Origin of the sequence: Pseudoalteromonas phenolica, assembly GCF_005876835.1 — a bacterium.
Classification (GTDB): domain Bacteria; phylum Pseudomonadota; class Gammaproteobacteria; order Enterobacterales; family Alteromonadaceae; genus Pseudoalteromonas; species Pseudoalteromonas phenolica_B.
In genome coordinates, this window is the sequence record NZ_PPSW01000001.1 from 115,344 (window position 1) to 171,039 (window position 55,696).

The 55,696-nt window shown below is 43.7% G+C and carries 63 protein-coding genes and 1 riboswitch (2 of these 64 only partly in view); of the genes, 44 read left to right on the forward strand and 19 right to left on the reverse strand.

What is annotated here, in order from left to right:
• The 4 genes from C1E24_RS00460 to C1E24_RS00470 all read right to left on the reverse strand — a co-directional run.
• Positions 1-951, reverse strand: partial view of a hypothetical protein gene (locus C1E24_RS00460; RefSeq protein WP_138477748.1) — the 5' portion only. It extends 216 nt beyond the left edge of the window; 951 of the gene's 1,167 nt are visible here — the first part of the coding sequence; its start codon is at positions 949-951; its stop codon lies beyond the left edge, outside the window.
• Positions 952-1,154: 203 nt separating this feature from the next.
• Positions 1,155-1,286: a hypothetical protein gene (locus C1E24_RS21155; protein ID WP_276609812.1), complete on the reverse strand. Its 132-nt coding sequence runs from the start codon at positions 1,284-1,286 to the stop codon at positions 1,155-1,157.
• 21 nt (positions 1,287-1,307) lie between these two features.
• Positions 1,308-1,508, reverse strand: a complete 201-nt coding sequence (locus tag C1E24_RS00465; RefSeq protein WP_138477750.1) for a helix-turn-helix transcriptional regulator — start codon at positions 1,506-1,508, stop codon at positions 1,308-1,310.
• A gap of 5 nt (positions 1,509-1,513) precedes the next feature.
• Positions 1,514-1,936, reverse strand: coding sequence for a hypothetical protein (locus C1E24_RS00470; RefSeq protein WP_138477752.1), 423 nt, complete (start codon positions 1,934-1,936; stop codon positions 1,514-1,516).
• Between the two features lie 177 nt (positions 1,937-2,113).
• Here C1E24_RS00470 and C1E24_RS00475 point away from each other — a divergent pair, with 177 nt between their 5' ends.
• Both C1E24_RS00475 and C1E24_RS00480 read left to right on the forward strand, forming a co-directional pair.
• Entirely contained in the window at positions 2,114-4,072 is a 1,959-nt protein-coding gene (locus C1E24_RS00475) for an AsmA family protein (RefSeq protein WP_138477754.1), read from the forward strand.
• 954 nt (positions 4,073-5,026) lie between these two features.
• A complete protein-coding gene (locus C1E24_RS00480) occupies positions 5,027-5,521 on the forward strand; it encodes a hypothetical protein (protein ID WP_138477756.1) in 495 nt (164 codons plus the stop codon).
• 13 nt (positions 5,522-5,534) lie between these two features.
• Here the strand turns inward: C1E24_RS00480 and C1E24_RS00485 are convergent, their stop codons facing one another.
• Complete coding sequence (locus tag C1E24_RS00485) at positions 5,535-8,096, reverse strand: serine/threonine-protein kinase (protein ID WP_276609813.1); 2,562 nt, start codon at positions 8,094-8,096, stop codon at positions 5,535-5,537.
• A 394-nt stretch (positions 8,097-8,490) separates the two neighbouring features.
• Between C1E24_RS00485 and rplN the strand changes: the two genes are divergently transcribed.
• The 17 genes from rplN to rplQ all read left to right on the forward strand — a co-directional run bounded on the left by rplN (position 8,491) and on the right by rplQ (position 16,964).
• Entirely contained in the window at positions 8,491-8,859 is a 369-nt protein-coding gene (gene rplN / locus C1E24_RS00490) for a 50S ribosomal protein L14 (protein WP_138477760.1), read from the forward strand.
• Between the two features lie 10 nt (positions 8,860-8,869).
• Complete coding sequence (rplX, locus tag C1E24_RS00495) at positions 8,870-9,184, forward strand: 50S ribosomal protein L24 (protein ID WP_058031301.1); 315 nt, start codon at positions 8,870-8,872, stop codon at positions 9,182-9,184.
• Between the two features lie 16 nt (positions 9,185-9,200).
• A complete protein-coding gene (rplE, locus tag C1E24_RS00500; protein WP_058031300.1) occupies positions 9,201-9,740 on the forward strand; it encodes a 50S ribosomal protein L5 in 540 nt (179 codons plus the stop codon).
• A 10-nt stretch (positions 9,741-9,750) separates the two neighbouring features.
• Positions 9,751-10,056, forward strand: a complete 306-nt coding sequence (gene rpsN / locus C1E24_RS00505; RefSeq protein ID WP_058031299.1) for a 30S ribosomal protein S14 — start codon at positions 9,751-9,753, stop codon at positions 10,054-10,056.
• Positions 10,057-10,076: 20 nt separating this feature from the next.
• Positions 10,077-10,469 (forward strand): 30S ribosomal protein S8, encoded by a 393-nt coding sequence (gene rpsH / locus C1E24_RS00510; protein ID WP_138477762.1) that lies wholly within the window; start codon positions 10,077-10,079, stop codon positions 10,467-10,469.
• Positions 10,470-10,482: 13 nt separating this feature from the next.
• Positions 10,483-11,013 (forward strand): 50S ribosomal protein L6, encoded by a 531-nt coding sequence (gene rplF, locus C1E24_RS00515; protein WP_130256638.1) that lies wholly within the window; start codon positions 10,483-10,485, stop codon positions 11,011-11,013.
• 9 nt (positions 11,014-11,022) lie between these two features.
• Positions 11,023-11,373: a 50S ribosomal protein L18 gene (gene rplR / locus C1E24_RS00520; protein ID WP_058031296.1), complete on the forward strand. Its 351-nt coding sequence runs from the start codon at positions 11,023-11,025 to the stop codon at positions 11,371-11,373.
• Between the two features lie 9 nt (positions 11,374-11,382).
• The gene (gene rpsE, locus C1E24_RS00525) at positions 11,383-11,889 is read left to right on the forward strand and encodes a 30S ribosomal protein S5 (protein ID WP_138477764.1); all 507 of its coding nucleotides are present in this window, start codon (positions 11,383-11,385) and stop codon (positions 11,887-11,889) included.
• A 6-nt stretch (positions 11,890-11,895) separates the two neighbouring features.
• The gene (rpmD, locus tag C1E24_RS00530) at positions 11,896-12,075 is read left to right on the forward strand and encodes a 50S ribosomal protein L30 (protein WP_058031294.1); all 180 of its coding nucleotides are present in this window, start codon (positions 11,896-11,898) and stop codon (positions 12,073-12,075) included.
• A 4-nt stretch (positions 12,076-12,079) separates the two neighbouring features.
• The gene (gene rplO / locus C1E24_RS00535; protein WP_058031293.1) at positions 12,080-12,514 is read left to right on the forward strand and encodes a 50S ribosomal protein L15; all 435 of its coding nucleotides are present in this window, start codon (positions 12,080-12,082) and stop codon (positions 12,512-12,514) included.
• 11 nt (positions 12,515-12,525) lie between these two features.
• Positions 12,526-13,854 carry a preprotein translocase subunit SecY gene (secY, locus tag C1E24_RS00540; protein WP_138477766.1) on the forward strand — a complete coding sequence of 443 codons (1,329 nt, stop codon included), beginning with the start codon at positions 12,526-12,528 and terminating at the stop codon, positions 13,852-13,854.
• A gap of 22 nt (positions 13,855-13,876) precedes the next feature.
• Complete coding sequence (gene rpmJ / locus C1E24_RS00545; protein ID WP_002959476.1) at positions 13,877-13,990, forward strand: 50S ribosomal protein L36; 114 nt, start codon at positions 13,877-13,879, stop codon at positions 13,988-13,990.
• Between the two features lie 127 nt (positions 13,991-14,117).
• Positions 14,118-14,474, forward strand: a complete 357-nt coding sequence (gene rpsM / locus C1E24_RS00550) for a 30S ribosomal protein S13 (protein ID WP_058031679.1) — start codon at positions 14,118-14,120, stop codon at positions 14,472-14,474.
• A gap of 13 nt (positions 14,475-14,487) precedes the next feature.
• The gene (rpsK, locus tag C1E24_RS00555; RefSeq protein ID WP_010562279.1) at positions 14,488-14,874 is read left to right on the forward strand and encodes a 30S ribosomal protein S11; all 387 of its coding nucleotides are present in this window, start codon (positions 14,488-14,490) and stop codon (positions 14,872-14,874) included.
• A gap of 21 nt (positions 14,875-14,895) precedes the next feature.
• Positions 14,896-15,516 (forward strand): 30S ribosomal protein S4, encoded by a 621-nt coding sequence (gene rpsD, locus C1E24_RS00560; RefSeq protein ID WP_058031291.1) that lies wholly within the window; start codon positions 14,896-14,898, stop codon positions 15,514-15,516.
• 24 nt (positions 15,517-15,540) lie between these two features.
• Complete coding sequence (locus C1E24_RS00565) at positions 15,541-16,527, forward strand: DNA-directed RNA polymerase subunit alpha (RefSeq protein WP_138477768.1); 987 nt, start codon at positions 15,541-15,543, stop codon at positions 16,525-16,527.
• A gap of 38 nt (positions 16,528-16,565) precedes the next feature.
• Positions 16,566-16,964 (forward strand): 50S ribosomal protein L17, encoded by a 399-nt coding sequence (gene rplQ, locus C1E24_RS00570; protein ID WP_058031289.1) that lies wholly within the window; start codon positions 16,566-16,568, stop codon positions 16,962-16,964.
• 338 nt (positions 16,965-17,302) lie between these two features.
• On the opposite strand, the gene plsB is transcribed toward rplQ, so the two are convergent.
• Positions 17,303-19,729 carry a glycerol-3-phosphate 1-O-acyltransferase PlsB gene (plsB, locus tag C1E24_RS00575; RefSeq protein ID WP_138477770.1) on the reverse strand — a complete coding sequence of 809 codons (2,427 nt, stop codon included), beginning with the start codon at positions 19,727-19,729 and terminating at the stop codon, positions 17,303-17,305.
• 380 nt (positions 19,730-20,109) lie between these two features.
• On the opposite strand from plsB, the gene rpsJ reads away from it, so the two are divergent.
• The 12 genes from rpsJ to C1E24_RS00635 all read left to right on the forward strand — a co-directional run bounded on the left by rpsJ (position 20,110) and on the right by C1E24_RS00635 (position 27,478).
• Complete coding sequence (gene rpsJ, locus C1E24_RS00580) at positions 20,110-20,421, forward strand: 30S ribosomal protein S10 (RefSeq protein ID WP_058031288.1); 312 nt, start codon at positions 20,110-20,112, stop codon at positions 20,419-20,421.
• Between the two features lie 27 nt (positions 20,422-20,448).
• Positions 20,449-21,084, forward strand: coding sequence for a 50S ribosomal protein L3 (rplC, locus tag C1E24_RS00585; RefSeq protein WP_138477772.1), 636 nt, complete (start codon positions 20,449-20,451; stop codon positions 21,082-21,084).
• 17 nt (positions 21,085-21,101) lie between these two features.
• Positions 21,102-21,704, forward strand: coding sequence for a 50S ribosomal protein L4 (rplD, locus tag C1E24_RS00590; protein WP_130254432.1), 603 nt, complete (start codon positions 21,102-21,104; stop codon positions 21,702-21,704).
• A complete protein-coding gene (rplW, locus tag C1E24_RS00595) occupies positions 21,701-22,003 on the forward strand; it encodes a 50S ribosomal protein L23 (RefSeq protein WP_130254369.1) in 303 nt (100 codons plus the stop codon). Before rplD ends, rplW begins: the two co-directional genes overlap by 4 nt.
• A gap of 17 nt (positions 22,004-22,020) precedes the next feature.
• Positions 22,021-22,845, forward strand: coding sequence for a 50S ribosomal protein L2 (rplB, locus tag C1E24_RS00600; RefSeq protein WP_138477773.1), 825 nt, complete (start codon positions 22,021-22,023; stop codon positions 22,843-22,845).
• Between the two features lie 16 nt (positions 22,846-22,861).
• Complete coding sequence (gene rpsS, locus C1E24_RS00605) at positions 22,862-23,140, forward strand: 30S ribosomal protein S19 (protein ID WP_010561269.1); 279 nt, start codon at positions 22,862-22,864, stop codon at positions 23,138-23,140.
• Between the two features lie 12 nt (positions 23,141-23,152).
• On the forward strand, positions 23,153-23,485 hold the full coding sequence (gene rplV / locus C1E24_RS00610; RefSeq protein WP_010367080.1) for a 50S ribosomal protein L22: 333 nt from the start codon (positions 23,153-23,155) through the stop codon (positions 23,483-23,485).
• A 12-nt stretch (positions 23,486-23,497) separates the two neighbouring features.
• Positions 23,498-24,199, forward strand: a complete 702-nt coding sequence (rpsC, locus tag C1E24_RS00615; RefSeq protein WP_138477775.1) for a 30S ribosomal protein S3 — start codon at positions 23,498-23,500, stop codon at positions 24,197-24,199.
• A gap of 13 nt (positions 24,200-24,212) precedes the next feature.
• Positions 24,213-24,626: a 50S ribosomal protein L16 gene (rplP, locus tag C1E24_RS00620; RefSeq protein WP_058031281.1), complete on the forward strand. Its 414-nt coding sequence runs from the start codon at positions 24,213-24,215 to the stop codon at positions 24,624-24,626.
• A complete protein-coding gene (gene rpmC / locus C1E24_RS00625) occupies positions 24,626-24,817 on the forward strand; it encodes a 50S ribosomal protein L29 (RefSeq protein ID WP_058031280.1) in 192 nt (63 codons plus the stop codon). The genes rplP and rpmC overlap by 1 nt, the downstream gene beginning before the upstream one ends.
• The gene (gene rpsQ, locus C1E24_RS00630) at positions 24,817-25,074 is read left to right on the forward strand and encodes a 30S ribosomal protein S17 (RefSeq protein WP_058031279.1); all 258 of its coding nucleotides are present in this window, start codon (positions 24,817-24,819) and stop codon (positions 25,072-25,074) included. The genes rpmC and rpsQ overlap by 1 nt, the downstream gene beginning before the upstream one ends.
• 379 nt (positions 25,075-25,453) lie before the next feature.
• On the forward strand, positions 25,454-27,478 hold the full coding sequence (locus C1E24_RS00635) for a S9 family peptidase (RefSeq protein ID WP_171040712.1): 2,025 nt from the start codon (positions 25,454-25,456) through the stop codon (positions 27,476-27,478).
• A gap of 55 nt (positions 27,479-27,533) precedes the next feature.
• On the opposite strand, the gene C1E24_RS00640 is transcribed toward C1E24_RS00635, so the two are convergent.
• On the reverse strand, positions 27,534-27,908 hold the full coding sequence (locus C1E24_RS00640) for a hypothetical protein (RefSeq protein WP_138477779.1): 375 nt from the start codon (positions 27,906-27,908) through the stop codon (positions 27,534-27,536).
• Between the two features lie 297 nt (positions 27,909-28,205).
• Positions 28,206-28,856, reverse strand: coding sequence for a DUF2959 domain-containing protein (locus C1E24_RS00645; protein WP_138477780.1), 651 nt, complete (start codon positions 28,854-28,856; stop codon positions 28,206-28,208).
• Positions 28,857-28,943: 87 nt separating this feature from the next.
• On the opposite strand from C1E24_RS00645, the gene C1E24_RS00650 reads away from it, so the two are divergent.
• The 3 genes from C1E24_RS00650 (at position 28,944) to dtd (ending at position 31,355) form a co-directional block, all read left to right on the forward strand.
• Positions 28,944-29,843 carry a virulence factor BrkB family protein gene (locus C1E24_RS00650; RefSeq protein WP_138477903.1) on the forward strand — a complete coding sequence of 300 codons (900 nt, stop codon included), beginning with the start codon at positions 28,944-28,946 and terminating at the stop codon, positions 29,841-29,843.
• Positions 29,844-29,868: 25 nt separating this feature from the next.
• Entirely contained in the window at positions 29,869-30,807 is a 939-nt protein-coding gene (locus C1E24_RS00655) for an alpha/beta fold hydrolase (RefSeq protein ID WP_138477782.1), read from the forward strand.
• A 110-nt stretch (positions 30,808-30,917) separates the two neighbouring features.
• Positions 30,918-31,355, forward strand: a complete 438-nt coding sequence (gene dtd, locus C1E24_RS00660) for a D-aminoacyl-tRNA deacylase (protein ID WP_138477784.1) — start codon at positions 30,918-30,920, stop codon at positions 31,353-31,355.
• Here the strand turns inward: dtd and C1E24_RS00665 are convergent.
• Positions 31,352-32,041 carry a spermidine synthase gene (locus tag C1E24_RS00665; protein WP_138477786.1) on the reverse strand — a complete coding sequence of 230 codons (690 nt, stop codon included), beginning with the start codon at positions 32,039-32,041 and terminating at the stop codon, positions 31,352-31,354. The two genes, dtd and C1E24_RS00665, sit on opposite strands and share 4 nt — an antisense overlap.
• A gap of 196 nt (positions 32,042-32,237) precedes the next feature.
• Between C1E24_RS00665 and C1E24_RS00670 the strand changes: the two genes are divergently transcribed.
• A complete protein-coding gene (locus C1E24_RS00670; protein WP_138477788.1) occupies positions 32,238-33,131 on the forward strand; it encodes a bifunctional GNAT family N-acetyltransferase/hotdog fold thioesterase in 894 nt (297 codons plus the stop codon).
• Positions 33,132-33,192: 61 nt separating this feature from the next.
• Here the strand turns inward: C1E24_RS00670 and C1E24_RS00675 are convergent, their stop codons facing one another.
• The 7 genes from C1E24_RS00675 to C1E24_RS00705 form a co-directional block, all read right to left on the reverse strand.
• Positions 33,193-34,218: a phospholipase A gene (locus C1E24_RS00675; RefSeq protein WP_138477790.1), complete on the reverse strand. Its 1,026-nt coding sequence runs from the start codon at positions 34,216-34,218 to the stop codon at positions 33,193-33,195.
• 180 nt (positions 34,219-34,398) lie between these two features.
• On the reverse strand, positions 34,399-35,511 hold the full coding sequence (locus C1E24_RS00680) for a succinylglutamate desuccinylase/aspartoacylase family protein (protein ID WP_138477792.1): 1,113 nt from the start codon (positions 35,509-35,511) through the stop codon (positions 34,399-34,401).
• Between the two features lie 8 nt (positions 35,512-35,519).
• A complete protein-coding gene (locus tag C1E24_RS00685) occupies positions 35,520-36,725 on the reverse strand; it encodes a PLP-dependent decarboxylase (protein WP_138477794.1) in 1,206 nt (401 codons plus the stop codon).
• Positions 36,725-37,465, reverse strand: coding sequence for a 2,3,4,5-tetrahydropyridine-2,6-dicarboxylate N-succinyltransferase (locus C1E24_RS00690; protein ID WP_138477796.1), 741 nt, complete (start codon positions 37,463-37,465; stop codon positions 36,725-36,727). The genes C1E24_RS00685 and C1E24_RS00690 overlap by 1 nt, the downstream gene beginning before the upstream one ends.
• An 11-nt stretch (positions 37,466-37,476) precedes the next feature.
• On the reverse strand, positions 37,477-38,361 hold the full coding sequence (dapA, locus tag C1E24_RS00695; protein WP_138477798.1) for a 4-hydroxy-tetrahydrodipicolinate synthase: 885 nt from the start codon (positions 38,359-38,361) through the stop codon (positions 37,477-37,479).
• A gap of 114 nt (positions 38,362-38,475) precedes the next feature.
• Positions 38,476-38,668, reverse strand: a riboswitch (Lysine riboswitch).
• 196 nt (positions 38,669-38,864) lie between these two features.
• Positions 38,865-39,485, reverse strand: coding sequence for a hypothetical protein (locus C1E24_RS00700; RefSeq protein ID WP_138477800.1), 621 nt, complete (start codon positions 39,483-39,485; stop codon positions 38,865-38,867).
• A gap of 139 nt (positions 39,486-39,624) precedes the next feature.
• Positions 39,625-40,509: a TraB/GumN family protein gene (locus C1E24_RS00705; protein WP_138477802.1), complete on the reverse strand. Its 885-nt coding sequence runs from the start codon at positions 40,507-40,509 to the stop codon at positions 39,625-39,627.
• A gap of 514 nt (positions 40,510-41,023) precedes the next feature.
• Here C1E24_RS00705 and ilvG point away from each other — a divergent pair.
• From ilvG to can, 8 genes are all read left to right on the forward strand, one after another.
• Positions 41,024-42,670, forward strand: a complete 1,647-nt coding sequence (gene ilvG / locus C1E24_RS00710; RefSeq protein ID WP_138477804.1) for an acetolactate synthase 2 catalytic subunit — start codon at positions 41,024-41,026, stop codon at positions 42,668-42,670.
• The gene (gene ilvM, locus C1E24_RS00715) at positions 42,670-42,915 is read left to right on the forward strand and encodes an acetolactate synthase 2 small subunit (protein ID WP_058031265.1); all 246 of its coding nucleotides are present in this window, start codon (positions 42,670-42,672) and stop codon (positions 42,913-42,915) included. Before ilvG ends, ilvM begins: the two co-directional genes overlap by 1 nt.
• Positions 42,916-42,967: 52 nt before the next feature.
• Positions 42,968-43,888 (forward strand): branched-chain amino acid transaminase, encoded by a 921-nt coding sequence (locus tag C1E24_RS00720; protein WP_138477806.1) that lies wholly within the window; start codon positions 42,968-42,970, stop codon positions 43,886-43,888.
• 120 nt (positions 43,889-44,008) lie between these two features.
• A complete protein-coding gene (gene ilvD / locus C1E24_RS00725; RefSeq protein ID WP_138477808.1) occupies positions 44,009-45,865 on the forward strand; it encodes a dihydroxy-acid dehydratase in 1,857 nt (618 codons plus the stop codon).
• Between the two features lie 2 nt (positions 45,866-45,867).
• Positions 45,868-47,409 carry a threonine ammonia-lyase, biosynthetic gene (ilvA, locus tag C1E24_RS00730; RefSeq protein ID WP_138477810.1) on the forward strand — a complete coding sequence of 514 codons (1,542 nt, stop codon included), beginning with the start codon at positions 45,868-45,870 and terminating at the stop codon, positions 47,407-47,409.
• Positions 47,410-47,487: 78 nt separating this feature from the next.
• Positions 47,488-48,570 (forward strand): ABC transporter substrate-binding protein, encoded by a 1,083-nt coding sequence (locus tag C1E24_RS00735; protein WP_138477812.1) that lies wholly within the window; start codon positions 47,488-47,490, stop codon positions 48,568-48,570.
• A gap of 25 nt (positions 48,571-48,595) precedes the next feature.
• Positions 48,596-49,783, forward strand: a complete 1,188-nt coding sequence (locus C1E24_RS00740) for a methyltransferase (protein ID WP_138477814.1) — start codon at positions 48,596-48,598, stop codon at positions 49,781-49,783.
• 9 nt (positions 49,784-49,792) lie between these two features.
• A complete protein-coding gene (gene can, locus C1E24_RS00745) occupies positions 49,793-50,449 on the forward strand; it encodes a carbonate dehydratase (protein WP_138477816.1) in 657 nt (218 codons plus the stop codon).
• Positions 50,450-50,502: 53 nt separating this feature from the next.
• Here the strand turns inward: can and ubiK are convergent, their stop codons facing one another.
• Positions 50,503-50,775, reverse strand: a complete 273-nt coding sequence (gene ubiK, locus C1E24_RS00750) for a ubiquinone biosynthesis accessory factor UbiK (RefSeq protein WP_138477818.1) — start codon at positions 50,773-50,775, stop codon at positions 50,503-50,505.
• Between the two features lie 151 nt (positions 50,776-50,926).
• Here ubiK and rep point away from each other — a divergent pair, with 151 nt between their 5' ends.
• Entirely contained in the window at positions 50,927-52,942 is a 2,016-nt protein-coding gene (gene rep, locus C1E24_RS00755; protein WP_138477820.1) for a DNA helicase Rep, read from the forward strand.
• Here the strand turns inward: rep and C1E24_RS00760 are convergent.
• Both C1E24_RS00760 and C1E24_RS00765 read right to left on the reverse strand, forming a co-directional pair.
• Positions 52,931-55,504 carry a sensor domain-containing diguanylate cyclase gene (locus C1E24_RS00760; RefSeq protein WP_138477822.1) on the reverse strand — a complete coding sequence of 858 codons (2,574 nt, stop codon included), beginning with the start codon at positions 55,502-55,504 and terminating at the stop codon, positions 52,931-52,933. The two genes, rep and C1E24_RS00760, sit on opposite strands and share 12 nt — an antisense overlap.
• A gap of 154 nt (positions 55,505-55,658) precedes the next feature.
• A protein-coding gene (locus C1E24_RS00765) for a c-type cytochrome (protein WP_138477824.1) crosses the window boundary here: on the reverse strand, positions 55,659-55,696 show its 3' end. The gene runs 355 nt beyond the window's last position; only the last 38 of its 393 coding nucleotides appear in the window; the start codon falls outside the window, past its right edge; it ends in the stop codon at positions 55,659-55,661.

Below are 55,696 nucleotides of genomic sequence, written 5' to 3' on the forward strand. Positions count from 1 at the left end.
AATATAGTTAGAGTTATCCGCCGTGTCTTTGTCAGCATAATAGAAGAAGCAAGGTAATAGGGCTTTGATGCTGGCGAGTTGCTCTTCTAATTCACCGTTTTCAGTGGTCATTGCAAACCAAGGCATAGTGCGGATGCTCATCACAACATCTGACCAATAGCGCTCGAAGTCACGGTTATTTAAACGGCTAATACCCAATGCTTGGCAAAGTGCATCTAATCGGTTGTTGCTAATAGGTGTGAATACATCAGGGCGACGCATCGCTAATAGGCGCGTAGCAGGCGCAAGGGTTGGTTTTTCATCTGTGCCCGCAAATGCACTTAAGTAACCAATCATAAATGCTTGATAGTCTTGCTCGCTTACGTCACCTTCGGCAGGAATGTTCGTAAGGGCGTCATCAAATGCCCCTGGTAAATCTGCTAATAGCTGGTGGAACCCTTTTGCGCTCTTCGTTGAAGCAAACCACTCAACATCGAAGTTGTACACGCTGGTATCTAGGCTTGCAGCATGTTTACCAGTAAACGCCAGACGGTCTTCGGCGATCATCTCTTTTAATGGCGTGCTGCGCATCGGTGCTAAGTAGCTGGTTAGCTTTAACTGTTCTTCAAGAGCTAATACGTCTTTATGTTGCTCGATAAAGCCACAGATCACAGGCCAAGGTGCAATGCGTAGCGTTTTAAGCTGTAAAAAGCTGATGGCAGAAATTAACAAATCTTGTAGTTTCTTAACCGTTGGAAGCTGGTGGTCGTCGAGTAAGTCGAAGTTGATGCGGTTTTTTGCTACATCTAATAACTCATAGCACCAACCCAAGAAGTCTTCTGGGTGGTTTTCTACTTTGACTGCCATCAGATTCAAACTTATATCGGTAGATTGCTTAAGAATGTTTTGGTAAATCTGACTTTCTTGTTCACCCAATGCCATTTTTGACGGGGAAATGAGCAGCTTTTTCATAGGGGTTGGTGTCTCCACGGGTTAAGTTATTACGGGTTAATTAGCTAACCAAATAAGTGTAGCAGAACTTGTGCTACACAAATGAGGGCGTGGATCATACCTAAGTGAGACGTGGATGCAATCGAAGAAATGCTTATTTATTGCAAGAGATAAGAAAACTCAGCATCTGCAGGAGCTTACAAGCTGAGTTTCTGGAGGCGAAATTAAAAGGCTAAAACCAAAGCTGCGCCAAGAATTGACCCTATCGCTGGTAACACAATGGCAAGGTGTGTTTCTATTTCATACTGTGTGTGTTTGGGCAAGGTTGCCCAGTACTCGGTTATTTGTTTTTTCATAGTAAGTGTCCTTTTTTAGTGTTAATCACTTGTCTCTAACTCAAAGAGTGACTCAACCGGTTGCTCAAAGTGGCGCGCAATCTTTAATGCAATCACCACCGAGGGGGTAAAGCGGCCTGTTTCTATGGTGCTAATGGTCTTGCGAGAAACACCAATTAAATCGGCTAACTCTTGTTGAGATAAATTGTTGAGCTTTCTTAATTCAGCAACCTTAACTTGCATAGTTGTTAGTCTCTATTTTGCCAAATTATCGATGCACCATAACTTAAGCTGGCAGTGGCCAAGTACACAAGTGACATTGTTTCATGAGTAAATGGAATGGCAATGGCATCTCCAATTACCCAAACCGCAAAAATGACACCGACAGTGCAATAAAAAGCATGGCGGTAAGCTGTATGGTTCATTTGTTTTATAAACTCGTCCTGATAGCCGTCAGTGTATTTTTTTGAATTGAAGAACGCTTTAATTTTGTAAAAAACAGCTATGCCAACAAATAGCACCACAAAGCCTATATTGAAGAATTGTTGATTTTCACTGTCTTTGAATGCGTCAGTGATCACCATGAACATTAATACTGTGCCAAGTGCCAGCCAAAACCAACCGCTTAATGTAATGTGCTTCTCTTCATTTTTAACTTCTAGGTTTGTCATGCCATGTTTTCCTTCGTAATGTAACCTATGGGTATCAATGTAACCTGTAGGTATCATGAGGTCAACGGTTTTTTGTAACCCCTAGGTATCATATTAATTTCATTGGTTTTGTGTGCAGATTTTTTTCGTCTCAGCCGTTATGATTAGTAACATCAATTGCAAATGTAAGGAAAAGCAATGAATCGCTTTGTAAAAGTCATTGGTGGTGTGGTTGTTGTGGCCGTTGGTGCTGTGGTTGCGGCGCCATTTTTGATCCCAACCGACACCATTATTCAGCAGGTTTTAGAACAAGTCGAAAATACCACAGGTCGTAAACTTACCATTGCCGGCGAAAGCCAGCTAACGGTGTTTCCGAGCCTAAGTATTGAGCTGAACGACGTTGCTTTTGCCAATATGGCCTCGGGCAGTGCTGAAAATATGGTAAGTATGGAACAGCTTGCTGTGCATATTCCTTGGTTATCGTTATTAAGTGGTGAAGCCAAGTTAGAGCGTTTTGTGATCCGCAATCCAAACATCTTGCTAGAAACAGATAAACAAGGCAAAGCGAACTGGCAGATCATGCCAACAACTGCCGCTGCGCCAACAGCCCAAACGAATGAAGCCGCCGCTGGCCCAGTAAAATTACCCCAAGGGTTTGATGTCAGCTTAGGGGAAGTGGCGATTTACGGTGGTCAACTGACTTATCTTGATGGTGTAACAGGCGCAAAACAGCAGGTGAGCGACTTTGAATTAATCGTAGCGCTGCCTTCTTTATTCAAGCCGCTAGATGTGAAAGGGGGGTTAACCTACCAACAACAGCGTTTTGAGTTAAACACCCAAGTCGACACGCCAGCAAAAGCCATTGAAGGGCAAACCTTTGATGTGACGCAAACTTTAGCGTCAGCGTTATTAGATCTTAAATTTAATGGTGCTATTGCTCAGCAAGGCAAAGACATTAAAGGTAGTTTGAAACTGGCAGGTGACTCAGTAAAAGCCATCACTCAGTGGCAGGGCATTGACCTCAAAGCCAAAGACAACGCCTTCAACCAGTTTAGTGTCAGTGGTGAGATGCACCTAGCGGGAGAGACTTTTAAGCTCAGCGTATTCGAAGCCAAACTCGATGCACTGGCAATTAAAGGGCAAAGCCAAATTGATTTAGGCGCGCGTTTAAATGTCATGGCCGACATTGACCTTGGCATGTTAGACCTCAACCCATACCTGCCGGAGAGCCCAGAAAAACCAGCCGAATCTGCACAGCCTACAGAACCGGGTGAGCCACAGCCAATTGTATGGGATGACACTCCGATTGATTTATCGGGTCTTAATGCTTTAGACGCCGACATTAAAGTGCGCTCAACAGGCCTAATTGCTAAAGAGATCAAATTGGGTGAAAACCAATTCTCAGTTAATCTGAAAGACGGTAAAGCACGTTTAGGCTTAGATAAATTCAACGCTTACGAAGGTAAAGGGCAGGGTAAAGTGGTGGTGAATGCCAAGCGTGCGCCTTATCAGATCAATACCGATTTTAGTTTAACCGACATCAACGCCGAACCATTACTGACTGACGCGGTCGGCTTTGACAAGGTATTAGGTAAAGGCAGCATCAGCTGGGCGCTGAACACCCAAGGTCAAAGTCAGAAGCAGTTTGTGTCAGCCTTAGCGGGTAATCTGGCGTTTAGTTTTATCGATGGTGGTGTAAAAGGGGCCAATATCGCAGAGATGATGCGTAAAGGCAGCGAAATGCTCAAAGGTGACTTTTCCTCATTAAAAGAGGGTTTAAACGCCGATTTCGATCCAAATCAGAAAACCGACTTCTCGGCACTGACAGGCACTTTTACCTTTAAAAATGGTGTCGGTACCAATACTGACCTAAACCTTGCCAGCCCTCTGTTACGTATCACGGGCAGCGGTGAAGTCGACCTACCTAAGACTTATGTGAATTACCGCCTAGTGACTGGTTTGGTTGATACTATTGAAGGCCAAGCAAGCAGTGATGACAGCACAGGCTTTAAAGTACCGCTACGCATCAAGGGCCCATTCCACAAGGTCGATTACAAACTCGACTTTGGTAGTGCGGCAAAAGACAAAGCCAAAGAAGAAGCGAAAGAGAAAGTAAAAGATAAGCTGAAAGACAAATTAAAAGGCTTCTTCGGTTAAAAGCTCTGAGTTTCGAACAAGCAAAAGCCAGTGCCGCAATGCACTGGCTTTTTTGTTTAGCGCAACACTGTTTTTTAAATTGTCGCCATAAATGACTTAAAAACGATAGATTGAGTACTCCATTGCAGCAGTTAATGTTGCTCATTTCACCTTGCGCAAAAATAACCTTGCTTCGCAACGTGTATTTTGCACTCTAGGTAGCAGCGAATTTACTTCGCGACTTGTTTTGGTATAGGTGGGATGTGAAGAGGTCAATAAACCCGACATAAAGTCGGTGCTACCGAATGTGCCTTTTAAATTGTTGTGAAAAATGACGACCTATAAAAGAGTTTTTAGGAGCTGTGTCGTTTACATCCATGTAGCTACGCCCATCGGGTATCCATACCCTCACCTCCTCGCGCTGCGAAACTTCGTTTCGGTCACCCGTCGCCCTTGCGCAAAAATAACCTTGCTTAGCAACGTGTATTTTGCACTCTTGGTAGCAGCGAATTTACTTCGCGACTTGTTTTGGTATAGGTGAGATGTGTAGGGGTCAATAAACCCGACATAAAGTCGGTGCTACCGAATGTGCCTTTTAAATTGTCGTCATAAACGACAACCTATAAAAGAGCTTTTAGGAGCTGTGTCGTTTACATCCATGTAGCTACGCCCATCGGGTATCCATACCCTCACCTCCTCGCGCTGCGAAACTTCGTTTCGGTCTTAATAATAGTGAGTTGTAATACTTCCATGTAGCATGGGTCCGGTTCGGCCATCCAAGGCCTCACGCTCAACGCTAGTCTTGCTGCGCGCACTCGCAAGCCTCAAGACACGTTTCGCCCTTGCGCAAAAATAACCTTGCTTCGCAACGAGTATTTTGCACGATAAGCCCATGTAATCGGGTGTAATCTCAAGTAGTTGTTTTCAATAATTGTCTGTGCTCTTATGGGCTTAGTACTTTTAAAGGACATTACTATGACGCAACAATTAACGTATACCGTTAAACCAAGCCGTGACGACACGCCTTGGGTAATTTTAGACACAGACGGCAACCCTGCCGGTGAAGTATCGGTCGATCTTGCTCAATTCCCTGAAGATGAGCCGGTTAACCTTGTGTATGTGCTGACTCAGTCAAGCATAGACAAAGGTTTCCGCTTTGCTGGCAACGGCACCTTGTTCACCGATGCCCGTGATAATTTTAACTATCAGCTTAGTAGCGAAGTATTCAATGGCGGCACTTCTTTGGTCGTGACGGTAATGAATATAGAACCGGATGCCAGCATTCCAGCTGATGTGATTAAAGAGTTAGTGAAGTCTAAGAACAAAGACAAGGTGTTCTCTAAAGTTGAGCTTGAAGCCAATACCAATTACGAGATTGACTTTAGATTACTTGCAGAGAAAGAGGGTAAAAAAGGTAAGCTTTATATTTCTCAAGATCCTAGGATATCAATCAACGATACACAGCCATAAACTATAGTTAACATTAGGCGCAAAGTTGAGTGAAATGCTGAGTGCCTAATATTTCTTGCAATTGAGAAGAGTTAGTACAAAGCTTTTTGAACCAAGGTAAAGTATAAAAGCTTTTCCCCCATCCGTCTTTGATACTTGATTTGATTATGACAAGCGCAGACTGGCTCTCATTTAATGATGTTAAAATCATAGCTTTAACAAATTTTAAGTCGTATGTAGCTGGGCTTTTATTTTCAATAAAGTTGATTAGCTTGAAAGCTGCTAACTTTTGACCAGTATGCAGTAAGGCTTGAGCTCTTAACATTAAAACATCGATATCATCAGTATCACGACTTGCTAGTAATATTTTTTTATAAAGTGATTGCGCTTTTTTCATATCACCACTGTAAGAAAAGCTATCAGCAAGGTTAAGAGTGAAAATAAGACTTTCAGGGCTTATTTTATAGGACTTATGAGCGTACTTAACTGATAATTCAAAATCCTTAATTAAAGAATAAGCAATTGATAGATTTGAAAGCAGCGCCGCATCATTTGGAGTCTTGCTTAATAATTGTGAATAGGCATTTATAGATTGATTTGCTAGCCCCTTTGCAAGTGAAATATCGCCAAGTGTTTTAAGAGCCCAAAAATCATTGGGTGCTCTTAAACTAACCTGTTCAAGATAGAACAAAGCTTCGTCATAATTACTATTAAGTAGAGATATAGTTGCAGCATTTCTTGCTGTTTGTAGCGTAGATTTGAGGTTAAATGCTAGCACTATACTATCGAGTGCTGTTTGGTAATCTGCTTTATTTCGATAATAGTTTGCTTTAATACTATAAAGTTCATATTGCTCTATATTTGAGGTTTCTAGATTTTTAATTAACGATTCAGCCTTCCCCCAATCCTTTATAGCTTGATAGGCTTGAATACGATCAACTATAAAGTTTGCGCTCAATTTATATGTTTCAGGCGAACGATCTAATGCATCTAATAACTCCCAAATAATATCGTCATTTGGATTGAAATGATGAGAAGTAATCGCCACCTTCCTATAAAACCGATACAGGGGCGCAAAACTCGGTTCTTGACGGATCAGCAACTTCACTTCAGCCAGTGTCACCGCAATGTCTTGAGAGCCACTTTGAAATGCTTCAACCTGCGCTACATATTTCTCGTAAAACGCATCGCTATAAGTTTGGCTGGTAAAGCGCTTGTTGAATAGCGTCTCAATATTCACCAAGCTATTGTGATAGGCCTCTGAAAAGCTTTCGGTATCGACACTATAGCGGGTGGTATCGAGCAAAGTGGCTGTGTGTGCATCAATGGCGTTGAGTGTGACTTCACACAATGAATTACGGCAGTTAAATACTGGTTCAAGCAGCACGTCGGCGCCAAGGGCGTTGCCGATGTCAGTTTGCGATGCTTGTTCACCCATGAGTTTAAGGGTGCTGGTTACTTCTGAGTTCGATACCTGCAAGCTTGATGTGTCTTGCAAAATAAAGTTACTGATGGCGTCTTCAAGCCCTAAGGTCGCGATACGCTGTTGGGTGTCGGTTAATTCAGTTTGCCCGTCGAAGGTAATGGGTAGAGCGGCGATATAACTCTTTGGTTGGTTAGTTTGCCAATACCAATAACCTGCGCCGATAAGGCAAACAGCAAACAAACACGACATGACAAGGCCATATTTTTGCCAGAGGTTTGATTTTGCATTAGTTGCAGACTTTGAAGGTGTGGGTACTTGTAGGTCTACTGCATCAATATCTTGAGTGTCATCGCATTGTGCATAACCAATATTTTGCTGTAATTGCTTTAACTGAGTGATGACTTGGTGAAAACTATTTGGGCGCGCTGCTTTGTCGAATGCCAATAGCGTATTGATTAATGCACCAAGTTGGGCGGGCATGTCGAGTAATTTACTTGCATCACTTTGACAGGGAACATGCTTGATTTGTTCTGCAATGGCATCGGGCGCGGCGTCTTTGGCTTGGGCTAAATAAGGGTGCTCATTTGCAAACAACTGATAGGCCAGTAAACCAAACGCAAATAAATCGGCACGCTGATCTAACGGTCGCTTATTCAACTGCTCTGGTGACATTGCCGTTAAACTGCCAAAGCTAGAATGATGACTGCGCTGCTCATCGCCAAGTTGGGCAATGCCAAAGTCAGCGATTTTTGCCACACCTTGGGCGTTGATTAAAATGTTATCGGCTTTTAAATCAAGGTGCAGAATGTCATTTTTGTGCGCTTCTGATAAGCCTTGGGCTATATCAATTAATAACTGTAACTTTTGCTCAGACTCGAGATGACGGGTTTTTAAAAAGTGTTTAAGGGTGGCACCTTGTACATATTCCATTTCGATGGCGAGCTGGGTGTCACTCTCGTGCACTTTATACACTTGCACAATATTTGGGTGATTAACCCGAGCCAGAATTTTCGCTTCGTTCAAAGCCTGCTGTTTATCGACTTTATTTACGTCGAGCAATTTTACCGCAACATGACGCTCTAACTTTGCATCCACGGCCAAAAAAACACGGCTCATGCCGCCTTGTCCTAATGGGGTGATTTGTTGGTAAAATTGCTCGAGTTGTATCACGATAAAATGCTTTATTATTAGTTCTAGAGTTAGTGTATCGGTTCGAGTTTGAGAATTCGAACTATTTACGATAGAAAAATATGAAATAGATTAAATAAACGACAATTTTATTTTATCACCGCTATTTTTACTTGTTTGTTATTTAATCAGTTGAAGTTGTTTCAGTTTTTGCACTTGAAAAACTAACTGCTTGTCTCCATATCAGAAATGCAATCTAGAAAACTTGGTGGAATAGCACAATTAATTAAAAATTGAACTATCCATCCCCCATGTTTATTGCTACAATTGCCCGCCCTTGAAAGACGAACTCCACGTTTTTTGAGTGATTAACAACCTAACTGCTTCATATTTATACAAATTTGAAGCGAAGTTTAACTACACCGGAGCATCAAAAATGATCCAAATGCAAACTCAGCTGGACGTTGCTGATAACAGCGGCGCTCGCAAAGTGCAGTGTATTAAAGTCCTTGGTGGTTCGCACCGTCGCTACGCGGCAGTTGGTGACATCATTAAAGTTTCTGTTAAAGAAGCAATTCCTCGCGGTAAAGTGAAGAAAGGTGATGTTAAAAACGCAGTAGTTGTGCGTACTAAAAAAGGCGTTCGTCGTCCAGACGGCTCTTTAATCCGTTTCGATAGCAATGCGGCTGTTATCTTAAATGATAGCTTACAGCCAATTGGTACTCGTATCTTCGGCCCTGTGACTCGTGAACTACGTAACGACAAGTTCATGAAGATCGTTTCACTAGCACCAGAAGTACTATAAGGAGTCGATCATGGCAGCAAAAATCCGTCGTGATGACGAAGTAATCGTACTAGCCGGTAAAGACAAAGGTAAGCGCGGTAAAGTGCTTTCAGTTGTTACTGAAACTGGTCGTGTTTTCGTTGAAGGTGTAAACCTTATCAAGAAGCACCAAAAACCAGTTCCTCAGCTTCAACAAGCTGGCGGTATCATTGAAAAAGAAGCATCAATCGACGCTTCTAACGTAGCGATCTTCAATGCCGAAACAGGCAAGGCTGATCGTGTAGGTTTTAGATTTGAAGACGGCAAAAAAGTTCGTTTCTTTAAGTCTAACGGAAAAGCTATTTAATTAGTTGGAGTAGACGATGGCGAAACTGCATGAAGTTTACAAAGACAAAGTAGTAAAAGAACTTTTTGAAAAGTTCGGTTACAGCTCTGTCATGCAAGTCCCTCAGATCGAAAAGATCACACTTAACATGGGTGTGGGCGAAGCCCTAGCTGACAAGAAGATCCTTGAGAACGCTGTACGCGACCTTGAGTCAATCTCTGGTCAGAAGCCTTTAGTGACTAAAGCTCGTAAATCAGTTGCTGGCTTTAAGATCCGTGAAGGTTACCCAATCGGCTGTAAAGTAACCCTACGCGGCGAGCGTATGTGGGATTTCCTAGAGCGTTTAGTCTCTATCGCGATGCCACGTATTCGTGACTTCCGCGGTGTTAGCGCAAAGTCTTTTGACGGTCGCGGTAACTACTCTATGGGCGTACGTGAGCAAATCATCTTCCCAGAAATTGATTATGATAAAGTAGACCGCGTTCGCGGTATGGATATCACGATCACTACTTCTGCGAAAACAGATGATGAAGGCCGTGCGTTATTAGAAGCGTTCAACTTCCCATTCAAAAAGTAAGGGTAGGGTTATGGCAAAGAATTCAATGAAAGCGCGCGAAGCAAAGCGCACTAAATTAGTTGCACAGTACGCTGAAAAGCGCGCTGCACTAAAAGCAATCATCAGCGATGTTAACGCATCTGAAGATGATCGTTGGGACGCGGTATTAAAGCTTCAGTCTTTACCGCGTGATTCAAGCCCTGCACGTCAACGTAATCGTTGTAACATCACGGGCCGCCCACATGGTTTCCTTCGCAAGTTCGGCATGAGCCGTATCAAAGTTCGCGAAGCTGCTATGCGCGGTGAAATTCCTGGCCTTAAAAAGGCTTCTTGGTAATAGAATCACGGGAGTAAGACATGAGCTTGCAAGATCCTATTGCGGATTTATTCACACGTATCCGTAACGGTCAGTCTGCGAAGAAGGTATCGGTTTCAATGCCAACTTCAAAGCTGAAAGTAGCAGTTGCTAAAGTACTAAAAGAAGAAGGTTATATCACTGACTTCGCAGTAGCTGGCGACGCAAAACCAGAATTGACTATCGAACTTAAGTACTTCGAAGGCAAAGCTGTAATCGAAAATATCCAGCGTGTTAGCCGCCCTGGTCTACGTATCTATAAGAGACGTGACGACTTACCAAAGGTAATGGGTGGTTTAGGTATCGCTATCGTATCAACTTCTAAAGGCTTAATGACTGACCGTGCTGCACGTAGTGCTGGTATTGGCGGTGAGATCATTGGCTTTGTAGCTTAATCGGAGGGGAACTATGTCTCGTATAGCGAAGGCTCCTATTGCAGTTCCTGCCGGTGTTGAAGTTACACTAGCTGGCCAGGAAATCAAAGTTAAAGGCAAAAACGGCGAATTAACTCGTGTAGTTAACGATGCTGTTGAAGTTGCTTTAAACGACAACGTTATCACTACTGCTCCACGTGACGTAGCAAATGCTTGGGCTCAAGCTGGTACTGCACGTGCACTGATCAACAACATGATCCAAGGTGTTAACGAAGGTTTCGAGAAAAAGCTTCAATTAGTAGGTGTTGGTTACCGTGCTGCAGTTAAGGGTAAAGTATTAGACTTAACTCTTGGCTTCTCACACCCAGTGAACTTCGAGATCCCTGCGGGCATCACAATCGAAGCTCCTAGCCAAACTGAACTAGTAGTTAAAGGCGCTGACAAACAATTAGTTGGTCAAACTGCTGCTAACATCCGCGCATACCGTGAGCCAGAGCCTTATAAAGGTAAAGGTGTACGTTACGCTGATGAGCACGTGCGTCGTAAAGAAGCTAAGAAGAAGTAAGGTAAGACGATGGATAAGAAAACAGCTCGTCTACGTCGTGCTAAGCGCACTCGTAGAAATTTTATTGAACAAGGCACAACGCGTCTTGTTATCCACCGCACGCCACGTCACATTTACGCTCAGCTAGTAAACGCTGAAGGTACTGTGCTGGCTGCTGCTTCTACTGTTGAGAAAGCAATTGCAGAGGCCCTAACAGGCACTAGCAACATCGCTGCAGCACAAGCTGTAGGTAAAGCAATTGCTGAGCGCGCTGCAGACAAAGGCATTGAAAAACTTGCTTTTGACCGTAGTGGCTTTAAATATCACGGCCGTGTGAAGGCGCTTGCTGATGCAGCGCGTGAAGCTGGCTTGCAATTCTAGGAGTAGACAATGGCTAACGTAGAAGCAAAAGCACAACAGCCAGAATTAGCTGAAAAGCTAATCGCGGTAAACCGTGTGTCTAAGGTAGTTAAAGGTGGTCGTATCTTTAGCTTCACTGCACTAACAGTAGTTGGTGATGGCGCAGGTAAAGTAGGTTTTGGTTACGGTAAAGCACGTGAAGTTCCAGCTGCAATTCAAAAAGCAATGGAAAAAGCACGTCGTAACATGATCACTGTTGACCTAAATGGCAACACGCTACAGCACCCAATCAAGGGTCGCCACGCGGGTTCTAAAGTATACATGCAGCCAGCATCTGAAGGTACAGGTATCATCGCAGGTGGTGCGATGCGTGCAGTACTAGAAGTAACTGGTGTACAGAACGTACTTTCTAAAGCATACGGTTCAACTAACCCAATCAACATCGTTCGCGCTACAGTATCTGCTCTTGAGAACATGAACTCTCCAGAGAAGATCGCTGCTAAGCGTGGTCTAACTGTTGACCAAATTCAGGGGTAATTAACCATGGCAAATACTGTAAAAGTTACTCAAGTAAAGAGCTCTATCGGTCGTTTACCGAAGCATAAAGCAACTTTACGTGGCCTTGGTTTACGTCGTATCAACCACACTGTTGAATTAGAAGATACAGCATGTGTACGTGGTATGATCAACCAAGTTTCTTACATGGTTAAGGTAGAGGGCTAATTCGATGCGTTTGAATACTCTTTCTCCTGCTGCAGGTTCTAAGTCTGCTGGTAAACGTGTTGGTCGTGGTATCGGTTCTGGTCTAGGTAAAACTGGCGGCCGTGGTCACAAAGGTCAAAAATCACGTTCTGGCGGTAAAGTTCGCGTTGGTTTCGAAGGCGGTCAAATGCCTATGCAACGTCGTCTACCGAAGTTCGGTTTCACTTCACGTAAATCTCTAGTATCTACTGAAGTAAACCTATACGAAATCGCTAAAGTTGAAGGCGATGTGGTAGATCTGAACGCGTTACAAGCAGCTGGTCTAGTTAAAAAGAACATCCAGTTCGTTAAAGTAGTTAAATCTGGCGAAGTTTCACGCGCTGTTACTGTTAAAGGCATGAAAGTGTCTAAAGGTGCACGCGAAGCTATTGAAGCTGCCGGAGGCAAGGTAGAAGACTAAGGAAGTACACAATGGCTAAACCAGGTCAAGATATGCAAAGTGCACAAAGTGGCTTAGCGGAATTAAAGCGCCGTTTACTATTTGTATTAGGTGCAATTATTATTTACCGTTTAGGTTCTTTCGTGCCGATCCCTGGGATTGACGCCGCTGTACTTGCCGAGTTCTTCGAGCAACAAAAGGGCACCATTGTTGAGATGTTCAACATGTTCAGTGGTGGTGCGCTTGAGCGTGCTTCGGTATTAGCGCTGGGTATTATGCCTTATATCTCAGCTTCGATTATTATGCAGCTATTAACGCACATACATCCTGCGATGATAGAGCTTAAGAAAGAAGGTGAGCAAGGTCGTAAGAAAATCAGCCAGTATACTCGATACGGTACGCTCGTGCTTGCTACATTCCAGTCAATTGGTATCGCCACTGGCTTACCAAGCATGATGGACGGGTTAGTTGTTAACCCAGGTCCTGGTTTCTATTTCACCGCTGTGGTGAGCTTAGTAACGGGTACTATGTTCCTTATGTGGCTGGGTGAACAAATTACAGAGCGTGGTATCGGTAACGGTATCTCAGTTCTAATATTTGTTGGTATCGTAGCTAACCTGCCGTCTGCTGTTGGCTCGACAGCCGAAATGGCGCGCCAAGGCGATCTGAATGTTTTTGTACTGCTAATGATTGCGGTAATCGTATTCGCTGTAACTTATCTTGTTGTGTTCTTTGAGCGTGGTCAACGTCGTATCGTTGTTAACTATGCGAAGCGTCAACAAGGTCGTCAGGTATTTGCTGCTCAAAGCACGCACTTACCATTAAAAGTTAATATGGCGGGTGTTATTCCACCAATCTTTGCTAGCAGTATCATTTTGTTCCCTGGTACAATTGCAAGCTGGTTCGGCCAAGGTGAAGGTCCGGTCGCTGATGTGCTACAAGCTATCTCTGCAGTGTTGACTCCTGGTCAGCCTCTGTATGCGATGGTATTAGCTGCGGCTATTATCTTCTTCTGCTTCTTCTACACTGCGTTGGTATTTAACCCGCGTGAGACAGCAGATAACCTTAAAAAGTCTGGCGCTTTTATTCCAGGCATTCGTCCGGGTGAACAGACATCAAAATACATTGATAAAGTGATGACACGCTTAACCCTTGCGGGCGCGTTGTATATAACCTTTATCTGTCTAGTGCCCGAGTTTATGACTATGGCGTGGCAAACGCCATTCTACTTCGGCGGTACATCAATCTTGATTATCGTTGTAGTAATCATGGACTTTATGGCACAAGTACAGACTCATATGATGTCGCATCAGTATGATTCTGTGCTGAAAAAAGCAAACCTTAAGGGCTACGGTCGTTAAGGCTAGTTTACGGAGTTGAGCAATGAAAGTACGTGCTTCCGTTAAGAAAATTTGCCGTAACTGTAAAGTAATCAAGCGTGCAGGCGTTGTACGTGTGATTTGCAGTGAGCCAAAGCACAAGCAAAGGCAAGGCTAATAAAAGTCATGCAGGCTAAGTAATATTACTTAGCCTGTTTCATTGGTAAAACTTGAATATCGGCTGGGTATCCTATACGGGCTTTCCAGCAAGATGATGATCAAGTTTAATTATAGGAGATATGTTAGTGGCCCGTATCGCAGGCATTAACGTTCCTGACCATAAGCATGCTGTTATCGGTTTAACAAGCATCTATGGTGTAGGTAAAACTCGCGCTAAGGCGATCTTAGCAGCGACTGGTATCGCCGAAACTACTAAAATCGGTGATCTTTCTGACGAAACACTTGACGTACTTCGTGAAGAAGTAGGTAAGTACACTGTTGAAGGTGACCTTCGTCGTGAAGTTACACTAAACATCAAGCGCCTAATGGACCTTGGTTGTTTCCGTGGCTTACGTCATCGTCGTTCGCTACCACTACGTGGTCAGCGTACTAAGACTAACGCGCGTACTCGTAAGGGTCCACGCAAGCCTATCAAGAAATAAGGTGGGGTAAGTTATGGCTAAAGCACCAATTCGTCGTAAAAAGGTCAAAAAGCAAGTTGCTGATGGTATGGCACACGTTCATGCATCATTCAACAACACTATTGTGACCATCACTGACCGTCAAGGTAATGCTCTTTCTTGGGCGACTGCAGGTGGTTCTGGTTTCCGTGGTTCTCGTAAGTCTACTCCGTTCGCTGCACAGGTTGCTGCTGAGCGCGCAGGTACTGCTGCACAAGAGTACGGTCTTAAGAACCTAGAAGTATTCATCAAGGGCCCAGGTCCAGGTCGTGAATCTTCAGTTCGTGCATTAAATGCACTAGGTTACCGTATCACAAACATCACTGACGTGACGCCAATCCCTCATAATGGTTGTCGTCCACCGAAGAAACGTCGCGTATAACAATAGGTTAGGAGAAAGAACATGGCAAGATATTTGGGCCCTAAGCTCAAGCTAAGTCGTCGTGAAGGTACTGACCTGTTCCTTAAGAGCGGCGTTAGAGCAATCGACTCTAAGTGTAAGCTTGAAACAGCACCTGGTCAGCACGGTGCTCGTAAAGGTCGTCTATCTGATTACGGTCTACAATTACGTGAAAAGCAAAAAGTTCGTCGTATTTACGGTGTACTAGAAAAGCAATTCCGTAACTACTATAAAGAAGCTGCTCGCCTTAAAGGTAACACAGGTGAAAACCTATTACAGCTTCTAGAGCAACGTTTAGACAATGTTGTATATCGCATGGGTTTTGCAAGCACACGTGCTGAAGCACGTCAGCTAGTTAGCCACAAAGCGATTATGGTTAATGGTACTGTTGTTAATATCCCTTCTTTCGTAGTTACTCCTGAAGATGTAGTAGTAATTCGTGAGAAGTCTAAAAAGCAAGCGCGTATCATCGCTGCTCTAGAGTTGGCTGAGCAACGTGAAAAGCCAACTTGGATTGAAGTTGACGGTAAGAAAATGGAAGGTAGCTTCAAGCGCCTACCAGAGCGTTCTGATCTGTCTGCGGACATTAACGAACAACTAATCGTCGAACTTTACTCGAAGTAAAGTTAAGAGTTAAGAGAGGATAAAATGCAGGGTTCTGTAACCGAATTCCTAAAGCCAAGGTTAGTCGATATCGACGCTATCAACCCATCACGTTCTAAAGTTGTTTTAGAGCCACTTGAGCGTGGTTTTGGTCACACTTTGGGTAATGCTTTACGTCGTATTCTTCTGTCATCTATGCCAGGTTGCGCAGTGACTGAAGTTGAAATCGACGGTGTATTACACGAGTACAGCGCGAAAGAAGGCGTTCAAGAAGACATCATTGAAATTTTGTTAAACCTAAAAGGCTTAGCAGTATCTCTAGAAGGTAAAGATGAAGTTTTCCTTACCCTGACTAAATCTGGTGTAGGCCCTGTGACTGCGGCAGATATTCAACATGATGGCGATGTAGAAATCGCAAATCCTGAGCACGTGATTTGTCACCTAACGGCTGACAATAGCGAGATCAGCATGCGTATTCGTGTTGAGCGTGGTCGTGGTTATGTACCGGCGTCAAGTCGTTTATCCTCTGATGACGATGAGCGTCCAATCGGTCGTTTGTTGCTTGATGCATCATTCAGCCCGGTTGAGCGTATTGCGTACTCGGTTGAGTCAGCACGTGTTGAACAGCGTACAGACTTAGATAAACTAATCATCGATATGGAAACGAACGGCACACTAGATCCTGAAGAAGCGATCCGTCGTGCGTCGACTATCCTAGCTGAACAGCTTGAAGCATTCGTAGATTTACGTGATGTTTCTGAGCCAGAAGCGAAAGAAGAGAAGCCGGAGTTTGATCCGATTCTACTTCGTCCTGTTGATGATTTAGAGCTAACTGTACGTTCAGCGAACTGTCTGAAAGCCGAGCAAATTCAATATATCGGTGATCTGGTACAGCGTACTGAGGTTGAGCTTCTTAAGACGCCTAACCTTGGTAAGAAGTCTCTAACAGAGATCAAAGACGTGCTAGCTTCACGTGGTCTTTCTCTAGGCATGCGCCTAGAAAACTGGCCACCTGCAAGTCTAGCTGAATAATCAGATTACTATATTAGTTTAGTTAGAAGGATAGGGTCATGCGCCATCGTAAGAGTGGTCGTCAATTAAACCGTAACAGCAGCCATCGCAAAGCGATGTTCAGCAACATGGCTGGTTCTTTGGTGAAGCACGAAATCATCAAAACAACTTTGCCTAAAGCGAAAGAGTTGCGCCGTGTAATTGAACCTTTAATCACACTGGCTAAGACTGACAGCGTAGCAAACCGTCGTTTAGCGTTTGCTCGCACGCGTGATAAAGAAGTTGTTGGTAAGTTATTCAGCGAACTAGGTCCTCGTTTTTCAGAGCGTCCTGGTGGCTACACTCGTATTCTTAAGTGTGGTTTCCGTGCTGGTGATAACGCACCAATGGCTTACATTGAGCTTCTAGACCGTCCAGTTGCGGAAGAAACTCAAGAAGACGCACAGTCTGCAGAGTAAGTCTTTATAAGACATGAAAAGGCCGAGCATTAGCTCGGCCTTTTTGTTTTTAGAAACGTTTTATTTAATGTAGGTTTCAGTCGAAGCAACAAAATAACCCCCAAACTAACATTTTCATTTTTAACCCCTTCCGATATCTATTAATTCAACATTCCTTTGGCTTACAAGTTTCAGATTACTAAAAACTCAGTTTGATTAACTCGGTCAAAAATGTTTGTGCTTAAGGTAAGTATGATGCTCAAAGATGTTTTAATGCTAGGTTATTGCCTATTTAATAGAGCGTGATATGAGTTAAAGAAAAGCCACATTATGAAATGCGGCTTTTGAAGTGTTTTAAATTAGCTGCTGTGCTCATGGATAGATTGCCAAATACTGGCTGGTAATAATTCGGTGAGTTGCGATTGTAAGTTAGCAATAGCCTCTTCTGCATGGATAGTATTTTGCTCACAAATACTGATATAGTTTTGCTCCTTTAACCCTGATATCAGATTGGTAAGCACCTTCTTATCAAAGAACTCTGGGCTTTTTATGCCATGTAAAGTACCTAAGCGTTTGGCTAACACTTCACAATCTGCTTCAAGCTGCTGGCGCTCAATCGCATCTGAATTGATGATCTGCGTCGTCGTAATTGCATAACGTTCAAGGGTTAGATGCATCACGTTACCAAGCATTTCTAATTGAGCTTGCGCTTGCTTGTCCGCAGTGATCTTGATGATGCCATTATCCGTGCTGATCAGCTTCTGTTGTTCAAAGCTATTTAAGATATTCCCGATATAGTCCTCAGAGAGAGCAGTTAAAAACCATTCTTTCGCAAACAGCGGATACAATGCATTTACGGTCTTATTTGCAGACTCAATAGAGATTTCTGTTTTTTGATAAATTAACTGTGCAAGTATGCTTGGTACAGCAAAAAGGTGAATGATGTTATTTCTATAGTAATTAAATAATGTGCGCTCTTTCTCCTTAATAGAGATAATTTCGCCCATTTCATCAGTTAACACATCAAACTTATTTAACTTTAAAGCATGCTCTAGTAATGATTGTGTATCATCTGAAGGAAGCGTGACTTGATCGTTATATTTTGCTTGCTGCTGAAGTGCTAAATAAAAGTCCAGCTGCTTTAGTAACTTTGGTTTGCTTAAAGCAAATTGATCGCGACTCAGTAAAATTGTGGCGAGTAAGTTAACAGCATTTAGTGCAGCGGCGCTGTTTATATTGGTCATGATGTCTTGCGCCACGTTTGCAACTTGGGTGTTCAGCCATTGTGGTTTCGCGCTATCATCGCCAATATGCGCACGCCAATCAGGTTGGTGTTCATTTAGGTATTGCTGAAGGGCGATTGGCTCACCAAAGTTAAGATAACCGCGACCATAGTTTTTAAGATTTTTAATCGCTTTAAAGACTGCGAAGATGGATTCGTTCTTTTTGTTATTACCTGCGAGCTCTTTCAGATACGTATTAATCTCCATCACATGCTCATAACCGATATAAACAGGCACAATAGAGATTGGCCTTTCAATGCCACGAAGCATAGCTTGCATGGTCATAGCTAACATACCTGTCTTAGGTGGTAATAGACGACCTGTTCTACTGCGGCCACCCTCAGTATAAAACTTAACCGAGTAACCTTTCATAAAGAGTTGGCTTAAGTACTCTTTAAAAATTGCCGAGTAAAGTTTGTTACCAGCAAAAGAGCGGCGAATAAAGAAAGCACCAGAACGACGAAAAATCCCACCTGCAGGGAAGAAGTTTAAATTCACACCAGCTGCGATATGTGGAGGAACCAACCCTTGGTGATAGATAACATAAGTCAGTAACAGGTAGTCCATGTGGCTACGGTGACAAGGCACATAGATAATTTCATGACCTTTATTGGTTAGCTCATGAACACGCTCTGCGTATTTCACTTCGATGCCATTATAAAGCTTGTTCCACAACCATGTTAAAATACGGTCACCGACTCGGATCATAGCATCAGAGTAGTTGGCAGCAATCTCCTCAAGTAATTCTTTCGCTTTTAACTTGGCTTCTTGATGACTTAACCCTTTTGCTTTCGCTTCGTCTGCAATCGCCTTCTTAATACTTGGTGATGCAAGTAAGCCTGAGAACAGCGCTTCTCTTGATGGTAACTTGGGACCTGTTGCAGCCAATTTTTGACGTTTGAAGTGCACGCGTGCCACGCGAAGTAATTTGTGTGGCAGTTCGTCAACATCCGCTTTATCCGTCATCAACTGATTGAGTTCAATGGGTTGACTAAAACGCACAAGATTATCTCTACCTGAGAACAGCAAAACAAAAAACTTTCGTAACCTGCTAGGGGTCATTGAGTGAGAGAATAGTGTGCCGATTCCTGGTTTTTCTTTGCCTGGGTTTCGGCCCCAGAGAATAGTAACAGGCACAACTTGTGCGCGTTGTTCAGGAGAGAGACTAAACGCATCAAATATTTGTTTACCCAGTTCAAGTGCGTCACTGGGCTTTGCTTTATCACCAAACAGCGGAGTTGGGTTAGCAAGTGGAATAAAACGGTCAATCTGTTTTCCTGAGAGTGGTTGCTGCTCTCTTGGGTCTGGTAAGCCCAACTGCTTACATACTGCTGCTAATGCAGCTAAATCTGCTTTTGAATTTAGACGCGTTACGTAAAACGTAGGCACAGATGGGTCGAGATCAAATTGTGCAACAGGAGATTCCGGCAGCAGTTTTGTCCTAACCAAAATACGGTTTACGGAAGCTGCAATTACGTTCGCGCTGCGAGTCAAAATGTTCATATCATAACCAGCTAAAAAATTTGCTATAGAATACCAAGGAAATACTGGACTGACCATTTACAAAAAAGCATCAATCTCAGAAGCTTCTATAAAGTGTAGATGTTTTCAAAAAGAACTCGACCCATTCGCTGTAACGCTAGATAAGATATTTATTAAGATAAACTGTTGCATTTATCACCAGTCTCTATATAATACGCAAACTTTCCGCTCATTATTAGCTGGAAAGTTAGAAATAAGGCTTGGATCTCAAGCCATTAAATAGGAGCTCCGATTTGGAGCTCAATGGTAGAAATAGAAGAACACCCGACTTCCTAATATTTAGGTGGTTTCGGAGGTTTTTTTATGCTCTTTTTAAATGCTCTTTTTATTGAGGTTAAAGAATGTCAAATCAACGCATTCGTATTCGCCTAAAAGCTTTTGACCACCGTTTGATTGACCAATCAACGGCGGAAATCGTGGAAACTGCGAAACGCACAGGTGCACAGGTACGTGGTCCAATCCCACTTCCTACACGTTTTGAGCGCTTCACTGTATTGGTCTCACCGCACGTAAACAAAGATGCGCGTGATCAGTATGAAATCCGCACCCATAAACGTCTGATCGACATCGTAGAACCAACAGACAAGACTGTAGACGCTCTAATGCGCCTAGACCTTGCTGCTGGTGTTGATGTTCAAATCAGCCTGGGTTAATCGGAAGATTAGAGAGGTTTTAGGAAAATGGCATTAGGTCTAGTCGGTCGTAAAGTGGGTATGACACGTATCTTCACTGAAGATGGTGTATCTATCCCTGTGACAGTTATCGAAGCGACGCCTAACCGTGTAACGCAGATCAAATCTGACGCTACAGACGGTTATAACGCGCTTCAAGTTACTGCAGGCGAGAAAAAAGCAAGCCGTGTAAACAAACCAGCAGCGGGTCACTTCGCTAAAGCTGGCGTTGAAGCGGGTCGTGGCCTGTGGGAATTCCGTCTTAACGGCGGAGAAGGTGAATTTGAAGTAGGTGCTGAACTAACAGTTGAGCTATTCAATGACGTAAACAAAGTTGACGTTACTGGCACTTCAAAAGGTAAAGGTTTCCAAGGTGGTGTTAAGCGCTGGAATTTCAGCATGCAAGACGCTACTCACGGTAACTCTATCTCTCACCGTGCTCCTGGTTCAATCGGTCAAAACCAATCACCTGGTAAGGTGTTTAAAGGTAAGAAGATGGCCGGTCACATGGGTGCTGAGCGTTCAACGACTCAGAATCTTGAACTAGTTCGTGTTGACGCAGAGCGTAACCTGCTTTTAGTTAAAGGTGCAGTACCTGGCGCTATCGGCGGTGACGTTATCGTTAAACCAGCTGTTAAAGCATAAGTCCTGGAGATTTAGTGATGGAATTAGCAATTAAAGGCGCTGGTGCGCTTGAAGTTTCCGAAGCTACTTTTGGACGTGAGTTTAACGAAGCATTAGTACACCAAGTAGTTGTTGCATACGCAGCAGGTGCTCGTCAAGGTACTCGTGCTCAGAAGACACGTTCTGAAGTACGTGGCGGTGGTAAAAAACCATTCGCTCAAAAAGGTACTGGCCGTGCACGTGCTGGTACAATCCGCAGCCCAATCTGGCGCAGCGGTGGTGTGAGCTTTGCAGCTAAGCCGCAAGATCACAGCCAAAAAGTTAACCGTAAGATGTATCGCGGTGCGATCAAAAGCATCTTATCTGAGCTTGTACGCCAAGAGCGTTTAGTTGTTGTTGAAAACTTCGGTTTAGAAGCACCTAAGACTAAAGAGCTTGTTGGTAAGCTTAAAGAGCTTGAGCTTAAAGACGTGTTAATCGTGACTGAAGAAGTAGATGAGAATCTATTCCTTTCTGCACGTAACCTATACAAGGTTGATACACGTGATGTAGCTGGCATTGACCCAGTAAGCCTAATCGCTTTCGATAAGGTATTAATTACTGCAGGTGCTGTTAAGCAACTTGAGGAGGCGCTAGCATGATCCGTGAAGAACGTCTTTTAAAAGTAATCCTTGCTCCACATATCTCTGAAAAGAGCACTATTGCAGCTGAAGAAAACAACACAATCGTTTTCAAAGTAGCAACAGACGCAACTAAAGCTGAAGTTAAAGCTGCTGTTGAGAAGCTTTTTGAAGTAGAAGTAACTGGTGTTCGCACACTTAACGTTAAGGGTAAAGCAAAGCGTACTGGCATGCGTTTCGGTCGTCGTTCAGACTGGAAAAAAGCCTACGTTACTCTTAAAGAAGGTAGCGAGCTAGACTTTGTCGGCGGCGCCGAGTAATAAGGGGAGTTAGAATTATGGCACTTCAAAAGTGTAAACCAACTTCTGCGGGTCGTCGTCACGTCGTTAAAGTGGTTAACCCTGATCTACACAAGGGTAAGCCATACGCTCCGCTATTAGAGAAGAACTCTAAATCAGGTGGTCGTAACAACAACGGTCGTATCACGGTTCGTCACATCGGTGGTGGTCATAAGCAACACTACCGTGTAATCGATTTTAAACGTACTAAAGACGGTATTCCGGCTAAAGTTGAGCGTTTAGAATATGATCCAAACCGTAGCGCAAACATCGCTCTTGTATTATATGCAGACGGTGAGCGTCGTTACATCATCGCACCTAAAGGCTTAAAAGCTGGTGATACTATTCAGTCTGGTGTTGATGCACCAATCAAGGCTGGTAACACATTACCAATGCGCAACATGCCTGTAGGTTCTACTGTTCACAACGTTGAGCTTAAGCCTGGTAAAGGTGCTCAAATCGCTCGTTCAGCGGGTGCATACGTTCAGATCCTTGCTCGTGAAGGTCAGTACGTAACACTTCGTCTACGTTCAGGCGAGATGCGTAAAGTTGAAGCGGATTGTCGCGCAACTTTAGGTGAAGTAGGTAACGCAGAACACATGCTACGTTCACTAGGTAAAGCTGGTGCAACGCGTTGGCGTGGTATCCGTCCTACAGTTCGTGGTGTTGCCATGAACCCAGTAGACCACCCACACGGTGGTGGTGAAGGTCGTACTTCTGGTGGTCGTCATCCTGTATCTCCATGGGGTGTTCCTACCAAAGGTAAGAAGACACGTAAAAACAAGCGTACTGATAAATTAATCGTACGTCGTCGTACTAAGTAATAGTTGAGGAATTGCCATGCCACGTTCTCTCAAGAAGGGTCCTTTTATTGACCTACACTTGCTGAAGAAGGTAGAGAAGGCGTTGGAAAGCGGTGACAAGAAGCCTATCAAGACTTGGAGCCGTCGTTCAATGATCATCCCTAATATGATCGGATTGACCATCGCAGTCCATAATGGTCGTCAGCACGTCCCTGTATTTGTTTCGGACGAAATGATCGGTCACAAACTAGGTGAATTTGCACCTACACGCACTTACCGCGGCCACGCTGCGGATAAGAAAGCGAAGAAGCGTTAATCGGAGGATATGATGGAAGCATTAGCTAAACACAAATTCGCCTCTGGTTCGGCGCAAAAAGCACGTCTAGTTGCTGATCAGATCCGCGGACTACCGGTTGATCGCGCACTAGAAATCCTGGCGTACAGCCCTAAGAAAGCGGCTGTATTAGTTAAAAAAGTACTAGAGTCTGCTATTGCTAACGCAGAGCATAACGAAGGTGCTGACATTGATGAGCTACGTGTAGCTACGATCTTTGTGGACGATGGTCCTACAATGAAGCGTATCATGCCACGTGCTAAAGGACGCGCAGACCGCATCCTTAAGCGTTCAAGCCACATCACTGTTGTGGTTTCAGATAGCTAGGAGATATAAGTAATGGGACAAAAAGTTCATCCTACTGGTATTCGCCTAGGTATCTCTAAACCTTGGGTTTCTACCTGGTACGCGAATAGTAAAGATTTCTCTGCACAGCTTTTTGGCGATCACAAAGTACGTACATTCCTTACTAAGGAATTGAAGTCTGCTTCTGTGTCTAAAATCGTTATTGAGCGTCCAGCTAAATCAATCCGTGTAACAATCCACACAGCTCGTCCTGGTGTTGTTATCGGTAAAAAAGGTGAAGATGTTGAAAAGCTTCGCCAAGCTGTAACTAAGCTTGCTGGTGTACCTGCACAAATCAACATTGCAGAAGTACGTAAGCCAGAGCTAGATGCACAGTTAGTTGCTGACGGTATCTCTTCTCAGCTAGAGCGTCGTGTTATGTTCCGTCGTGCTATGAAGCGCGCAGTACAGAACGCAATGCGTCTAGGTGCTAAGGGTATCAAAGTTGAAGTTAGCGGTCGTCTAGGCGGTGCTGAAATCGCACGTGCTGAGTGGTATCGTGAAGGTCGTGTACCTCTACATACGCTTCGTGCTGATATCGATTACGCAACTTCTGAAGCTTTAACCACTTACGGTATCATCGGTGTTAAAGTTTGGATCTTCAAAGGCGAAGTTATCGGTGGTCTTCCACTGAAACAAGAGCAAGAGAAGCCAGCTAAACGTGCTCCGAAGAAAGCCAAAAAAAGTGCTAAGTAAGAGGTAGCGATTAATGTTACAGCCAAAACGTACAAAATTCCGTAAGGTTCATAAAGGCCGCAACCGTGGTCTTGCGAACAACGGTAACAAAGTTAGCTTCGGTTCATTCGGCTTGAAAGCAACTGGTCGTGGTCGTATGACTGCTCGTCAAATCGAAGCAGCTCGTCGTGCTATGACTCGTCACATCAAGCGTCAAGGTAAAATCTGGATCCGTGTGTTCCCAGACAAGCCAATCACAAACAAGCCGCTTGAAGTTCGTATGGGTAAAGGTAAAGGTTCTGTTGAATACTGGGTTGCTGAAATTCAGCCTGGTAAAGTGCTTTACGAAATGGAAGGTGTTTCTGAAGAGCTTGCTCGTGAAGCATTCAACCTTGCTTCTCGTAAACTACCATTCAAGACAACTTTCGTAACTCGGACGGTAATGTAATGAAAGCTAGCGAATTAAAAGACAAAAGCGTAGAAGAGCTAAATGCTGAACTTCTTGAGCTACTTCGTGAGCAGTTTAACCTGCGCATGCAAGCGAGCACTGGTCAGCTAGCTCAAACTCACGAACTGAGAAAAGTACGTCGCAACATTGCGCGTGTTAAAACGGTTATTAACCAGAAGGCAGGTGCATAATGAGCGATAAGATCCGTACTCTTCAAGGTCGTGTAGTAAGCGATAAAATGGACAAATCAATTGTTGTTGCTATCGAGCGTCAGGTTAAGCACCCGATCTACGGTAAATTCATCAAGCGTACTACTAAATTGTCAGTACACGATGAGAGCAACACTGCTAAAGCAGGTGACGTAGTTACTATTCGTGAGTGCGCGCCAATTTCTAAGAATAAGTCTTGGACTTTAGTAGAAGTTGTTTCTAGTCCTAAGCAAGCTTAATTTTAGTCTTAGACTAAGTTTATAATTGCTTAAAAGCCCCGGCATTTGCTGGGGCTTTTGTCGTTTAGAGGGTAAGTAAATTATAGTTTGTCGTGTTTTCCAAATCAGGCTAAATCTTATTTAACTCAAACGGCTAATTTATCAAGCGTACTACCGGTAACAGGGTATTAAACCTGTTTCAATTCATGAAATCACCACAGAAATGAAATGCATTTTATATTTCAGTAACGTCCTTTTATCGATTTATTAAGACTTATACTGACTGCTCACGTATTCTTCAATTTGAAACTACTTTCGGGACATGCATTAACAATGACTCTCCTCATTGTGTTGATGCCATTGTTTCTGATCTTTGACTTTGAGTTTTGGAATGAAGGATATGAATGAAAAGCGCCATTTGAGTGGCTTACTAACTTGGGCATTATTATTTTCCCTATTTACCACCACACATGCACACGCATCTGTAGCAAAGAAAGAGTCAAAAGGCTTGGTGCCTGAAGATTACTTTGATTTTGTCTTTTTAAATTCACCTCAGGTGTCTCCTAATAACGAAGACATTTTATTTGTTAAACGAACAGTCAATGACGATGCCAGCGGAAGAAACAGTCAGGTCTTCAAAATAAACAAATCAGGTATTGTTTCTGAGTTTACTCAAGGCACAGGCGATCGTGCGCCTAAATGGTCACCAGATGGCTCTCGTGTTGCCTTTATCCGTTCGGTTGATGGTAAATCTCAGGTATTTGTCATGCCAGCCAATGGCGGTGAGGCAAAGCAAGTGACTTTCGTAGAGCAAAGTCTGTCGAGTTTTCAATGGATGCCATCTGGCGAGCTGTTGTTGCTCACATTAACTGTGAGTCCCGAGAAAGAAAATGAAGCATTAGACAGTAAGTCTGAAAATAAGCGTACTAAACCAGATATTGTGGTTGTCAAAAATTCGAGGTATATCGGAGATGGCGCAGGTTATTTAAGTGATAAGCGTCGCCATCTATTTACCTATGATTTAGAAAGCCAAGCATTGACTCAACTGACAGAAGGGTCTGATTGGAATGTGAATGGCCCAACTTTGTCTAAAGATGGTCAATATGTTTATTTTCATGCCAATAAAACAGGGCTCGAGTATGAGGGGAATGATAATAGCGATATCTATCGCTTAAACATTAAGACAAAGCAGCAAGTTGCTTTGACTCAACATCAAGGCAGTCAATATAACGTGAGCGTTTCGCATGATGGTAAATCGGTCGTGTACAGCCACCAAGAAGACACCTATGAGCAAGCAGATCTATTTTTACAGCGTGGAAATAGTAAGCCAAAAAATTTAACTGCAGCATTCGACAGACGCGCTTCAGGGGCTTTATGGTCACCGACAAATAAGTCGCTTTATTTTACAACCAGCGATCAGGGTGCCCACCGTTTATTCGCAGTTGACACTGGGGCTGCATCGGTCAAAAAACTATTAGACATAGACAAAACGGTTAGAAATTTAGCAATTGCACCAGGTGGCAAGTTTCTCGTCTTTACCTTAGAAAGTTCAACGGCACTGCCAGAACTATATCGATATGAAATTCAGTCGAAAAAACTGCAAAAGCTCACACAATTTAATGATGCATTGATTGCGAGCAAAGCCCTTTCACCGGCAGAATCATTTTGGTTTGAGAATGAGCAGGGAGTGAAAGTACAGGGTTTCGTTCATAAGCCAATTAATTTCGACAAGAATAAATCATATCCACTGGTATTGAACATTAAAGGCGGTCCTGGTGGTATGTGGGGGCACCAGTGGTTCCATGAAAACCAAATGTATGCTGCCAAAGGCTATGGTGTCGTTTATGTGAATTACCGTGGTAGTAGCGGCTATGGTATTGCACATAGTAAAGCTGTTAGAAAGGATTACGGTGGTGCAGATTACAGAGATAACATGCAGTTTTTAGATAAGGTTATTGCACAGAATAGCTGGATTAATAAAGATGCCCTGTATATCACAGGGGGCAGTCATGGTGGCTTTTTAACTAATTGGATCACGACCAAAACCGATCGCTTTAAAGCTGCAGTCACACAACGTAGTGTCAGCTCATGGATCTCTGAGGCGGGCACGCAAGAGTATACGCCAGCGCAAATGACGAAAGAGTTTGGTGGCACGCTTTGGACCAACTTTGCCGGATATTGGGATCGCTCACCATTAAAATATGCTGATCAGGTGTCAACACCGACTCTGATCATCCACAGTGATCAAGATATGGTGACACCCATAGGGCAGGGCCAAGAGTGGTTTTATGCGCTAAAAGCGAATGATGTTCCTGTAGAAATGGTGATCTTTAAAGGTGAGACACATGGTCTGTCTCGCACTGGTACGCCTACAAATTTAGTTGAGCGTTTAGATCGTATTTTGGATTGGTTTTCACGTCATTAATTACGCTGAGAAGAGAGAATGAAAAATAGCTACCTAAGTAGCTATTTTTCACTTATTAAATCACATTTTTGTGTTTTAAAAAGTTAAACAGCCAGTGAAGTGCTACTAGCGCAATTACTCCTGCGCCACATAAAATTGGTAGCATAACCAGTGCAATTGCTGATGTAGAACTTCCTGTAGTGACTCCGCCAATGTCAAAGTGCAATGAAATAGTGACTATTAACATAATCAAATGACAAGCGATCGAGGCGAATTGGTTTCTCCTACTGATTGGCTGTGTTTTGAACTTCAAAAAGCCATTCAAACCAAGTAGCAGCAAAGGCACTGAGACGATCCATAGAGTGAGTATGAAAGATGATGAGCCGCTTAGTGTGATATAAGTGGCTATCAAAAAGGTGTATAGTAATTCATATTTATACTTGTTTAACATAGTTGTCACCGTAAAAATCTCCCCTGATTGTGACTTTCTAACTTTTAATTATTTGCAGCTTGCTTTCTAATTTCGCTTCTCTGAATGTACCTTTTATAGTTAAATTTGTCCATCGCTTGGGTTTTGCACATATAAAGAGCAGAAGAGTATGTGTCATTCGGGTTGAAGCTTACAGATTAGGTGTAGAAAACACTTTAGGAATTTACAAAATGATGAGATTGACGTTTTTCTGGTAAGTGGCCTGCCATAAAATGTTAAATGACAGGCGATTAATTTGTTTAGTAGGAGGTATAAAAACTAGTTCACTTTATTCTGATTCATTTGCTCAATAAAAGCATTCGAATCGGCAATCGAACGATTCATATCATTGATTAGGTTTTGAATATCGACTTTCAAAGAGTCAAACTCACCTCGGATCGCCGCGACAGCTTGGGCATTCAGGTTATGCTTTAAATACAGTACATTGTCTTTCAATGAATCTAAAACAGGCTGCATTTTAGCTTCACTGCGACGCATCGATTTAAGCAGCTTAGAGAACTGCCTTTGTGTTTGCTTTAACTTTTTCTCACTTTCACGTTTTAAATTGGCATTTGAATATTGGCCAAGTTCATCCTGCCATTCATCAAATAATGCTTCGGCGACATCTTCTACTTTATCGATGTTGTTAGAGACATCGCTCGCAGCCGAAAGGCTTGATTCATAATCATCATTCAATTGCTCATAGGCAGTTTGCAATTCGCCACCATCAAAATTAACGAGTGTGGTTAATCTTTCGAGTGCTGATTGAAACTCTTGTTGTGAATTCTGTTGTGACTCTTTTGTGGCTTCGACTCTATCAACTAATATCTCACGTTTGTGAACACCGACTTTTTCCATTGCAGAGTAGTAAACGGTTTGGCACGCGCTGAGGCCTAGGCACAGTGCAGCTGCTATAGCTAAATGTTTCATAATCAACCTATTTTATTAACTATCTTGATGTAAATTATGGGGCGGATTGCTATGATGTGCAAAACGTTTCCTGTTTATTTTATTTCTATGCAACTGCACTATCAGCAATTACAGTCCAAAGCGAAAGAGTTTTTAGCGCGTCAACCTAGTTGGTGGCAGCATTATTTTAAGCGCTGCCTAGAAGATCAAATTACCATCAATGCAGGTTACTTGGCTTATGTGACGCTTTTGTCTTTGGTGCCATTAATTGCGGTCGGTGTGGCAATATTTTCAGCCTTTCCAGGGTTTGAAGATACCCGAGTTGCCATAGAGAACTTCATTTTTACTAACTTTGTCCCGACTTCAACAGATTCTATTAAGTCTCATATCAGCGCCTTTACGGGTAATGCAAATCAAATGACCGCCGTGGGCATTAGCTTCTTAGCGGCTGTGGCGCTATTGCTTATCAGAAATGTAGATACTGCCTTAAATCGCATTTGGCGAGTAAAAGAGAAGCGACCGTTTATGATCTCTTTTGCGATTTATTGGATGGTATTAACACTGGGCCCGGTTTTACTAGGAGCAAGTATTGGTGTGACTTCTTACATTGTTTCATTGGTATCGTTTGCCGATCAGGGTATTCCAGGGTTTAGTGGCTTTTTATTAAAACTTTTACCTTACGCAATTTCCATGGCCGGCTTCATTATGCTCTATACTTTAGTTCCGAATAAGAGAGTTGCTTTTCAAGCTGCGATCCCTGGTGCTTTGTTTGCGGCATTGTTGTTCGAGCTAACCAAGAAAGGCTTTGCTATGTATATCAGTCACTTTCCTTCTTATGAAGTGATTTATGGTGCATTAGCAACTGTGCCGATCCTATTTGTTTGGGTCTACTTGTCTTGGATTGTGGTGCTGTTAGGCGCTGAGTTTACTGTGTGTTTAAGCGAAAGGCTTGAGCAACAGCAAGCGCCTGAACAACACACTGAGGATAGCCAGCATATAGCACAGTGAGAAAAGCGATAACCTTGGAGGTCTTATGTCTCTCGGTTACGAGTTCAAAGCGGCGCGTCAAAGCTTTCACCTTGCAGTAGGGCAAGGTGCACAAATTCATGTAGAAGAATACGGGTGCGAGCAAGGTGTGCCTGTTATCGTTTGCCATGGTGGCCCGGGAGCGGGTCTTGTGCCTGCGATGAGCTGCCTGTTTAATCCACGAAAATACCGCATTATTTTATTTAGTCAGCGGGGCTGCGGTCTCTCTTCCCCTGATTCACTGGCGCATAATAGTCCAGCCCATTTGGTGGATGACATGCATTTGCTGCTTAATCATCTTGGTATTGAAAAAAGTGTCATTGCAGGGGGATCTTGGGGGGCGACATTGGCGCTACTTTTTTATCAATCTCATTCTGAAAGAGTGTCAGGGTTAATACTTTGGGCAAGCTTCCTCGCTGAAACCACCGATCTCGCTTGGTTGTATGGGCCACATGGGGCGGGTGCGCAATTTTATCCTGAGTTGTATTCAGATTTTAGCCATGGTCTCAAAAGCGAAGCGGAGATCTTACAGCATTATTATCAGTCTTTGACAGGCACAGATGAACTGGAGCAACATAAAGCAGCACAGTTATGGATGGCTTGGGAATCAAAGTTGGCTTTAGGCGCAAGAGCCAGACTTGCCAACATTGAACAAGCGCACTGTAATGTTCAGCAAGCAAAAATCATGTGTCACCTCTTCCAAGAACAAAATTTTTCTCAGCTCTGTAATATCGCTCAATTTAAAGCGTCGCTTTGTCATCTACCATGCTGGCTTATTCATAGTCGAGATGATTTATTGTGTCGCTATGCCCCCGTACAACGCTTTGCTCAAAAGCATAAAGCGCAATTTTATGTATTGGAGAATGCTGGGCACGCACAGCGAGAAGGTGACTATATGGATGCCATTATTCGTGCTTCTGACTTAATGCTGTGTCGTTTGCATTAATACCTTTGTTATATCAGGCGTTACACATTCTAAGTGGTAAAGACTTTCGTTTTAGAAAACGGCTAAATTCGGTATATTTAGCACATTAAAAATAAAGTTTTGAGAATGATATGCAGGGATTAATTCAAAGAGTTGCTCACGCAAAAGTAGACGTGTCGGGTGAGTGCGTTGGTGCGATAGGTAAAGGCATTTTATTGCTATTGGGCGTTGAAAAGCTTGATGATGAGTCTACAGCAGACAAGCTACTTCACAAGGTGAGTAATTACCGCATATTCACGGATGACGCTGGCAAAATGAATCTCAGCCTGAAAGACATTGAGGGTGAGCTTTTAGTGGTATCGCAGTTTACTTTGGCCGCTGATACTAAAAAAGGCATGCGTCCTAGTTTTTCGAGCGCGGGTACGCCAGCGCAAGCCGAAGCGTTATACGACTATTTTGTGGCACAGGCAAAGGCCGCGGGTATTAAAGTGCAAACAGGACAGTTTGCTGCAGATATGCAAGTGAGCTTGTGTAACGACGGGCCGGTCACCTTTAATCTGTCAGTTTAGCGGCTTACTGCGATGATGTGATTCAAGTAGTCGGGTATGGCAACTTCATTGGGCTTCTTGCCAAAATTGGTGATCAGTCGGTGTTGAAGTTGCTCTAACTGTGAGGGGTGGCTGGAGAGAAAGTTAATAAACAGCCAGCCGCCTTGATTTAAGCGATTGCGAATACTTTGATAAAACTTATGGTCGAACAAAAAATTCGGCGCATCTTCTTGGCTAAATAAATCTAGAATAATCCAATCATATAACGCACTTTTTTGCACAAATCGCTCGGCGTCATCACAGATCAATGCACTGAGTGCATCACCGTCGAAATACTTCTTATAACAGCGGATAACTTCAGGATCTTTTTCAATCGAGGTGACATGCACGTCTGGGTATTGAGATTCTAAGTAGTTACGGATAGCCCCAGCACCCAGCCCTAACTCTAATACGGTTTTTGGCGCTGCTAATGGCTGCCAAAGCGTTGCAAGCTGCTGTAAATGTGGAAGTAATAGGCGCGAAGCATCGTCTCTATCAATCACAGATTGTAAAGTGTCGTTGATTAAGAGCCATCGATACTGTTTTTCTTGGCGCACTTGAATACTGATCTGGCCATGTTTCTGCCAATAAATTAGATGTCCAAAATCGTGGCAGTGAAAAACAAAGTCGGTGCTCAAAGTGTCAGAGCTTGTGAAAAATTTTTCCATAATTACATCATCATAGCTGAGCTTTTCTGTAATGCCAGTGTGTCCACCAAGTTTTACATTGATTGTTGTTGAAGCAGCGCGAAACTATGTTTTATTTTGCGGTTTTCTAGTATGGTGAGTTTATAAAAACGACACCAAGTTGCCGTTGCTTTGTTAGTAAATCGACGGCCAGAGATGCATTTCAACAGGAGTAACTATGTTTCAGGTAACTGCGCCACAAAGTAGCGAAGACTGGCAAGCCTATTATCAATTACGTTGGCAAGTCTTACGCGCCCCGTGGGAACAGCCTCGCGGCTCTGAGCAAGACGATTTAGAGCAAGAAGCGGAGCATCGTTATATTAAGAATAACGACGGAGATGTATTAGCCGTTGCACGTTTGCACTTTAATAACCAACAGCAAGCACAAGTGCGTTATATGGCGGTAGATGAAAAGCACCGAGGTCAACATTTAGGTAGCCGCTTACTGCATGAACTTGAAAAGGTAGCTTGGCAGCAAAATGCTGATGAACTAGTATTATTTGCCCGTGAACGAGCGCTGTCTTTTTATGAGAAGCATGGTTATACCGTATTAGAAAAAGCCCACCTTGCATACGGTGACGTACAGCACTGGAAAATGGTAAAACAAAAGCCTTGTGAGCCAGGTTGGTTCCGCCACCCTGACTGGACGCAGGTACTGCAAAACACATGGCGTGAGTCTATTCCAATCAGTGATGCGATGGGCATTAAAGTTGAAAGCTACACTGACTGGCAGTTTTCAACTAAAGCAGACTTAAAAGCGAACTTAAATTTACATAACTCAATGTTTGCAGGTTCGGTATACAGCATGGCGACCCTGACAGGGTGGGGCGCGACCTATTTGGCGCTTAAAGAGCTCAACCTTGAAGGTAACATTGTATTAGCTGATGCTGAAATCAAATACCTTAAGCCACTCACAACGGCACCAAGTGCGACTGTGACTATCGCAGATTGTTCGGGCAAATTGCTTGAGTTAGAAACTGAAGGTAAAGCGAAATACTATGTACCAGTGAATGTGTACGATGGCGATAAACTGGTTGCTAAGTTTGAAGGCTGCTTTGTTGTGCTTCGCTAAAATTAAGCGCTAGATTTAAAAAGCCAAGCTACTCGCTTGGCTTTTTATTATTGGGTAGAAGTTACAATATATCGGTGAGCAATATACCCACCCCAAAACGTTGTATATCGGCATTGTAATCAATCATGCTCTCACCATAGCCGTTAAAGTATTGCGCATATCCTCTGAGCCTACCCCAAAGCGGGAATGACCAATCTAGCTGTAAAGCACCGCGATTATCGCTGTGAAGGTTATTTCTCACCATGAAACCAAATTCATGATCGCCCTGACGATAAACGCCACTAAACTCAAAGTAGCCCATATATTTGTATATATCTGGGTTGTCGTCGCCTTTTGCCTCTAAAGCATCTGGTTTATCGTCTTCAGGCAATCTATACCAAGGCTTAAAACTAAAAACAAACCCTCGGTTTTCCCAAATAAAGTTGGCATACAGTCTGTTCCAAGAACGAGAGTTTGGCTGGCTGCGACCATTTGACTGATGTGATAAACCGACCACTACGGCCATCTCATCGCCCCACAACACATTCTCATCGTCTAAAAAATTTACCCAAAATACTTCAGGTTCATAGTTTGTTTCACGAAAGGGTGAAGAGATATCCTTATTATAAAACTGCCAATAGGATTGCAGGGTGAAAGCGGTATAAATGGCCTGATCAGGGTCTGAAAAGCCGGTATAAACAGGCACTTTTAAAGACAACTGATATTTTACCTCGAAGTTATCGAGTGGCTCACCTTGTTCGTCACTAATTGCTTTTATGCCATCAAATGGGCGGTTATTTGGCTGACTAATATAAGATACGGGCAAAATGTAATTACGGTGATGGGGCGTTAGAACATTACGGTTCTTTTGTGTCACACGTTCGCGGGCCATACGCTGATCGAGTAGGCTGAACTTTTCAGCGGCCTCTAACTTAGAGCACTTTTCTTTAATATCTGCGACTAGAGTATTGTCGTCAGCATTAATCAGTTCATTGATGACACATTGTTTAACGAGGTCGATTTCATCTTTTTCCACAGGTGTTTCTGTGGCAAAAGCCACCAATGGAAAAGTAAATAAAATACTCAAAGATGTGAGTAGATAGCGCATGATTGCCTCTTTGTATGCTCCTTTAACAAAACGAGTATACATGAGATGCATGAAGTTAGCGTGAATAAACTAATTGGGTTGTAAATGAAAAACAAGAAAAAGGCTGGCGGCAAAAGCCGCCATACCTTAGTAAGCGACACTCAATAAAAGGTGCTTACTCTCACGCAATAAGGTGAAGCCTTACAGCTCGAAATAGTTTGTGAAGAACTTATAGAGTTCAGTGCCTTGATTCACGCTGGCCGAAGCAAAATGCAAAATGGTGATGGCATCTGTATCTAAAGTGATTTCATGCAATGGCTTTTCTGATAAGTATTGTTCCATGCGTAAAATCTTCGCAATGGTGTCACCGGCTTTAATGTGACTGCCTAGTTCGGCGTTGTACTCGACCATGCCACCCATAGGGGCATAAAACGCCAAATAGTCATCAAGCATACAGGCATAGCGGGTAATAGGTTTAGGCGTAAACTCAGCACCGATAAACGCTTGCTTGTGATTTAGATAACTTAAAATACTTTCGGCATCGAGTTTGGCTTCGGTTAAGTCGATTTTCTCTTGCGAGCCGAGTTCAACGGTGAAAGCTTCAACCCACACTGGAATGTTGCGGCCCTGCGCTTTGTAGGCTTCGCTTAATTGCCACCAAGGGCAAAAAGTCGCTTCGTCCATCGCGCCATCAAATTCATTAGGGATCAACAGTACATGCTCAATGTCAAAGTGGCTGGCACTGGCTTTCGCATATTCAGGACAGTACAAATGTTTGGCCGAGATCGGACCGGTATGAAGATCTAATACTATGTCAGCTTCATGCGCTAAACGTTGCAAGGTCACAGCGATCCGTTTGCCGGTATTCACGCGATAAGCGGGTTGATCAAGAAACATTTGGGTCTGATCAACAAGCAGCGCGCGGAATTTGCTTTTGATCTCATCTTCTGGCGCGTCTAAATGTTCGTGAACAAATGACTCGATCAGTTTGCTGTGATCGTGATACATGCGGTTCCAGTTGGTGCCGGTGATCGGATCAAAACGACCTAAAGTAAACTCCCCCGACTTTTGATTACAGCCGATCGGATTCGCATAAGGCACTAAGGTGATGTCTGAAGCCAATGTCTGTGTTTTTAGCTGCTCAAGTAATTGGTAAATAACGGCATTACCTTGTACTTCTGCGCCATGCATATTGGCTTGAATATACACTTTAGGGCCGCTGCCATTGCCTTGTAAACGATACATAGGAATGGTTAAAGGTAAGCCATTGGCAATTTCGCCAACTTGAATATGTTCTTGGGTAATTGTATTCATGGGATCACCTACACTAAATAACTTGCGGCGTTTTGGCTCTCACGCACGCAGACAACTTGGCCTTGCTCAATCACGTATTCAGCAGGCAATTCATGACATAAAAAGAACGGCATACTTTCGGTATACCCATAAGCACCACATTGACTGAATACCACCCAGTCGTGCTCGTTAATATCGTCAGGTAGTGAGTGCTTACCTAAACTGTCTAGCGCAGTACAAAGCGGGCCATGTACTAGGAAATCTTGTGATGATGCGCTAGATTGGCGTAATAATTCACCCGGAAAAGCTTGGTTTGTCACAGCAGGGCGTAATACGTGATTAATACCACCTGCGACAATCAGTTGGTGCTCACCATAATTCAGCTTTTGCTCAACCACAGGGTTTACATAATGGCCGATTTCACCTACCGCATAACGGCCTAGCTCCATCCACAGTTCTTCAACCCCAGCCGCAGCTTTAATGCTTGCCAGTGCATCGACTAATTTAGGCCAAGCGAGGCGATCAGCATCGGGTGTGTAAGGAATACCTAAACCGCCGCCTAAATCTAAAATTTGGCAGGCAAAACCGAGTTGCTCAGCCAAGTCGGTCAGAGGCGTGACCATTTGTGACCAAAGTTCAGCCAGCTTTTCGGTGCTGAGCATATTGCCCCATTGGAAAATATGCAGGCCAACAAAGTTAAGCGCAGGGTAGTCTTGAATAGTCAGTTGTTGCCACTCTTCAAGCCCTAAACCAAATGGCGTTAAGCTGTCGCCACCAAGTGGGTTCTTTTCGCCATCGGGCCAGCGCAATTGTACACGCAGTAGAATGCGCAACTGCACTTGATGTTCTGTCGCAGCTTGGTTTAACCAAGCCACTTGATTTAAGCTTTCTGCCACAAAGGTGCGTACACCTTGTGACAAAAAGTGTTGGATCTGCTTTTTAGATTTAGCAGGTCCGGTGTTGAGCACACGGTTAGCAGCCACGCCTTGACGCAATACTTGGTCAAGTTCGCCACTGCTTGCTACGTCAAAGTCAAAGCCCGCTTTATCTAAGGTTTGGATCACCTTAGAAAGTGGATTGGCTTTAACGGCATACCATAACTTCACCACAGATTGCTCTGTCAGTGGTTTTAAATGCGCGTATAACGCATCTAGGTCATAGACAAAAAACGGTGTGTCGTTCTGTTCACTGATCGCAGTGATATGCTGACGTAGCGGTGTGCTCAAAAAGCTCATTAGCGTAATACCTCTTCAAGGATTAAAGATGCATCGCTTTGCTCATCGCGGTATTTAACAATTAAAGCACATGACATGCTTAAGCCCTGCTCGCGGCCCCATGCACTTGAAGATGGACGTGAACCCGGAATAACAATCGCATTCTCAGGAATTGGCTCGCCTTTTTCTAATACGCGCTCGTTCACACAGTCATAAACAGGAATGGTTGCAGATAAACGGACACCTGGTGCAAGTACAGCCCCTTTCTTAACAACTACACCTTCAACGATCACACAGCCTGCACCGATGAACGCATCGTCTTCGATAACCACCGGGCTTGCGCCAACAGGCTCTAATACACCGCCTAGTTGCACTGCTGCACTTAGGTGAACGTTTTTACCTACTTGTGCACATGAGCCAACTAGCGCATGGCTGTCTACCATAGTACCTTCATCGATGAATGCACCTATGTTTACATACGCTGGTGGCATAATGATTGTGCCAGACGCCACATAGGCACCGCGACGTACACTTGAGCCACCTGGTACCATACGTACGTTTTGTTCTGCATTGAAACCTTGTGGTGCTAGGTTGTCTTTATCAACAAAACCACCTGGGAATTCAACGTTTGTACCATTTCTGAATGCTTCTAAAATGCCTTGCTTTACTTCCACGTTGGCGTGCCAATTGCCTTGCTCGTCTTGAGTTGCCGCACGTACGCTACCGTTTTCTAAATTGTTTAATAGTTCTAACCAGCTCATGTTTTACTGCCTTAATTCCAAGATAAAATTGTGTCGTTTGCACGCTCAATCGCTGCATTACATTGCAGTTCTAGGTGCGTAAGAGGAGGACGAAGATTCGGTGTTGCCAGAGTTCCCTGTTGGTGCATGAGCACTTTGACAGGAATTGGGTTGGCGACACTAAACAAGCTATTTACGGCTTGCGTCCAGGTGGTGAATAAGTTCGGATAAGTACCCGCTAAAGAGCGGCGGACGAATTCAGCGGTTTGCTCTGGCCAGGCATTGGCTGCAACCGAAACTAGGCCTTTTGCGCCTGCTTGTGCGAAGTAGGGGATCAACCCATCGTCGCCACTGTAAATGGCCAGCTCAGGGGCAGCTTCACGGAATTGCTCAAACTTACTGATGTCACCGCTGGCTTCTTTTAACGCCCATAAGTTGTCGTGGTGTGCGAGGTTCTTTAGTACTTTTGGTGACACTTCGACGGCACTGCGACCCGGTACGTTGTAAAGCATACAAGGTAAGTCTGTGGCGCTAAGTAATGCATCAAACCACTGAGTTTGACCAATAACACCCGGTTTGGCATAAAGCGGTGAACCAAGTAGGTAAGCGTGAATAGGGTGCTGATTGCAGAACTCAAGCCAAGCTAATTGTTCTTGTAAGTTGATACCACCTACCGCGACCATAAGCGGTACGTTAGGGGTCAAGTTACAAACAAATTCAACAATCGCTTGTTGTTCAGACAGGGTAAGTGCTAAGCCTTCACCTGTGCTACCAAGCAACAAAATGCCATTGCCAGCTTGTTCTTGCTGACGGACGAGTGTTGTGAGTGTGTCAAAGTCAATTTGGTCTTGCGCGTCAAAAGGCGTCACCAAAGCTGTCCATAAAGGATAGTTGGATAAATCGTATTGTGATTTCATCTCTACCGAACTTATAGCATGTTCGGAGTAAGGAGGGTGTCCATACTTCGAACAATTAAAATTCGAAGAGCAATGGACTTAAAAAAGATAAGGCAAACTGGCCTTATTTATTCTAAGACCAGAAGCTCTCCACCAAAATTCTTGCGTCTTGCGCAATTGGTGACAGTCGCTGGGATTCAGCCCAGTCGCCCGAATTAAACGTTTAGCAAATACGTTTGCTTCTCGGCGTTAATTCCCCTCGCTACGGCATCAACGGAGTTTGCTCTCCTCAACCGCGCTACCTGAATAACGCACCTCTTCCAGCCCTGGCAGCCGAGACAATGCTCCACTGCGCTCAAATAGGGTGAGGCGGCATTGAAACATTTTAGCCGTCTAGGTGTCAAGCAAAGGGGATTAAAAAATCATCTGTTTAAAACCAGAGGTTATAAACATGGGTATAAAAGAGATCAAAAAGCCCGGTGCAAGACCGGGCAAAGGGAGTTTGTTAATTTAAGAGTCGTGGCTTAGTGGCGCACTTTGATATTGCCTACACCCACTTCAACTTCTAAGTTATATTGGCCAGAGCCGAAGTATTCTGTTTGTGAGCTGACCATTTTCTTATGAGACTGAGCTTTGCCCGCAAAACCAGATAGACTCGTTTTACCTACACCGGATTCAAGGTTAACTTGTTTGAAGTCATCAATGGCTGTGTCGATACGCACTTTGCCCACACCTACTTCAACATCTGCTGTATTTTCAAGTGCTTGTATTTCAATTTTACCGACACCGACTTCAACATCTAGACGCATACTTTTAGGCACTTTGACCTCCCAAGTTTGCTCTAAATTATCATCATCAATAGACAGTGATAACTCTTGACGCTGACGCGAAGATTTTAGCTGTACTGCGCTTAAATCGACTTTATCAGTAAACCACCCATCATTATCTTTTGGCTCTAAACGAATGGTGACTTGGACTTGATCGCCATCGTAGCTCGTCATTTCTAGGCTGCCGACTGGAAAATCAATTTCTAATTCTGTGCTGTTTTCAAGATTAAATGATTGCTCAATGGTTCTAGAATCTTCGGCCCAAACTGGCGCAGAAATAACAGCAGTGGTTAAAGCAGCTAATAATAATTTTTTCATCGTCGTCACCCTGATTGATGTTGTTTAATAAGTTAGACGACAGGTGGGTTGAAAAAGGTTTAAAAGAATTTAAAAAAATTTTGAGGCAACAGCGAAAAGAAACGCTACTGCCTGTGCAGTAAGGGTTTAACCAACTGATTTATAAGCGAGTTACATTAAAACCTTGTGCTTTTAACTGAGTGATTAAGCCATGCTTTTCAGGCAAGTGAAGGGCGCCCACAGCAATAAATAATGACTCTTTTGTCAATCTTGGTGTTAATTGTTCAACCCAATTATTATTACGCTGAGTCAGCATTACTTCTTCACTGAACTTACCATAGTCAGAATCATCAAAGCTAAGTTGGTAATACTTGTTTAAGGTGTCCATATCGCCTTTTTTCCAGGCATTAACCAAATCTAGAAAGTACTGCTCAACGTCTTTTAATTGCGCAAGCGTAGTGCTTATCATTAAGTCGCTCTTTACACCTAGCGAACTCAGCATTTCAAGTTGTTGCTCTAAAGTTTCTAACTCGCCGATAGGTTTATTGTGCTTTTTAGCATGGGCAATGACCTGTTTGTCGATCCCATAGTCTTCTAGGTAGCCCAAATTTTGATACTCAATCTGCATCATAGTGACCATCACAGCCCAAGGTGCTAGGTTTTCAAAAAGCGCAATATTAATCTGTTTTGCTGCAAAATACTGCTTTAATGCTTCGAAATGCTCGGCGCTTATTTCATCCTTTAGTGTTCTACCTTGCGGTAAAGTCATAAAAGGAATGGAGCGTTTTTGTATTTCAAATGCATTGAGTGCCTCAATGTTAACTTCAACGATAACTTCATCAGTTTGCTCAATCGCTTGTGTGATTTTCTTTGGTAAACCATCCATGCTTTTATCACCAACATGAACCGTGCCAAATAAATAAGACGTGACCCCTGCTTTTTCGACCTTGAACAGGGCCGGAGAAAGCGCGACGGAGTGACTAGAAAAGCCAATTAAAAAAGCTAAAAGCAGCGTAAGAAAAACGCGGTTTACAGTGCTGAACATAGTATTCCCTTGTAAAAAAATTTCCCCAACATAATAACAAGTTTGTATAAAAAAGGGAGATTTGGTGATTTTTTGAATAAACAAGAAATGTGTTGTTAATTTTTATATGAGCCGGATAAGTGGGAATTATTTTTAATTATTTGAATATTTATTTCATATTTTTAATTTTATTGGATTTTAAATGCTTTCTAAGAGGGTTTTAATCTACTAATAACATAGGGTTTGCTGTTGACTTAATAGGCTACTCGCGGTACTAATAGAAAAAGAACGCAACGCGGTGAATATTGTATACCGTTGCGCTAACAAATTCAGGTGATTTTTAAATGCTCAAAACAGCACATTCTCTACTAGTCGTGATTATTAACGTGGTGATTATTATTACCGCGGGGGCTGGTTAGTGCTGAAAGAAAAGTATTAAGCAAAAAGCCCCCCGCACTGAAAAGTTCGGGGGGCTTTTTCGTTTTAGGGTCGAATTTAAGTTAAATAGCAGTCAGATTGGGAATGAGGAACGAAGATGACAGGCGCAGAGTTACTAATAGATTTACTAGCCAAACATGGCGTTAAAGAGGTATTTGGTTACCCAGGTGGGGCAATCATGCCAATCTACGATGCGTTGTATGGCGCGCCTGTCAAACATTACCTGACTCGTCACGAGCAAGGCGCGGGTTTTGCGGCAGTAGGGTATGCCCGCAGTACTGGTAAGTTAGGCGTATGTTTTGCTACGTCGGGCCCAGGTGCAACTAACTTAATTACCTCACTTGCTGATGCCATGATGGACTCAGTGCCCGTTTTGGCCATCACAGGGCAAGTACCGACGGCGGCTATCGGCTCTGACGCATTCCAAGAAGTTGACGTTTTAGGCATGTCTTTGTCATGTACAAAACACAGTTACATGGTTGAGCGCGCTGAAGACTTAGCTGAGGTATTGCAAGAAGCCATGCATTTAGCGTTATCAGGTCGTCCGGGTCCTGTTTTGGTTGATATTCCTAAAGACATTCAGCTAGCACAAGTACCATTTCACCCCTGGCTTGCGCTTGAAGAAGAAGCGTCCGAGCTCGACATGAACGAAGTCGTCAAAGCGGAGCAACTGCTAGCACAAGCGAAGAAGCCAGTGGCTTATGTGGGTGGTGGCGTACACAACGCGAACGCGCAAGCTGAGCTGATGCAATTTTTAAATAAAACGCACATGCCAGCTGTTTCAACATTAAAAGCGCTAGGCAGTGTTTTACCTGACTATGAATATGATTTAGGCATGTTAGGTATGCACGGTGGTCAAGCTGCCAACATTGCTGTGCAAGAGTGTGATGTTTTAGTCTGTATCGGCGCACGCTTTGACGACCGCGTAACAGGTAATTTGGCTAAGTTTGCATCGAAGGCGAAAGTAATCCATCTAGATATCGACCCAGCAGAAGTTGGGAAGCGCAAGCCTGCTGCGGCATCTATGATTGGCGACCTAAAAGCCACCATTCCTCACCTAGCATGCTTTGTGACAGATGCACAGTGGTTAGCACACACTTTGGAAATGAAAAAAACGCATGCTTGGCGTTATGACTACCCGGGCGAAAAAGTCTTTGCGCCTTATCTATTAAATGAACTCAGTAAGCGCATGCCGAATACTGGCGTGGTGTGTTGTGATGTGGGCCAGCACCAAATGTGGGTGGCGCAGCATATGAAATTCACCAGCCCACACAACCATTTAAGTAGTGGCGGTGCAGGTACCATGGGCTTTGGTTTACCCGCAGCAATCGGTGCACAAATCGCACGTCCTGATGACATGGTGATCACCGTCTCTGGTGATGGTTCAATCATGATGAACATCCAAGAGTTGGCCACCATTCGCAGAAATAATCTTCCTGTAAAGATCTTAATATTAGATAACCAAAGACTCGGTATGGTAAGGCAGTGGCAACAGCTATTTTTTGAAGGGCGTTACAGTGAAACGAACTTATCGGATAACCCTGATTTTGTGCAGCTTGCAGCTGTTTTTGGTATTCCGGGACAAACCATTACCCATGCAAGCGAAGTAGATGCGGCGGTGGATGCGCTAGTGGCATCTGAAGGGCCTTATATCTTACACGCTTGTATCGATGATAAAGAAAACGTATGGCCGCTGGTTCCACCGGGCGCCGCAAATGATGAAATGATGACGGAGAATGCATAATGAAACACCAACTAAATATTGCTGTAAAACAACAAAGTGTCGCAATTGAACGTTTCTTACGTGTGGTCCGTCACCGTGGATTCCAGTTATTAGATCTAGCCTTGGAAGGACAAGATGAATTGTTTCAAGTCAAAATGACCGTGGACAGTGACAAACCCATCTATCTATTAACCTCGCAACTGAGTAAGCTGGTTGAGGTAAAACAGGTTGAGTTGCAACCAATGCAGCAACAGGCTATTGGATAATCGTTCTATATTAAGAGCGAAAGAAAAGAATAATTAATACAAGGTAATAAACATGAGTAATAAATCTGACCTGATCTGGTTCAATGGTGAAATGGTACCGTCTGAGCAAGCGACGACACACGTATTAAGCCATGCGCTTCACTATGGTAGTTCAGTGTTTGAAGGTGTGCGTGCCTATGACACACCAAAAGGTCCGGCGATTTTCCGTTTACAAGATCACACTAAACGCTTATTCGACTCTGCAAAAATCTATCGTATGCAGATCCCTTACACGGCTGAAGAAATCAATGAAGCGTGTAAAGCAGCGGTTCGTGAGAATGGTTTTAAGAATGCCTACTTACGTCCATTCGCATTCTTAGGCAATGTGGGTTTAGGTGTAAATCCTAAATCACACAAAGCCGATGTTGCCGTTGCAGCAATGGAGTGGGGCACTTACTTAGGTGATGGTGCATTAGAGGCAGGTGTTGATGCCTGTATTTCATCTTGGAATCGCTTAGCACCAAACACTATGCCAACAGCGGCAAAAGCTGGTGGTAACTATTTATCTTCACAACTTATTTCTGGTGAAGCAAAGCGTAACGGCTATGTTGAGGGTATTGCGTTAGATGTGAACGGTTACCTAAGTGAAGGCGCAGGTGAGAACCTATTCATCATCAAAAATGGCGTGTTATTCACACCCCCTACCACAGCGGCAATCTTACCAGGTTTGACGCGTGACACTATGATGCACCTTGCTCGTAAAGCAGGATTAGAAGTGCGCGAGGAGCCAATTGCACGTGAAGCACTTTACCTTGCAGATGAGTTCTTCATGACAGGGACTGCGGCAGAAGTTACACCGGTTCGCAGTGTCGACCAAATTGAAATTGGCACAGGCAAGCGTGGCGAGATCACCGAGCTATTGCAAACCGCTTACTTTGATTTAGTAAAAGGTCAAAGTGAAGACGAAAACGGTTGGTTAACTTATATCGACTAAGACGCTGTTGAGCGTTTGAGGTGTGGCTGCGACCTTAATAGTAGCCAACGAATTGAATATTGGGAATGAGGAAAGTCGGCAAGCAACCAGAAACTGCCGCATATTATTGAGGGCTAAACCATGGCTAAACTACGTAGTAAGACCACCACTGAAGGTAGACAACGCGCAGGTGCTCGCGCACTTTGGCGTGCAACAGGGATGACAGACAGTGACTTCGAAAAACCGATCATTGCTGTTGTGAACTCTTATACGCAGTTTGTACCAGGTCATGTGCACCTCAATCAGCTCAGCGATTTAATGGCGGATGCCATTCGTGAAGCGGGCGGTGTGCCTCGAGAATTCAATACCATTGCTATCGACGACGGTATCGCTATGGGTCATGGTGGTATGCTGTATTCACTGCCTTCACGCGACCTAATTGCTGACTCAGTTGAGTATATGGTGAATGCGCACTGTGCCGATGCCATGGTGTGTATTTCTAACTGTGACAAGATCACCCCGGGGATGTTACTGGCGGCACTGCGTTTAAACATTCCAGTGATCTTTGTTTCTGGCGGCCCAATGGAAGCCGGTAAAACCCGTTTAGCCGACATTGATATCAAACTCGACTTAGTAGACGCCATGGTAAAAGGCGCAGATCCGTCGGTGAGCGATGAAGACTCAGAAAAAGTTGAGCGCTCGGCTTGCCCTACCTGTGGATCGTGCTCAGGCATGTTTACCGCCAATTCAATGAACTGCTTAATGGAAGCGCTAGGTTTGGCACTGCCGGGCAATGGCACGACCTTGGCAACTCATAAAGACCGTCATCAACTTTATATGGGCGCTGCTAAACGCATTGTTGCCTTATGTGACGAGTACTATCGCAACGACAACGATGCGGTATTACCACGTAACATTGCTAACCAAGCGGCGTTTACCAATGCGATGACTTTAGATATTGCTATGGGCGGCTCTTCGAACACGGTATTACACCTAATAGCAGCGGCGCGCGAAGGTGAAGTTGATTTTGATATGAGTGATATCGACCGCCTATCACGTACTACGCCTTTCTTATGTAAAGTTGCGCCTGCGACTCAGCAATATCATATTGAAGATGTGCACCGTGCTGGTGGCATCATGGGTATTCTGAATGAGCTTGCCAAAGCTGAAAAGTTAGACTTGTCAGTAGGCCATGTAGCAGGTGGCTCATTGGGCGATGTGTTACAGCGTTGGGATGCAACTGACAGCAATAATGAGCGTGCGCAAACTTTCTACCGTGCAGGTCCTGCGGGTATTCGTACTACCCAGGCAATGAGCCAAGAGTATCGTTGGGACACCCTTGATATTGACCGCGAAAATGGCTGTGTGCGCAGTGTTGAGCACGCCTTCCGTCAAGATGGCGGGTTAGCGGTACTTTCAGGTAACCTGACCCCAGATGGTTGTATTGTAAAAAGTGCCGGTGTAGTTGACGAAATGCTTGATTTCACGGGTCCTGCCGTAGTGTTTGAATCACAAGACGACGCAGTTGATGGCATCTTAAATGGTAAAGTGCAAAAAGGTGATGTGGTTATCATCCGTTACGAAGGGCCGAAAGGTGGCCCGGGCATGCAAGAGATGCTTTATCCGACCAGTTATTTGAAGTCGATGGGCCTAGATAAAGATTGTGCACTGCTAACGGATGGCCGTTTCTCGGGTGGTACTTCTGGTTTATCTATCGGTCATGCTTCGCCAGAAGCGGCCAGTGGTGGTGCGCTTGCGCTGGTTGAGAATGGTGACCGCATTCACATCGATATTCCGAATCGCGGTATTCATCTATTAATTGACGATGCTGAAATGACTGCGCGTCGTGAAAAGCAAGATGCCCGTGGCAAAGACGCTTATAAGCCATTAGATAGACAGCGCGTAGTGTCGCCAGCATTAAAAGCCTATGCTTTATTAGCAACCAGTGCGGATAAAGGCGCGGTGCGTGATTTAGCGAAACTCGAGGAGTTAAGTTAGTCATGGTGGCACAAGAGCTCGATTACTTTCGGGCCATCATCCAAGCGGATATGGCTCCGCTTGCGAAAGTCACAGAGGTCAGCGAGCTGACCTCGCTTAGCAAGCAACTTAACCAGCAGGTGTTTTTAAAACGCGAAGATCAACAACCTGTTTATTCATTTAAATTACGTGGTGCTTTCAATAAACTTCGCCAATTGCCTAAGGGCAGTAAAGTGATCACCGCATCTGCGGGAAACCACGCCCAGGGTGTGGCGCTGAGCGCGGCGCATTTAGGTCATCAAGCAACCATAGTGATGCCCGTCACAACGCCTGATATCAAGGTAAACTCAGTACGTAATCTTGGTGGTGAAGTGGTTTTACATGGCCATAATTTTGATGCCGCACAAGCTCATGCTTATGCACTGACTGAACAGCAAGGCGCGGTATTTGTCCCGCCGTTTGACGACCCAGATGTGATCATCGGACAAGGCACAGTTGCTCGTGAATTAATGCAACAATTACATAACCTCGATGCGGTATTTATACCTGTTGGCGGCGGTGGTTTGCTTGCGGGAATGGCGGTTTATATTAAGTCTCTTCGTCCAGACATTAAAGTCATTGGTGTTGAGTCCGCAGAGAGTGCCTGCTTAGATGCGGCGCTGAAAGCGGGTGAGCCAGTTGAGCTTGAGCAAGTTGGCAGCTTTGCAGATGGTGTTGCGGTCAAGATCATAGGTAAAGAAACCTTTCGTTTAGCGCAAAAGTTCTGTGATGAAGTGGTGACGGTGAGCTCAGACGAAATCTGCGCTGCGGTGCAAGATATCTTTGTTGCCACACGCGCTATCGCCGAGCCGTCAGGTGCATTGGCCACTGCGGGCTTAACTAAGTGGAGCAAACAATGTGGTCAGACAGGGCTTAAACTCGCTGCAGTGCTGTCGGGTGCTAACTTAAACTTCGATCGCTTACGCTATATTGCTGAGCGCACTGCGTTGGGTGCAAAAAGTGAGGCACTTTTTGGTGTCACGATTAAAGAAGAAAAAGGCAGCTTCAAGCGCTTTTGTCATGCTTTAGGTGGCAGAGCTATCACTGAGTTTAATTACCGTTGTGCCGGTGAAGGCGACGCACAAATCTTCGTAGGCGTTGGCTTGCGTGGTGGGCAGCCAGAGTTAGATGAGGTTAAGTCAGTACTGCAAACCAATGGTTATGGGTTTGAAGACCTATCAGAGAACGAGCTGGCAAAATTGCATATTCGTTATATGGTGGGGGGTAAACCGCCAGTGCCATTGAATGAGCATCTTTTCCGTTTTGAGTTCCCTGAATATCCTGGGGCATTGGCACGTTTCTTAGAAACGCTGGGCAGTGAGTGGAATATCACTTTATTCCATTATCGTAACCATGGTGCGGCAGAGGGCAATGTGCTTGCTGCATTCGATATTGCGCCAGAGCAACTGAGTTTATTTAATCTTCATCTTGCTAAGTTAGGGTATAAGTATTGGGACGAGACCGACAACCCGTGTTTTGCTCAGTATTTACAGAACCAAGAGCTTGAACAACAGCAAGCAAGTTAAGCGCTTAGTGCTTGCAAATCACCCTTGTTTTTCTATAGTTTAGTCACGCCTAATTAATTAGAAGAACAAGGGACTTTCATGCTCAAACGGTTTAGCTTGATAAGCTTACTGTTATTTTTTCTGTCTCCAGCCTTTGCATTAGAGTCTGTGGTGCTGCAATTAAAGTGGACCCATCAGTTTCAGTTTGCTGGTTATTATATGGCGGTGGAAAAAGGCTTTTATGAGCGTGTGGGTTTGGATGTCACGATTATTCCGGCCGATATTGAAGACCCTGACACTCACTTTAAAGTGCTCTCCGGTCAGGCACATTTTGGAGTAACTCACTCAGGCATTTTAGCCGATCGCCTACAAGGTAAACCGCTAGTTGCAATTGCTGCTATGTTGCAATCTTCTCCCTACTGCTGGATGGTCAAAGCTGACAGTGACATCTACAACCCTGTTGACTTCAAAGGAAAACGAGTCAGTCACCTTGGCGTGGCAGAGCTCATGCTAATGTTAGAGCAGGCTGGTGTCGGCAAAGATGACATTTCTTTATACGCGGGCTTTGAGCCAATCGCTGATTTCAAGGCGGGAAAGTTTGATGCCTTACAAGTATATACCTCTAATGAGCCTTTTGAGATGCAGCAACAAGGTGTTGCCATTAGACAGATTTGCCCAAAACAATATGGACTCAATTTATATGCTGATATTTTGTTTACCAGCGAAAATGTCCTACAGCATCGCCCTGAGCTAGTTGAAAAGTTTAAGCAAGCGAGCCTTCAGGGTTGGCGTTATGCTATGTTGCACTTACAAGAAAGTATTGAAATTACTCACCAGAAATACGCCACACATAAAAGCGTAGAGCAAATTGCCTATGAAGCTGAAAAGCTTCGCCCTTACATCGCTCCGCCTGGTGTGACCATTGGTAATATGTCAGAGTTACATTGGCGTTGGATAGGGCAAATTTATGGCTTAGATATGGCGCAATATGATGCGGTGAGAGAGCGCTTTATTTATGAACTAAAACAGTCAGAGCCGCTTTTTCCCTGGTCATGGATGTTGATAGCAGCATGTGCAGTCACTTTATTCAGTATCCCTCTCTACTTACACCTTGTATTCACCAAAAAGCGTCGCTACAAGCTGAATGAGTCAGCACAAGAAAATGAAAACGAGGTAGAATAGCCTTTTTTCGCGTCGGGGAAGTGCTGTGCCGTTATCGTCATTATTTATTCAGTTAGATCATTGCTTGCAGCAAACACGTGCCTATTGGCAGTGCGTTGCTTTTGATTACAGTGAATTTCCTTGGTGCGATGAACAGTTAACACATTTTCTAAATGAGCTCAGTGACGAGCAGGTACGAGGACTAGACGCAGATCAAACTCGTCTTTATGAAGTGTTTGCTGATTTTATTCCTGCTGTCGAAGAGTTATCACAGTTGATTTCCCTACCTTATAGCGCACAGCAAAGAGCCGGTTTGCCTTTTTGGCTCAGTAACGGCATTAAAGGTCGTAAATTACTTCAACTACAAGATTTCGTCTCACACCTCGATAATGGTGAGCAGCCAGTATTAGAATGGTGTGCAGGCAAAGGGCATTTAGGTCGTATTTTGGCACATCAAGGTGCACAGCATGTGCAAAGTGTGGAATTGCAAGCCAATTTGTGTGAGCAAGGACAACATAGCGCAAAACAGCAAGGTTTAAACATGCACTTTCGCTGTGCGGATGTGTTGCAAGATAACACCGATGACTGTTTTACCCAGCAACAACATGCTGTGGCTCTCCATGCCTGTGGTCGTTTGCATCAAGTCTTTATCCAGCAGGCCATCAAAGCCGAATGTGACAAAATTAGTTTATCGCCTTGCTGTTATCACTTGTTTACCGAGCCGACTTATGAGGCCATGAGTACAGAGGGTAAACAAAGCACACTGCAATTAACTCACAGTGATATGAAATTAGCACTGCAAGAAACCGTTACGGCGCCGAGCAGAGTGACTAAGGTTAGGCAAACAGAGGTTACTTGGCGTTTGGGTTTTGATGCGTTGCGTCGAGAAGTGACGGGCGTAGAGCGTTATGTCAGTGTGCCTTCTATCAATAAACAAATATTTTCTGGTGAATTTGCTGATTTCTGTCAATGGGCGGCGGAGCAAAAGCAGGTAGAGTTACCTCATTCATGTGATTATCAGCATTACCTGCGCTTAGGTGAACAAAGAAAGAAAATCACCGACCGCATTGAGTTAGTCAGGCACATATTCAGACGAGCCATTGAATTATGGTTGGTACTAGATAGAGCATTATTTTTGCAACAGGCGGGCTATGACGTGCAACTCAGTGAGTTTTGTGAAAAGTCTCTAACGCCGCGCAACATACTCATTCAGGCAAATAAAATAACAAACTGAGGCTAAATTATGTGTGACCTTGACCATTTATTGCAAAATAACCAAGCTTGGGCAGAGCGCACACAAGCAAAGCACCCAGAGTTTTTTATCAAACTGGCTGCGCAACAAAAGCCTGAATATCTATGGATTGGCTGCTCTGACTCTCGAGTGCCAGCAAACGAAATTGTTGATTTAATGCCGGGCGAACTATTTGTGCATCGTAACGTTGCGAATGTGGTGGTTCATACCGATCATAACTGCTTATCAGTGATGCAATACGCTGTTGAAGTGTTAAAAGTGAAGCACATTATGGTCGTTGGTCACTATGGATGTGGTGGCGTTCAAGCTGTATTAGATGAAGCGCGATTAGGCTTGATAGATAATTGGCTAAGGCATGTTGCTGATGTAAAAGAAAAGCATCAAGGGTTGTTGTCGAGTGTTGCTGAGCAACAACGTTGTGCGGCCCTGTGTGAGCTAAATGTCATTGAGCAAGTGCGCAATGTGTGTTTAACGAATGTGGTGCAAGACGCTTGGCAGAGACAGCAAGAACTCACTGTACATGGTTGGGTGTATGGTTTAGAAGATGGCTTGCTGAAAGCGCTCAACTCGCAAACTTGCCATGGCAGTGAAGTGGACCAAATGCATCGTCAGGCGGTAGAACATATCGCCGAGCGTTATCTTAAGTAAGTATATGAAAGTAAAAAGGAGCTGCTAAGCTCCTTTTTACTAATAGGATTAGCTTATTCCGCCTTATCAGCCGGATCTTGCTCAGCAAGTTTCGCCTCAAGTTGGGCAACTTTTTCTTCTAATTGCATCAGCTTTTCGCGAGTTCTGATCAGCACTTGTGATTGAATATCAAACTCTTCACGGCTAACAAAATCCATCTCAGTTAACTTATTCTGGATAGCTTGTTTGGTTTTTGACTCGAAAGTCTCTGCCAGAGTTTTTACACCCTGTGGCATGTTGCTAGAAATCTGCTTGGCGATCTCTTCAATTTTAGCTGGGTTGATCATGATTGATTACCTGATATGGAGGCGATTAATTAAGTTACGACATAGTAGCAAATTCGGTTTAGTTTCGGCACCTTTCTAGATCAAATGAGTTCTAGAGACTCACTAGGCTTTGCGATAGAATTACTGCCCCAGAATTTCGGACCTGCCAAAAATGAAACTCAATCCTAAACAAGATGAAGCGGTTAAATATATCAGCGGCCCTTGCCTCGTTTTAGCGGGCGCAGGCTCAGGCAAAACGCGCGTAATTACCAACAAAATTGCTTACCTTGTACAACATTGCGAATACCAAGCGAAAAACATTGCTGCGGTAACCTTCACCAACAAAGCAGCAAAAGAAATGCGCGAGCGTGTAAGTCAAACCCTTGGTAAGCAAGAGGCAAAAGGTCTATGGGTTTCTACCTTTCACACCTTGGGTTTAGAGGTCATCAAAAAAGAGCTAAAAACACTGGGATTTAAACCGGGCTTTTCGTTATTTGACGATCAAGACACCCACCAACTTTTGGCAGAGTTGACAGAAAAAGAATTAGACAGAGATAAAGACTTACTGAATTTGCTGAAGATGCAAATTGGCAGTTGGAAGAACGAGCTTATTTTACCTGAGCGCGCTATTCGCGAAGCCCGAGAACCACAGAAAGCCTTGTTCGCGCAACTATATGCCCGTTATGCGTTGCAGTTACGCGCATATAACGCGTTAGATTTTGATGACTTAATCATGATCCCCACTTTACTGTTGGCGCAAAACCCAGATGTAAGAGAGCGCTGGCAGGCGCGTTTTCGTTATTTGCTGGTGGATGAGTATCAAGATACCAATACCAGTCAATATCAGTTGGTTAAATTGCTGGTGGGGGAACGCGCGCGCTTTACCGTGGTAGGCGATGATGACCAATCGATTTATTCTTGGCGCGGGGCAAAGCCACAAAACCTGGTTTTGTTGTCGAAAGACTTCCCTGGATTACGTTTGATTAAGTTGGAGCAAAATTACCGAAGTGCAGGGAGAATTCTGAAAGCTGCGAACATTTTGATCGCCAATAACCCGCATGAATTTGATAAAAAGCTGTTTAGTGAACTCGGTTATGGCGACCCAATTCGAGTGATAGCGACCAAAGACGAAGAGCACGAAGCAGAGCGCGTAGTTGCCGAAATCATCTCTCATAAGTTTATGAAGCGCACCAGCTATAAAGATTACGCCATTTTATATCGCGGTAACCACCAAGCGCGAGTGTTTGAAAAAGCCCTAATGAGTAACCGCATTCCTTACAAAATAAGTGGCGGCATGTCGTTTTTTGCACGCAGTGAAATTAAAGACATCATGGCGTACTTACGTTTGTTAGTGAATCAGGACGACGACAACGCATTTTTACGTATTGTGAATACACCAAGACGAGAAATCGGCCCGGTTACGCTCGAAAAGTTAGGTAGCTTAGCGAACGAAAAACACATCAGTTTATTCGAAGCATGTTTTCAGCCAGAACTGGCAAGCCGATTAGCGGGGCGTGGCTTTAATGCGCTTATGGGCTTCGCTCGTTGGGTGGTTGAGCTATCAGATAGAGCAACGCGTGGAGACACATTGGAAGCGGTGAAAGACATGGTACGTGAGATCAATTATGAAGCGTATCTATATGAGTCATCGCCTAGCGCAAAAGCAGCAGAAATGCGTATGAAAAACGTTTCTGAGCTATATCGTTGGATCACTGATATGTTAACGGGTGATGCAGATAACCCCCCGATGACCTTACCAGAAGTGGTCAGTAAGCTAACACTTCGCGATATGTTAGAGCGTAACGAAGAAGAAGATGATAGCGATGCAGTGCAGTTATTAACCTTGCATGCTTCTAAAGGTTTGGAATATCCGCATGTATTTATGGTGGGGATGGAAGAGGGTTTTTTACCGCATCAAACCAGTATTGATGAAGATAACGTAGAAGAAGAACGTCGCCTCGCCTACGTGGGGATCACCCGCGCGCAGCAAACTTTAACCATGACTTATGCGAAGAATCGCCGGCAGTTTGGTGAAGTATCGACACCTGAGTTGAGTCGTTTTGTGCAAGAATTACCACAAGATGATTTACAAATTGAAGGTCAAAAGAAAACGGTGCAATCACAACAAGAACGCATGCAATCAGGGCAAGCACGCGTTGCTAATTTACGTGCTATGTTAAAGCGATAAAGGTTCTGACTCTGAGGTGAGTTCGATGAAAGAATTGCCTCGAGTATTTTTATCGTAGTTGACTTGCTTGCCGAAGAATAACTGCAAGCCATGGTTTTCTAACAAGGTTCTGAAATTTAGAATGGCAGGGCCTTTGGCAATCACATTACAGTGACGCATCTTAGTCACTGCTAATACACCTTGCAGTTGTACTTCGTAACAAGGTTGCTGTAATACGCGTTTACTAAAAGTAGAGCTGAGCAGTAAATAATGGAAGTTAATCTTACTAATTAGACTCAAATCACAGCGGTCTTTACCGAAGTCATTAAGGCCAATAACAAACTCCATCTGTGTAAGGGCTTCGAGGTTTTGTAATTGCGTACTTGATGCGAACCTAAGTTCTTCTTCACTAAACAATAAGCACACATTATGTTTATGCTGTTTTAGTAAATGGCATAGATGCGTAAAGTTATCGCTTTCAAGCACCACAGCTGCACAGCTAAATAAAAGTTCTTGATGATGTGTTTCACTCAAGATCAGCGCTTTCTTCATCAAAGCAAACTCGAGATCGAGTAATTCATTTTTCTCAGCGGTGAACTTTTTTAACACGTCAAAACTGGTGCTGCCTAAAATAGGGTGGTTGCCGAAAATTTCTAGTAACTGTAGCTGTACTTGATTACTTGAGAAGTCGATGACATCGGTAGACCTGAAGTGTGTTGTTAAGCTACTTAAATTATGTTGTTCGGTATCAACTTTACTTGAAATGGTGCCTGCGGTCAGCAGAGGGTGATAAAACTCATAGCGACCTTTGCCTGCATTTTTAGCATAATACATAGCTGCATCGGCATCGCGAATAATTTCGTCAATATGTTGATAGCGTTTGTTTGAATAGGTAATACCAATACTGGCGCCACTATAGACAGTTTGCCCTTTCATTACGAAAGGCTGCTGCATCACTTTAATAATGCGCTTGGCGACGTCTTCGGCTTGTTGTCTATCACTGAGGTGATCTAATAAAATGACAAACTCATCACCGGCAAGGCGAGCGAGTAAATCATGATCTCTAATACACTCAGCAAAAGCTTTACTGACCCAAATTAAGAATTGATCACCGGCTTGATGGCCTAACTCATCGTTGATTTCTTTGAACTTATCTAAATCAATAAAGAGTACTGAGAAGTTATAATCAGGGTGCCTTTGATATTTGAGTAAGGTTTTCTCTAACTGAGTTAAGAATAAGCTACGATTTGGTAAACCTGTCAGCGGGTCGTGATGGGCGTCATGATATAGCTGTTTTTCAATCTTTTTACGCTCTTCAATTTGCATTTGTAGATGCAAATTACTTTGCTGTAATGCCTTGGTTTTATCTGCAACGCGCTGTTCTAACTGTTGATGACTGAGCTTCAGTGCTTGATTTGCAAGATGTGTTTGTAAAACTGATGCGATTTGATTTGAAATGAACGAAATAAGTTCAAGATCTTCATGCGTGAATTCATAAGCATCATCGTAAGCTTGGCAAGCAATGAGACCAATAACGCCATTTGCGGTTTTTAGCGGAGCACCCATCCAGCTGCTTGCTGGTTTAATAATATCATCACCGCTGCGAATGACGATTTGTTGGTTAATCAGTTTATCGGCACGCTCGCGGTTAATTAGCTGACTGCGTTCAGTACTAATAACAAGCTCGCTATAGCCATTTGCAAAAGGGCGTGGGCAGTAATCACCAACTTCATCAATACAATAGGGAAAACTTAACCAATTAGATTCTTTGTCATACAAAGCAATATAGAGATTATCAGCGAACGTAATTGAGCGAATAATTCGATGTACTTGTTTGTATACATCGTCGATGTCTGTAAATTGTGTTGCTAGCTCAGAAATTTTGAAAAGAATTTGTTGGCGCTCTAACGCACGTTTTCGACTTTCTATTTCTTTATTTAGCGCCTCGTTACTTTGCATTACTGCACGAGTACGAATTTTTACTTCAGACTCTAGTAGCTCACGTTTCTTAACGCGCTCTATAGCTGTACCCAAATAAAGTGAGATAAATTCAAGTAGCTCAACTTGCTGTTCACTATAATTTAGAGCAGCTTCATAGCTTTGTGTCACCATGACACCAATAATATGTCTATTTTGACGGATCGGTACGCCTAACCAATGCTCAGCAGGTGTGCCTAGTAATTTAAACTGGCCTTCTTCGCTAAGGCGATTCATTTCTTGCTTATTAATGTGAACGGTTTCACCTTTTCTGAAAGTGAAACCAGTAACGCCTTCAGAAAAGTGATGTGACTCTTGAATAGGTACAGAGATACCGTCTTTTTCATCAATAAAGTAAGACAGTTCTAGAGACTGTGTATATTGGTTTTGCAACACGACGTAAAAGCTGTTGCTAGGTAAGTATTGCTTAAGAATATCGTGGATAGCTGGGTACAGCAGAGTTAGCTCAGCCACAGTATTCGCCAGCTCAGACAATTGTATGAGAGCATTCTGTAATTGATCTCGCTGTTTGTACTTTTGTAAGAGCTTGTTTAGCTTCTTATTTTTATACTTTAGGCGAGTAGCTAAAAGTGCGGGATCTTCCAATGATTTTACCCAATTATTATTAGTATTGCTTATTTATTAAGCTTATGATTCCACTTTTGTCATGGAGGGTCAAGGAGAAAATAGGGAACAAAATGGGGAGTTGAGAAAAATTGAATTTAAATGAGAGGTGATAGTCACCTCTCGTTAAAAAGTATTACTTTTTAGTCATGAAATCAACTGCTGCTGCAATCT

What these genes read in the sequence shown, in the direction of transcription:
- C1E24_RS21155 (WP_276609812.1), bottom strand. Translation starts at nt 1,286, where the DNA reads ATGAAAAAACAAATAACCGAGTACTGGGCAACCTTGCCCAAACACACA.
- C1E24_RS00465 (WP_138477750.1), bottom strand. Translation starts at nt 1,508, where the DNA reads ATGCAAGTTAAGGTTGCTGAATTAAGAAAGCTCAACAATTTATCTCAA.
- C1E24_RS00470 (WP_138477752.1), bottom strand. Translation starts at nt 1,936, where the DNA reads ATGACAAACCTAGAAGTTAAAAATGAAGAGAAGCACATTACATTAAGC.
- C1E24_RS00475 (WP_138477754.1), top strand. Translation starts at nt 2,114, where the DNA reads ATGAATCGCTTTGTAAAAGTCATTGGTGGTGTGGTTGTTGTGGCCGTT.
- C1E24_RS00480 (WP_138477756.1), top strand. Translation starts at nt 5,027, where the DNA reads ATGACGCAACAATTAACGTATACCGTTAAACCAAGCCGTGACGACACG.
- rplN (WP_138477760.1), top strand. Translation starts at nt 8,491, where the DNA reads ATGATCCAAATGCAAACTCAGCTGGACGTTGCTGATAACAGCGGCGCT.
- rplX (WP_058031301.1), top strand. Translation starts at nt 8,870, where the DNA reads ATGGCAGCAAAAATCCGTCGTGATGACGAAGTAATCGTACTAGCCGGT.
- rplE (WP_058031300.1), top strand. Translation starts at nt 9,201, where the DNA reads ATGGCGAAACTGCATGAAGTTTACAAAGACAAAGTAGTAAAAGAACTT.
- rpsN (WP_058031299.1), top strand. Translation starts at nt 9,751, where the DNA reads ATGGCAAAGAATTCAATGAAAGCGCGCGAAGCAAAGCGCACTAAATTA.
- rpsH (WP_138477762.1), top strand. Translation starts at nt 10,077, where the DNA reads ATGAGCTTGCAAGATCCTATTGCGGATTTATTCACACGTATCCGTAAC.
- rplF (WP_130256638.1), top strand. Translation starts at nt 10,483, where the DNA reads ATGTCTCGTATAGCGAAGGCTCCTATTGCAGTTCCTGCCGGTGTTGAA.
- rplR (WP_058031296.1), top strand. Translation starts at nt 11,023, where the DNA reads ATGGATAAGAAAACAGCTCGTCTACGTCGTGCTAAGCGCACTCGTAGA.
- rpsE (WP_138477764.1), top strand. Translation starts at nt 11,383, where the DNA reads ATGGCTAACGTAGAAGCAAAAGCACAACAGCCAGAATTAGCTGAAAAG.
- rpmD (WP_058031294.1), top strand. Translation starts at nt 11,896, where the DNA reads ATGGCAAATACTGTAAAAGTTACTCAAGTAAAGAGCTCTATCGGTCGT.
- rplO (WP_058031293.1), top strand. Translation starts at nt 12,080, where the DNA reads ATGCGTTTGAATACTCTTTCTCCTGCTGCAGGTTCTAAGTCTGCTGGT.
- secY (WP_138477766.1), top strand. Translation starts at nt 12,526, where the DNA reads ATGGCTAAACCAGGTCAAGATATGCAAAGTGCACAAAGTGGCTTAGCG.
- rpmJ (WP_002959476.1), top strand. Translation starts at nt 13,877, where the DNA reads ATGAAAGTACGTGCTTCCGTTAAGAAAATTTGCCGTAACTGTAAAGTA.
- rpsK (WP_010562279.1), top strand. Translation starts at nt 14,488, where the DNA reads ATGGCTAAAGCACCAATTCGTCGTAAAAAGGTCAAAAAGCAAGTTGCT.
- rpsD (WP_058031291.1), top strand. Translation starts at nt 14,896, where the DNA reads ATGGCAAGATATTTGGGCCCTAAGCTCAAGCTAAGTCGTCGTGAAGGT.
- C1E24_RS00565 (WP_138477768.1), top strand. Translation starts at nt 15,541, where the DNA reads ATGCAGGGTTCTGTAACCGAATTCCTAAAGCCAAGGTTAGTCGATATC.
- rplQ (WP_058031289.1), top strand. Translation starts at nt 16,566, where the DNA reads ATGCGCCATCGTAAGAGTGGTCGTCAATTAAACCGTAACAGCAGCCAT.
- plsB (WP_138477770.1), bottom strand. Translation starts at nt 19,729, where the DNA reads ATGAACATTTTGACTCGCAGCGCGAACGTAATTGCAGCTTCCGTAAAC.
- rpsJ (WP_058031288.1), top strand. Translation starts at nt 20,110, where the DNA reads ATGTCAAATCAACGCATTCGTATTCGCCTAAAAGCTTTTGACCACCGT.
- rplC (WP_138477772.1), top strand. Translation starts at nt 20,449, where the DNA reads ATGGCATTAGGTCTAGTCGGTCGTAAAGTGGGTATGACACGTATCTTC.
- rplD (WP_130254432.1), top strand. Translation starts at nt 21,102, where the DNA reads ATGGAATTAGCAATTAAAGGCGCTGGTGCGCTTGAAGTTTCCGAAGCT.
- rplW (WP_130254369.1), top strand. Translation starts at nt 21,701, where the DNA reads ATGATCCGTGAAGAACGTCTTTTAAAAGTAATCCTTGCTCCACATATC.
- rplB (WP_138477773.1), top strand. Translation starts at nt 22,021, where the DNA reads ATGGCACTTCAAAAGTGTAAACCAACTTCTGCGGGTCGTCGTCACGTC.
- rpsS (WP_010561269.1), top strand. Translation starts at nt 22,862, where the DNA reads ATGCCACGTTCTCTCAAGAAGGGTCCTTTTATTGACCTACACTTGCTG.
- rplV (WP_010367080.1), top strand. Translation starts at nt 23,153, where the DNA reads ATGGAAGCATTAGCTAAACACAAATTCGCCTCTGGTTCGGCGCAAAAA.
- rpsC (WP_138477775.1), top strand. Translation starts at nt 23,498, where the DNA reads ATGGGACAAAAAGTTCATCCTACTGGTATTCGCCTAGGTATCTCTAAA.
- rplP (WP_058031281.1), top strand. Translation starts at nt 24,213, where the DNA reads ATGTTACAGCCAAAACGTACAAAATTCCGTAAGGTTCATAAAGGCCGC.
- rpmC (WP_058031280.1), top strand. Translation starts at nt 24,626, where the DNA reads ATGAAAGCTAGCGAATTAAAAGACAAAAGCGTAGAAGAGCTAAATGCT.
- rpsQ (WP_058031279.1), top strand. Translation starts at nt 24,817, where the DNA reads ATGAGCGATAAGATCCGTACTCTTCAAGGTCGTGTAGTAAGCGATAAA.
- C1E24_RS00635 (WP_171040712.1), top strand. Translation starts at nt 25,454, where the DNA reads ATGAATGAAAAGCGCCATTTGAGTGGCTTACTAACTTGGGCATTATTA.
- C1E24_RS00640 (WP_138477779.1), bottom strand. Translation starts at nt 27,908, where the DNA reads ATGTTAAACAAGTATAAATATGAATTACTATACACCTTTTTGATAGCC.
- C1E24_RS00645 (WP_138477780.1), bottom strand. Translation starts at nt 28,856, where the DNA reads ATGAAACATTTAGCTATAGCAGCTGCACTGTGCCTAGGCCTCAGCGCG.
- C1E24_RS00650 (WP_138477903.1), top strand. Translation starts at nt 28,944, where the DNA reads ATGCAACTGCACTATCAGCAATTACAGTCCAAAGCGAAAGAGTTTTTA.
- C1E24_RS00655 (WP_138477782.1), top strand. Translation starts at nt 29,869, where the DNA reads ATGTCTCTCGGTTACGAGTTCAAAGCGGCGCGTCAAAGCTTTCACCTT.
- dtd (WP_138477784.1), top strand. Translation starts at nt 30,918, where the DNA reads ATGCAGGGATTAATTCAAAGAGTTGCTCACGCAAAAGTAGACGTGTCG.
- C1E24_RS00665 (WP_138477786.1), bottom strand. Translation starts at nt 32,041, where the DNA reads ATGGAAAAATTTTTCACAAGCTCTGACACTTTGAGCACCGACTTTGTT.
- C1E24_RS00670 (WP_138477788.1), top strand. Translation starts at nt 32,238, where the DNA reads ATGTTTCAGGTAACTGCGCCACAAAGTAGCGAAGACTGGCAAGCCTAT.
- C1E24_RS00675 (WP_138477790.1), bottom strand. Translation starts at nt 34,218, where the DNA reads ATGCGCTATCTACTCACATCTTTGAGTATTTTATTTACTTTTCCATTG.
- C1E24_RS00680 (WP_138477792.1), bottom strand. Translation starts at nt 35,511, where the DNA reads ATGAATACAATTACCCAAGAACATATTCAAGTTGGCGAAATTGCCAAT.
- C1E24_RS00685 (WP_138477794.1), bottom strand. Translation starts at nt 36,725, where the DNA reads ATGAGCTTTTTGAGCACACCGCTACGTCAGCATATCACTGCGATCAGT.
- C1E24_RS00690 (WP_138477796.1), bottom strand. Translation starts at nt 37,465, where the DNA reads ATGAGCTGGTTAGAACTATTAAACAATTTAGAAAACGGTAGCGTACGT.
- dapA (WP_138477798.1), bottom strand. Translation starts at nt 38,361, where the DNA reads ATGAAATCACAATACGATTTATCCAACTATCCTTTATGGACAGCTTTG.
- C1E24_RS00700 (WP_138477800.1), bottom strand. Translation starts at nt 39,485, where the DNA reads ATGAAAAAATTATTATTAGCTGCTTTAACCACTGCTGTTATTTCTGCG.
- C1E24_RS00705 (WP_138477802.1), bottom strand. Translation starts at nt 40,509, where the DNA reads ATGTTCAGCACTGTAAACCGCGTTTTTCTTACGCTGCTTTTAGCTTTT.
- ilvG (WP_138477804.1), top strand. Translation starts at nt 41,024, where the DNA reads ATGACAGGCGCAGAGTTACTAATAGATTTACTAGCCAAACATGGCGTT.
- ilvM (WP_058031265.1), top strand. Translation starts at nt 42,670, where the DNA reads ATGAAACACCAACTAAATATTGCTGTAAAACAACAAAGTGTCGCAATT.
- C1E24_RS00720 (WP_138477806.1), top strand. Translation starts at nt 42,968, where the DNA reads ATGAGTAATAAATCTGACCTGATCTGGTTCAATGGTGAAATGGTACCG.
- ilvD (WP_138477808.1), top strand. Translation starts at nt 44,009, where the DNA reads ATGGCTAAACTACGTAGTAAGACCACCACTGAAGGTAGACAACGCGCA.
- ilvA (WP_138477810.1), top strand. Translation starts at nt 45,868, where the DNA reads ATGGTGGCACAAGAGCTCGATTACTTTCGGGCCATCATCCAAGCGGAT.
- C1E24_RS00735 (WP_138477812.1), top strand. Translation starts at nt 47,488, where the DNA reads ATGCTCAAACGGTTTAGCTTGATAAGCTTACTGTTATTTTTTCTGTCT.
- can (WP_138477816.1), top strand. Translation starts at nt 49,793, where the DNA reads ATGTGTGACCTTGACCATTTATTGCAAAATAACCAAGCTTGGGCAGAG.
- ubiK (WP_138477818.1), bottom strand. Translation starts at nt 50,775, where the DNA reads ATGATCAACCCAGCTAAAATTGAAGAGATCGCCAAGCAGATTTCTAGC.
- rep (WP_138477820.1), top strand. Translation starts at nt 50,927, where the DNA reads ATGAAACTCAATCCTAAACAAGATGAAGCGGTTAAATATATCAGCGGC.